Origin of the sequence: Amycolatopsis pittospori, from assembly GCF_013870525.1 — a bacterium.
Taxonomy (GTDB): Bacteria; Actinomycetota; Actinomycetes; order Mycobacteriales; family Pseudonocardiaceae; genus Amycolatopsis; species Amycolatopsis pittospori.
Genome location: NZ_JACBXD010000013.1, coordinates 57,672 through 113,832, shown reverse-complemented (window position 1 = coordinate 113,832; position 56,161 = coordinate 57,672). Strand labels below are relative to the sequence as shown.

Below are 56,161 nucleotides of genomic sequence, written 5' to 3'. Positions count from 1 at the left end.
CGAGCAGGTCCGCCGGCCGGAACACCGCGCTGCCGAGATGCCCCCGGATGGAGGCGTCGAGTTCGTCCGGGCCGAGGCCGCGGTTGTCCGCGAAGCCGGTCTTCATCTCCAGCTTGAGCGTGAGCGGTTTGCTGTCCGGATGCGCGCCCAGCCAGACGCGGATGTCGTCCAGGCAGTGTTCGAGGTTCTTGTTCCGCCCGCCCGTGTAGAGCTGCGACGGCGAACTCGCCGCGACACAGTTGTTGTTGTTCCCCAACGGATTCGAGTGACTGACCTTCCACTCGCGGGTGATGATGTTGGGCCACACGTCGAGTTCGATCAGGGAGGTCCCGGCGTCCAGCGACCGCGCGAGATAGTCGTAGGCACCGGTCTCGTAAGTGTTGTGGACGCCGATCGTGGTCACATGGGAGACCTTGGCGGCGTCGGCGTTCGCGACCGTTCCGGACAGCGAAGCCGCCAGGATCACACCGATGAGGGAAACCGCGGGGACGAGTTTCATTCGAGCCCTTTCACACGCGGGAGTGCACTGGCTCACACACTGTGCCACCGTGATGGACTGCGGCCGAACCTCTGTTGAACCAAAAGGACCAGTCGGGAAAATGAACCCATGAGCGAAAACCCGAGCCCGCCGTCCGCGCTGACCATCGCCGGCTCCGACTCCGGCGGCGCCGCCGGTCTGCAGGCCGATCTGCGCACGTTCCTCACCTGCGGCGTGCACGGACTGGTCGCGGTGACCGCCGTGACCGTCCAGAACACCCTCGGCGTGCACGACCGCACCGACATCCCGGCGCATATCGTCGCGGGGCAGATCGACGCCGTCGCGGCCGACATGGGCGTCAACGCGGCCAAGACCGGCATGCTCGCCTCGGCCGAGATCATCCACGCAGTCGCGGCCGCCTGCGACAAGGCCGAGATCGGCCGCGACGCGAAGGTGCCGTTCGTGGTCGACCCCGTCGCGGCGTCGATGCACGGGCATCCTCTGTTCGACGAGGCGGGACTGGTGGCTCTGCGCGACGAACTCCTGCCGCGCGCGACCGTCCTCACCCCCAACCTGGACGAGGTCCGCCTGCTGACCGGGATGACCGTGACCACCCGCGAGCAGATGCACCAGGCGGCCGTCGTCCTGCACCGGCTCGGGCCGAAGTACGTGCTGGTGAAGAGCGGTCACCTCGTTTCCGACCCGGAGTGCGTCGACGTGCTCTTCGACGGATCCACGTTCGTCGAGCTCCCCGGCGAGCGGTTCGCGACGCAGCACACGCACGGCGCCGGGGACACGATGGCGTCGGCGCTGACGGCCGGTCTCGCGAAGGGGATGTCCGTCGTGGAAGCCGCCCGCTACGGCAAGTGGTTCGTTTCACAGGCGGTCGAAAACGCCTACCCCATGGGCGCGAAGGTCGGTCCGGTTTCGGCGTTTTGGCGGCTTGCGCCGGAGCACTGAGAACACGTCCGGTTACGATCTGTGCCGTGACCGGACGCGAAACGGTGGCCAGGGTCGTCGAAGACCGCCGCTTCCAGAACTTCATCATCGCGGTGATCGTCTTCAACGCCGTCACCCTCGGCTTGGAGACCTCGACCAGGATGGTCGCGGAATACGGGTCGCTGCTGCACACGGTCGACTACGTCGCGCTCGGGATCTTCGTCCTCGAACTGGGCGCGAAGCTCTACGCGTATCGCGGGCGGTTCTTCAAGGACCCGTGGAACATCTTCGACCTGATCGTCGTCGGCATCGCGGTGATCCCCACGACCGGCCCGTTCGCGGTGCTGCGGGCGTTGCGGGTGCTGCGGGTGCTGCGGCTGATCTCGGTCGTGCCGTCGATGCGGAAGGTCGTCACCGGTCTGCTCGCGGCGATCCCCGGGATGGCGTCGATCGCCGCGCTCCTCGCGCTGATCATCTTCGTCGCGGGAGTGATGGCGACGAAGCTCTTCGGCGCGATCTCCCCGGAGAACTTCGGCGACCTCGGCACTTCGCTGTTCACGCTGTTCCAGGTGATGACGGGCGAAGCGTGGCCGGACATCGCCAAGGAGATCATGAAGGAAGCACCCATGGCCTGGGTGTTCTTCGTCGTCTACATCCTCGTGTCCAGCTTCGCGGTGCTGAACCTCTTCATCGCCGTCGTGGTCAGCGGGATGGAAGACGAGCTTCGCCAGGACATCCGCGAGGAGGAGGCGAAGCAGGCCGAGACCCAGGCCCTGGCGAACAAGGAGATCCTCGACGAGCTCCGCGCCCTTCGTGCCGAAGTCGCGGAGCTACGCCAGAACCCCTAGCGGTCGTCGTCCGCGATCAGCGCTTCGAGAGCGGGCAGTGCCGCCGCGAGCGCCGCCTGATGCTCCGGGGTCAGCCGTTCGAGGCGCATGCCCAGTTCATGCACCCGTGTCGACCGGACGCCGGAAACCAGCCTCTCGCCCTCTTCGGTGGCCTCCGCGAGCCAGGCCCGCCTGTCGACCGGGTCCGATTCACGACTGACGTAGCCGGCTTCGACGAGCGAAGCGACGATCCGCGACATGGTGGCCGCGGCGACGCCTTCCTTCGCGGCGAGATCACCCAGACGGAGCTGTCCGTAGTGCACGAGCGTGGCGAGCGCCGAGATCGCGCCGTGGCCGGGTCCGGGCACGCCCGCCTGGCGCAGTGACCGGGACAACCGGCCCACCGCCAGGAACAATCTGCCCGAAACGTCCTGGACCGCTGACGTGGTCACCGCTGGCTCCTCTGGGTACACGGTGGCGGATGCGCCCCCGGAAAGTGCCGTCAACCATACGGGCTCCCCGTGCGTACTCGCCGTTAAGGCCGTGAACCGTACAAAAGGGTTATCGGGGCGGGCTGGAGGCGTGCGCCCAGAACCGCTGGGGGATTCGCCCCGCGCCTGCGGCCAGCCGCCCGGCGGTGACCGCGGCGCGCATCGCCGACGCCATCCGTTCCGGGTCCGCGGCCCTGGTCACGGCGGTGGAGAGGAGGACGGCGTCGCAGCCGAGCTCCATCGCCAGCGTCGCGTCCGAGGCGGTGCCGATCCCCGCGTCGAGGATCACGGGGACACCTGCCCGCGACACGATCAGCTCGATGTTGTGCGGGTTCCGGATGCCGAGACCGGTGCCGATGGGAGCGCCGAGCGGCATCACGGCCGCGCAGCCCGCCTCCTCCAGCCGCAGCGCCAGCACCGGGTCGTCGTTCGTGTACGCGAGCACGGTGAAGCCGTCCGAGGTGAGCTGTTCGGCCGCTTCCAACGTCTCGAAGGGGTCCGGGAGCAGCGTGCGGTCGTCGGCGTGGACCTCGAGCTTGACGAGGTTCGTTTCGAGCGCCTCACGCGCCAGCTGGGCGGTGAGGACCGCTTCGGCCGCCGTACGACACCCGGCGGTGTTGGGCAGCAGACGGATGCCGAGCCGCCGAAGCAGTTCGAGGACACCGGAGCCACCTTCGGCGTCGGCTTTGCGCATCGCGACGGTGGTCAGCTCCGTGCCGGACGCCACGAGCGCGCGTTCCACCACGGCGAGGTTCGCCGCGCCACCGGTACCGATGATCAGGCGCGACGTGAGCTTGTGCTCTCCGATGACGAGGTGATCGCCGTCCACTTCAACCTCCTTGCACAGCGGTGAGGATGTCGAGGCTGGCACCCTTGCGCACCACGGCCTCCGGCCAGTCGCCACGCCGGACGACCACGCCGTCCACCGCGACCGCGACCCCCTTCGTCGCCGTACCCAGCGCTTCGAGCACGCCCTCGACCGTCGTCCCGTCGGGGAACTCTCGCCACTGGCCGTTGACCTGGATCTCCATCACACCCGCTCCTTGCTGCGCCGCGCCGGTGCGGCCGCGGCGATCTCGTCCGGCAACGGCTCGCCGTTCAGCCAGGCGACCGCGGCGTCCGCGGTCACCGGGGCCATCAGGAGGCCGTTGCGATGGTGGCCCGTAGCGGCGAAGACGCCTTCGCCCAGCTCACCGATGAAAGGCATCGTGTCGACACTCGCCGCGCGAAGCCCGGCGGCGGTCTCGACGAGTTCGTACTCGGCGATGCCCGGGAGGACGCGCTCCGCGCCTTCGAGCAGCTCACGGACCCCTCGCGCGGTGACGGTCTCGTCGAAACCGGCCTCGTACTGCGTCGCGCCGAGTACGACCTCGCCGTCTTCGCGCGGGACGAGGTAGATCGGGCGGCCCTCGACCATCGCGCGGACGGTCCGGCGCGGCGGCGGCAGGCAACCCCGGCGCGGCCGCAGGCGCAGGATCTCACCCTTCAGCGGGCGGACGGCGTCGGCGAGGGCGGGATGCAGACGTCCGGTCCAGGCGCCGGCGGCGAGAACGACGTCACCTTCGAGGCCTTCGAGGTCGGTGACCGTCTCGTGGCGGAAGTCGACCGCGTGCTCGCCGCAGGCGTGTCTGAGCGCGTGCAACAGTCTTCTGTTGTCCACGGCCAGGTCTCCGGGCACCAACAGTCCACTTCGGACAGAGCCGGAGACGCCGGCTTCGGTGCGGCGGACCTCGCGACCGGTCAGCCGCTCGACGTCGCGGCCGAGTTCCGCGAGGTACGCGGCGAGCATTTCGAGGTTGCCCGCGTCGGCGCTGTCGAGTGCCACGACCAGCGTCCCGTGCGGCGACAGGCCCGGGTCGACACCCTCTTCCGCCAGGTCACGGGCGAAATCGGGCCAGCGCCGCAGCGACGCCTCGCCCAGGGTGAGGACGTCCTCCTCGCCCGGCCAGGCCTCGGTGACCGGGGCCAGCATGCCGCCCGCGAGCCAGGAGGCGCCGCGGCCGGGTTCGGGGTCGTACACGGTGACGTGATGGCCGCGCACGGCGGCGCGCCAAGCCACGGAGAGGCCGATGACCCCACCGCCGACTACCGAAAGTTCTCTCATGAACGCACGCTCCCTGCGCCGGCATGACCCGGATCAGGTTCCACGGTCGGAGCGGTTTCGGCTCCCTCTCAGCCCGTCCTCGGGCTCCCGTGCGGACCACCCCACCGTAGCGCGCGGGTACCGTCGCCGCCATGCCCACCCTGTCTGACGCGCGGATCCGCGCGCGGCTCGCGAACGCCCGCCTGTACCTCTGCACCGACGCCCGGTCCGACCGCGGTGACCTCGCCGAATTCGCCGACGCGGCGCTGGCGGGCGGGGTCGACATCATCCAGTTACGGGACAAGACCGGCGGCTCGCCGCTGGAGGCCAAACACGAGATCGCGGCACTGGAAGTGCTGGCCGAGGCGTGCGAGAGGCACGGGAAGCTGCTGGCGGTGAACGACCGCGCGGACGTCGCGCTCGCCGTCGGCGCGCATGTGCTGCACCTGGGCCAGGACGACATCCCGGTGCCGCTGGCCCGCGAGATCGTCGGCGACGACGTGGTGATCGGCCGGTCCACCCATTCGGCCGAACAGGCCAAGGCCGCGGCCGAGGAACCCGGCGTCGATTACTTCTGCACCGGCCCGTGCTGGCCGACGCCGACCAAGCCGGGCCGCTCCGCACCGGGTCTCGACCTGGTGCGCGCGACGGCGGCTTTCGGGACACCGCGGCCGTGGTTCGCGATCGGCGGCATCGACGCCGAACGCCTGCCCGAGGTGCTGGACGCCGGTGCGTCGCGGATCGTCGTCGTCCGGGCGATCACCGACGCCGAAGACCCCGAAGCGGCCGCTCGCACCCTTCGCTCTTCCCTCGCCTGACCCCGCATTTCGTCCTCTGGATGCGATAGTTCGTACCCCCAACTACCGCATTCAGAGGACTAAATGCGGGAGGTCTGGCGCGAGGGTCAGGGGGCGGGGGTGCCGGAGGCGGGGGCGGGAGCGGACGGCGTGGTCGGGGGCGCCTGCGAGGTCGACGGCGGAGTCGTCGGGGACGGGGTCGACGGGGTGGTCTGCGGCGTCGAGGGCGTCGTCGGGGTGGACGGCGTGGTCGACGGCGTCGACTCGGGCTGGTTCTCGCGGGACTCCGAGGGCGACGTCGCCGGCGGCGAGTCGTCCTGTTTCCGCTGCTGTTCCTGGGCCTGCCCGCCGCCGATGATCTTCCCTATGGTCGTCCCCTCACCACCGCCGAAGGTCTTCCCGGTCGCGCCTTCGAAGCCGGTGATCGCGACGAGTGCCACCACGAACGCCACGACGCTGACGCCGGCGATCACCGCCCAGCGAGGTTTGAACTTCCGTTCGGCGGGCTCCTCGTCTTCGGCCGGTGTGAGCCGGACGGTCTCCTGGTCGGCCGGGTCGAGGACCCGGCGCCGCCCCGGCACGGTCAGCACCACGCGCGCCTTCAGCGCCGCGTCCTTCGTCCGCTGCAAGGAACGCAGGTACAACTCGCCACCGAGTGTCGTGATGACACTCGCCAGTCCGGCACCGGCGACGGTGCCCGCCACGCCGAGCGTGGAACCCAGTAACGCGGCGGTGATCGCGGCCATCGCGGCCGCCGTCACCTGGACGATCCGTCCCTGCTTTTCGGTCTTTTCGGTGTCCTTCTCGGAGGTCTCCTTGGTCATGATCCCGTTCTGCTGCTAGTCGGTCCTCACCCGGTCCTAACGGTTAAGGCGCGCGGGATGCTCCCTTCGTTGTCCACACGTGAGGAGCGCCACCCTGTCTGTCCTAAAAGGACTCTCGATTATTCACAATTCCTTGACATAATCCGGCATATGGAACTGGTTTCGATCGAGGAAATCCGCGACGCGGCGAGCCGGATCAAAGGCGCCGCGGTCCGCACGCCGCTGCTGCGGCAGACGTGGGCGCCGTTGTGGCTCAAACCCGAAAGCCTGCAGGAAATCGGCGCCTTCAAGGTGCGCGGCGCGTACAACGCGATCGCCGCTTTGGACGACGAACGGCGCACTCGCGGCGTCGTCGCGTTTTCCAGCGGCAACCACGCGCAAGCGGTCGCCTACTCGGCGAAACGGTTCGGGATCCCGGCGGTGATCATCGTTCCGGACGTCGCGCCGCGTTCCAAGGTCGAAGCCACCAAGGCGCTCGGCGCCGAGGTCGTCGAAGTCCCGATCGACCGGCAGCAGTCCACCGCGCTCGCCGTCGCCGAAGAGCGCGCGCTCACCTTCATCCCGCCGTACGACCACCGCGACGTCATCGCCGGGCAGGGCACCGTGGGCCTGGAGATCGCCGAGGACCTGCCGGACGCCGACGTCGTCCTCGTCCCGCTCAGCGGCGGCGGCCTGGCCTCAGGCGTCGGAACGGCGATCAAGGCCCTGCTCCCCGGCGCCAAGGTCATCGGTGTCGAGCCGGAACTCGCCGCCGACACCGCCGAGAGCCTGCGCGCGGGCGAGCGGATCGAATGGCCGAATCACCTGCGGGCGCGCACCATCGCCGACGGCCTGCGCGCCCAGCCCTCGGACCTGACCTTCGCGCACCTTCAGGAAGTGCTGGACGACGTCGTCACCGTCACCGACGACGAGATCCGCGCCGCCGTCCGGACACTCGCGCACCGCGCCCGCCTGATCGCCGAACCGAGCGGCGCCACCGCGACCGCCGCGTTCCTGTCCCACCGCGACGAACTGCCCGGGGGCAAGGTCGTTTCGGTCGTTTCGGGCGGCAATCTGGACCCGGCCACGCTGGCCGGGATCCTCAGCGACTAGCGGGGCGGACGTGCGTCGGCGGGGAGTCGACGCCGCAGTGGAGGCAGTCGCCGGGGTGGGGTGACTCGTCGGCGGTGGCGGACTCGTCCGAAGGCGTGTCGAGGACGCCGTTGTGGATGCCGAGCGCGATCAGCCCGCCACCGATGGCCAGCGCCGCGCACACCAGCAACGCCGTCCGCCAGCCGGACGTCAGTGCGACCGGATCGGTGTAGGCGGCGCCGGACAGCCCTGCGACGGCGGGCAGGACGGCGATCGCGAGCAGCCCGCCGGACCGCGCGATGGCGTTGTTGACGCCGGAGGCGACGCCGGCGTACCGGTCCGGCGCGGCGGCGAGCACGGTGGCGGTCACCGGCGCGACGACCGTCGCCAGCCCCGCCCCGAACACGACGACGGCGGGCAGCACCGAGCCGAGGTACGTCGACCCCGGTCCGACGCGCATCAGCAGGAGCATCCCGACGCCGACCAGGATCGGGCCGATGACCAGTTGCGCCCTCGGCCCGATCCGCTGGGCGAGCGCGCCGGACCGGCCCGAGAACAGCAGCATGATCACGGTGATCGGCAGTCCGGCGAGGCCGGCCGCGGTCGGCGAATAGCCCAGCGAGACCTGCAACTGCATGACCATCAACATCATCACGCCGCCCAGTGCCGCGTAGACGACGAACGTGAGCGCGTTGGCGAGGCTGAACGTCCGGTCGCGGAACAGTTTCGGCGGCACCAGCGGGTCGGCCGAGCGGTGCTGGATCACCAGGAACGCGCCCAGCCCCGCGACGCCGAGCACGATGGAGACCAGGACGACGACGTCGCCGATGCCGCGTCCGGGCGCTTCGACCAGCGCGCCGGTCAGCCCGGCGAGCCCGATCGCGCCGACGGCGGCCGCCACGAAGTCCGGATGCCCGGTGGCCTCCTCGTCCCGCGACTCGGGCACGTAGCGCTGGGCGAGCAGGACGCAGACGGCGGCCAGCGGCAGGTTGATCAGGAACGCCAGCCGCCACGACCACACCTGTACCAGGACGCCGCCGAGCAGCGGACCGATCGCCGCGGCGATCCCGCCGAGCCCGGACCACGCGCCGATCGCGCGGGCCCGGTCGTCGTGGGCGAAGGACGCCTGGAGGATCGCGAGCGAGCCGGGCGTGAGCAAAGCTCCCCCGATGCCCTGGAGGATCCGGGTCGCGACGAGCATCTCGGTCGACGTCGCGGCGGCGCACAGCCCGGACGCGATGCCGAACCAGACGACGCCGACGAGGAACATCCGGCGGCGGCCGTAGCGGTCGCCGAGCGAACCGGCGACGAGGATCAGCGCGGCGAGCGCGAGCAGGTAGCCGTCGAGGATCCATTGCAGGCCGGCGACGGACGCCTGGAGTTCCTCGCCGATCCGCGGCAGCGCGACGTTGATGATCGTGCCGTCGAGCATCGCCATGCCCGAGCCCACGATGGTCGTCGCGAGCACCCCGCGGGCCACCGGCGTCCCCCACCGGATTCCCGCCGCCGTGTCAGTCATGGGACGACTGAATCACGACGGGCGGTACCGGGCCACCGCGAAATCGGCACCTTTCCGGGGAAAGCGATCTTTTCGAATTTATCTGACTGGTCAGGGAAGCAACGTCGTGACGAACTTGTAACGATCGCCCCGATAGATCGCCCGCGCGAACTCGACCGGTTTTCCGTCGGTCGCGAAAGAATGCCTCGAAAGGAGCAACATCGGCATCCCGACATCGGCGCCGAGCATCTCCGCCTCATGCGGTCCGGCAAGCGCTGTCTCGATCGTTTCCTCGGCCCTTTCGAGCTCTACGCCGTAGTGCTCCCGCAGCACGGCGTACAGCGAACCACCTGCGGAAACATGTTTGCGCAAACCGCGGAACCGGCCCAGTGGGAGATGAGTGGTCTCCAACGCCATCGGCTGCGAATCGGCGAGCCGGAGCCGGCGAAGACGAAGGATCTTCGCACCGACGCGGATTCCGAGGAGTTTCGCGAGGTCGGCCTCGACCGGCAGTTCGTCGATCTCCAGCAGCTTCGACGACGGCTTGAGCCCCTGCTTGCGCATGTCCTCGGTGTAGGACGACAACTGCAGTCGCTGCGCGAGTTTCGGCTCGGCGGCGAAGGTGCCCTTGCCCTGCACGCGGTGGAGCCTGCCCTCGGCGGTCAGGTCGGCGAGCGCCTGCCGGACCGTGGTGCGCGAAACGGTGAATTCCCCCGCCAGAGCCCGTTCCGTCGGAATCGGCGAGCCCGGCGGCAACGCGTCGAGAAGATCGAGCAGATGCTGTTTCAGCGCCCAGTACTTGGGTTCGCGCTGTCCGCGCATCCCTGCCGTAGCGCCCGCCTCACCCGCGGTGGTTGTCTCCAACATGACCGACTCCCTAAGCCTTCCCACTCAAACGCGCACCTGCCCCGCTAGGAAACGTACCCTTCACCACAAACGTCCATTCGGGCTAGCATTGGTCTAGACCTACTCGGGGGACGAAGTACGTCCCGGTGGAAGGGAACGAGATGACCGAACAGCGCCCCGGCGAGCACATGGCCGCGGAGATCTCCCAGCAACCCGCCATTCTGGCAGGAATCGTGGAGCGACAGGCCGAAATCGCCGAGGTGGCCGAAGCCATCTCCAAGCGCCCGCCCAGGTTCGCACTGCTCGCCGCCCGCGGCTCCAGTGACCACGCCGCCCTGTATGCGAAGTACCTGATCGAAGTACTCCTCGGTCTCCCCTGCGGTCTCGTCTCGCCCTCCACCGCGACTTTGTACGGCGCCCGTCCCGATCTGCGGGACGTTCTCTTCATCACAGTAAGCCAAAGCGGCGGCTCCCCGGATCTCATCGAGGTCACCGAAACCGCGCGTCGCCAGGGCGCGCTGACCGTCTCGGTCACCAACACCCCGGAATCGCCGCTGCGCGCCGCCGCCGAACTCGGCGTCGACATCGGTGCCGGGCTGGAAAAGGCCGTCGCCGCCACGAAGACGTACTCGGCCACCTTGCTCTCCCTTTACCTGCTGATCGACGCGGTCCGCGGCGGCAAGGGCGAGGACGCGGAGAAACTGGGCGAACTCGCGCAGCAGACCCTCGACGGCGCCGAAGAAGGCGTGCAGCGCGCGGTGGACCGCTACCGCTTCGTCGACCGGGTACTCACCACCGGCCGCGGTTACTCCTACGCCTCGGCTCTGGAAGGTTCCCTGAAGCTGGCCGAAACCAGCTACCTCGCGGCTCGCGCGTACAGCGGCGCGGACCTGTTGCACGGTCCGGTCGCCGCGGTCGACGGCGAGACGGCGGTGCTCGCCGTGACGAGTCAGGGACACGGAGTGGGCGCGATGCAGGAGGTCCTCGAGGCCGTCGGCAAACGCGGCGCGGACGTGCTCGCGGTCGGTTCCGCTTCGGCCGACGTTCCCGCGGCGCTGCGGATCGGTGTCGCCCCTTCGGCCGAAGAGGTCGCCCCGATCCTGGAGATCCTGCCCATCCAGCGGATCGCGCTCGGCCTTTCGCTGGCGCGCGGCGGCGATCCGGACAGCCCGCGCGGGCTGCTCAAGGTGACCAAGACCCGGTGACGCACGTCATAGGTGTGGACGCCGGAGGCACGTCGACGCGAGCGATCGTCGTCGACGCCTCCGGCTCCGTCCTCGGCGCCGGGCGCGCGGGCGGGGCGAATCCCAATTCCCATCCGCCCGCCGACGCCGCCGCGCGGATCGCGAGCGCGATCACCGGCGCGCTGGGCGGACTGGATCCGGCCGCCACGGCGGCGTGCGTCGTCGGCATGGCGGGCGTCAGCAAATTGAGCGATCCGGCGATCGCGGAGATCTTCGAGACCACTTGGAAGAGCCTGGGAATCAGTCCAGTGCGGACGGTCCCCGATTCCGAGGTCGCCTACGCGTCGGCCACCTCCGCACCGGACGGTTCGGTACTGGTGGCCGGCACCGGATCGATCGCCGGCCGGGTCCGCGGCAGGCGGATGGTGTCCACGGCGGGCGGCTACGGTTGGTTGCTCGGTGACGAGGGTTCGGCGTACTGGCTCGGTCGCGAGGCCGTTCGCTCCACTTTGGATGTTCTCGGCCGCGGCGGCGAACCCGGTCCGCTCGCCACCGCCGTCCTCACCGAAGCACTGGGACAGTCCGCAGTGGACGCCGCCGGTGATCGGGATCCCGCGGCCAGGACGGCGGTGTGGCGCACGCTCATCACGAGCGCCAATTCCGAAGCGCCGATCCGGCTCGCGAGATTCGCGCCGTTCGTCAGCGAAGCCGACCGCGCGGGCGACCCCGCGGCGGACCGGATCACCACCGAAGCGGCCCGGCTTCTGGTGAGCAACGTCATGGCCGCGCGTGAGCCCGGCGAGACCACGCCGGTGGTCCTGGTGGGCAGCGTGCTCTCCCCGGAAGGCCCGGTCGGGGCGAAAGTCCGTGCCGAACTGGCCGGTCTCGAAGTCCTGACCAGCACCGACGGGGTCCTGGGAGCCGCGTGGCTCGCCGCCGTCGACGCGTTCGGAGAAGGGGCGCCGCGACCGGTCCCCGCATGAAAAACACCAAAAAACAGCCCTAAAAGACCAAACCATCGACTCCGGGCCCGAACTCCGGGTACCGTAGGACCCGGCCCCCGGACCCTCCCCCCTCGCCGGGGGCCGCCTTATGTCCTGGGTAGCCCATCGGGCTCGGAGTCGGAGGGGTTCTCGCCCGCCGAATCCGTTTCGTCAGGGGCTTCCACCACACGCAATCCGGGGTGTTCCGGCGGCAGTGTGCGATAAAGCACCCACCCGCTCACGGCGACGGTCACCGCGACCAGTGGCCAGGAGAGCACCGTCCGCGCGATACCGAGCGCGACGACCTGCCCGCTCCACCACAAGGACCCGTAAACGATTACCCGCAGGGTGTACTGCAGGAGAACCCATACCCAGCTCGCCCGCGAATAGGCGCGCAGCAGCGCGGGGTCGCGACGCCAGCGGGTCTTCTGCCCGATCACGAGTCCGACCACGACGCCGAGCAACGGCCACCGGATCACGATGCTGGCCGCCCAGAGCAGCGCGCTGGCCACATTGGACAGCAGCTGGATGAGGAAGAAGTCCTCGGCGCGTCCGGTGTGCAGGGCGATCAACGCGGCGGCGATCACCGCGGCGAGACTCACCACGACCGCGCGGGCCTTGTCGCCGCGGGTGATCCGGTAGCCACCGAGCAGCACCGCCACCCCGATGGCCACGCCCGCCCCCCAGGCGATCGACTGGTCCGCGATCAGCCACCCGACGACGAAGGCCGCCGGCGGGATGCTCGCGTCGATGGCGCCCCGCCGCCCGCCGAGGATCTGGGCGAGCGACTCGCGCTGGGGTTGATAGGTCACCCTTACAGCCTGCCGGATCGGAGAGCACCGACACCCGCCCGGGGAGACGTTCGCCACATCATGTGTCCGGTTTACGCCTACTTGAGGTGAAAAACCGCAGCGCAGGAGTGTACATCCCAGTAATGGAGATGCATGGACGTCCGACAAACTAAGACACTGTGTCGACGGGCTGAACCACGTGTTTCGCTCAGGTGGGATTGCAGGGGCGCTCTCAGCTGTTAGTTGTGGTGTACAAGTATCAACCGGGGGCACACGGACGGAAGGGGACCCAACGTGTACGGATTCGACAGCTACGTGGCGATCGGTGACAGCTTCACCGAAGGACTCAACGACGAGATGCCCGACGGCACCTTCCGGGGCTGGGCGGACAGGCTCGCGGAGATCCTGGCCGAAGGCAGGCCCGACTTCCAGTACGCGAACCTCGCCCTCCGCGGGAAAATGCTCGACGAGATCCTCGAAGAACAGTTGCCGATCGCACTCGCGGTGAAGCCCGACGTGGTCACCCTGTGCGCGGGCGGCAACGACATCATCGTGCCCGGCGCGGACGTGGACGCCGTCGCCGCGCGGCTGGAGGCGGGGGTCGCCAAGCTGCGCGAGGCCGGGATCCCGGTGGTCATCTTCAACGGGCCGGACACCAAGTACCTGTCGGTCATGCACGTGCTGCGCGGCAAGGTCGGCATCTACAACGCGCATCTGTGGGCGATCGCCGACCGTCACGGCGCGAAGATGGTCGACATGTGGGCGATGGGCCCGCTGCACGATCGCCGCGCCTGGAGCGACGACAGGCTGCACTTCACCCCCGAGGCCCACCGCCGCATCGCGCTGCGCGCGGCCGAGGTCCTCGGCGTCCCGGTCGGCGAGGACTGGCGCGAGCCGTGGCCCGCCTCCGAGGAGCCGAGCACCTGGATCACCTCGCGCCGCTCCGACCTGGAGTGGACGAAGGCGCACCTGCTGCCGTGGATCCGGCGTCAGCTCAAGGGCGAGTCCATGGGCGACGGTCTGTCCCCGAAGCGCCCCGAACTCGCGCCGCTGCTCCCGCTGGAGCAGATCGAGCCCGCCGCGGTGACCGCGATCCCGGCCGAACCGCTGCTGGACCCGGTGCCGGTGCGTTCGATCCACCACCACGCGAGCTGAAGACCGCTGTCGGTCGCTGGGGTCGTGAGTGGCGATCCGGGCCAGGACCAAAAGTGTTCCAGCTACCTACGGCTGCCCAAGGCGGGACCGTGGTCCGTGAAGGCCTCTTTGAGGGACCCAGAGTCCCTCAAAGAGGCCTTCACGGACTCGGAACATCCCCAGCAAATGCAGGCCCCCAGTGCTCCGTTCGGGCCGATCGGTGTCACTCAACAGGGTTACCTGCCGACCGGCCCGGTGATCCGCCGGCGGAGCCTGAGCCGACTCACCAAGCAGCCGCGCACGAAGTCGCACGCGGCCGCGTAACTCGCCCCTGACCTCCATCGACGTCGCAGGCCAGAGGCGTTCACCCGCCCGAACCGGATGGCACCCCGACGATCGACAACACACTGGAACCCGACCCGCGGACTGGCCCCATCGGCCGCCGGAAGTTAGGCCGGACGTCGGAGAAGCCGGCTCGCTAACCGGACGGACGCGGCCTACAGTCCCTGCATGCCCGGTACACGCTGGAGCCGCTTGCTGCCTACAGCGCTGCTGGTCACTGCCGCCTTGACGGCGGTTTCCGTCTGGTCGACCTCGGGCGACATCGAGGCCGACCTGATGGCGCGCGCGAAGAACGCACTCGCGGACGTCGGCGTCTCCGGCGGCCAGGTGAGTTTCTCCGGTCGCGACGCGAGCCTCAGTGGCTTCCCGCCGGACAAGGCCGCGCAGGCGATGGACGCCATCCAGCGGATCGACGGGGTCCGGACGGTCGAGATCTCCGGTGACACCGCCCCGCCCGCGGGGCCGGTGACCACCAGCGGCGAACCGTCCACCGAGCCGCCCGCGCCGCCGAGTCCGCCGCCCAGTCCGACGACGTCGGCCAAACCGACGGACAAGGCCGGGTTCCAGGCCGAGATCGCCCGCCTGCTGGAGGCCTCGCCGATCACGTTCGAACCGGACACCACCGAGCTGACCGAGGACGGCGAACGCGGCGCGCTCGAGATCGCGAAGCTGCTCACGGACGCGCCGCGCGAGCTGAAGTTCCGGATCACCGGCCAGGTGGCGTCGGGTTCGGACAAGAAACTTTCCCTGAACCGGGCGAAGACGGTGGAACGGCTGCTGGAGCGCAACGGGGTCAAGCGCGACCAGGTCTACTCCACCGAACGCAGGAACTCCGACGGTGCCGGCGGCGAGGGCCGCCGCGTCGACATCACGGTCGAACAGAGGTGAAGGCTGAATGCTCTGGCTCTTCGGGCAGATCTGGCTCTGGCTGCTCATCTCCTTCGCCCTCGGTTGCGGCGTCACCTGGCTGATGATGCGCGGCGAGCGGCGTGAGCAGCCCGCTCCCGAACCGGCTCCGCCCGGGGAGCCGGAACGCGCCGTCCCGGTCTACCCCGAGCCCGAACCGCTCTCGGCCGAGCAGACGCAGTTCATCCCGCCCGCGCGGATCCAGGACGACGACGAGCCGTACGACCAGGAGGCGGAGGGTCACCGCGAGGGCCAGCTGACCCCGGAACCGGTGCGACCGGCGCAGGTCTACCACCCCGGTGAAGCGGAACCGGCCGGGCGGAACGGCGACCACGGGCAGGAAGCGGAGCCGGTCTGGCCGAGCGACGAGGACTGGCCGCCCGCCGGACGCGCGTCCGACCACCGGCCGGGGCAGAGCGGCTGACACTCGCCTGGTAAATTCGGCTACTGACCGTGAGCGGGAGCCGGGTACGTTTCTTCGATCGGGAGCCCCGGCACACGAAGGAGGCTCCGATTGGCGCTCCCCTATTGGACGCCGCACAACCTGCTGCCCCCGGGCCGCCACCCCGCCGATCTCGCCGACGTCTATGAACGGCTTGTCTTCGACGCGCCGCATCAGAACGATCGCGAAATCCTGTTCAGCGCGCTGAACAGTTACCTGGGGGTGGCCCGGCGGATCATGCCGACCGGACGTGCGTGGATCGGTGGCGCGCTGACCGCCCGGACCCCGCACGCGCCGCGCGGACTCGACGTGGTGCTGATCCCGGACGAATGGGGCGCGCTCAAACGGCTCGACGACGAGGGCCGCTCGGCCCTGTACGGACTGCTGACACTGCGTGGGGTCATCGTCGGGCAGCCGGCCATGTACCTGGACCAGGTCCAGCCCGTCGGTGGAATGCTCGACGGTTTCCTCTGCCGCCCCGGCGACGAGGAGATCTGGGAAGAAGTGTGGTCCGCGGGTGGCAGGGGAATTCCGGAAGTGATCTGGTGAGGAACGAATTCCGGCGTATCGCCGACGAGATCCCCGGCGGCACCTGGCTCGACGACCTCGCCCGAGCGTCGGCGATGGCCGCGTACGCGAAATTCGAGCGGACGTCCCGTTCGCCGCTGCTCCGCGTTTCCGTGATCGGCGAGTCGCATCTGGACGCGTACACGTTTTCCGACATCAGCCGCGCGTTGCAGGACGCGACGGCGAAGATCGGGCACATCATCCGCAACCCGTCGGGCGAGGTGACCATCGTCCAGCCCGCGGACCGCGAGAAGGCGCCGCTGATCCAGCGCGGTCAGGCGGGGAACGCGATCTTCTTCGGCTTCCCCGAACCCGCGCTCGACGACGCCCTCATCCACGACGGGATCGAGTCGCTTTCGGAGCGCGCGGTCAAGGAACTGTGCGACTTCCTGCCCGCCAACGGCTCCGACGACGGCGCGCTGGACGCGGTGCTGTTGCAGCGCGACACCGTCCGCAACGCCGTCAGCGACATCGTCAACGCGGTCAGCAAGCATTCCGGGGTCGGCATGGCGCTGACGCCGACCTCGGGCGACGAGCTGACCCGCAGCATGACCACCGAGCAGGCCAGGATCCTGTCCGGGAGCCTGCGCGAGTCGCGGGAGGCCGTCGGCTACGAGACGGTCAGCGGCAGGCTCGACGGCGTCCGCACCCGGCGGCGGATCTTCTACCTCGAACGCGAAACGGGCGGCACGATCCAGGGCGCGGTCGCGCCGGATCTGCTCGACGAGATCAAGGAGAACCTGGACCGGCCGGTGACCGCGCGGCTGCGCGTGGTGCGCACGACGACCATCGACGGCCGTCGCGGCCGCCCGGTGCACGAACTCCTGGAGATCACCCCCGAGGTCAGTCTGTTCGATCAGTGATCGGGTATCCGACATTCGGCGGCAACACAATTCTCGTCAAAAAATATCGATGACCACATGATGATCGTTGAATAATGACTTTTTCCGGCAGGTAACAATTTCGGCCAATACCCCGAACGATGGGTTAACGTCTTCGGACGGAACCCTCCGAAAGGGCAGGTATGCCGACCGATCCACCACTCCCGCATCCCCCGGCCACCCGCTACGGACCCGGGTTCGCGACGCACGGGACCCGGCACCGCAAGCCCAAGAACGGCCTGGTCATCGCCGGTTTCCTGGTCGGCTTGGCGGCGCTCGGGGTCGCCTTCGTCCCGTTCGCCGGACTGGCCGCATGGCCGCTCGCCGTAATCGGAATGACTCTTTCCGTGATCGGTTTGACCAAAATCAAGAAGGGCGAGGCGGACAAGAAGGGAATGGGCGTCGCGGGTCTGGCGCTTTCCCTCGCCGGACTTCTGGCCGCGAGCGGGTTACTGGTCTACACCAACTTCTTTGCTACTGGCGAGTCGGGTTTGCACATCCCGGCGGTCGCCGGGGATAAGAACACCGTCGAGTTCGTCGTCAGTGCCTCCGGCGGCGCGACCGTCCGGTTCGGCGCGCTCAGCGACCAGCGCAGTGAGACCACCCCGGCCAGCACCGACGAATGGCGCGGCACGGCGTCCTTCAACTCGGGCGAGTATCTGCTCACCGTCACCGCGGACACCCGGAACTCGTCGGTCAGCAACCAGATCAGCTGCTCGATCCTGGTGAACGGCAGGAAGGTGGCGGAGAACAAGGGGCAGACCATCGCCCTATGCACCGCGGGCACCGGCTGACTCAGCGCGTTTCGTCCTCTGAATGCGGTACTTGCACGCGCAACTACCGCATTCAGAGGACGAAACGCGAAGGCGCCGCCTGGCGGCCGGCCGGTATCGCCCCCATCCTCCACCGGCCGGACCGCCACGAGCCGCTCCTGGCGGCTCTTCAGACGGACCACCACCGGGGTCCGCCCGAGCGCCGGTTCCTACCGCATGCCCCTCCCCTAGGGCTCGACCGACGCTGAAACGGACCCTACGCGCGCGAAGGGCAACGCCACTAAGAATCCGCTAAGGATCACTCACGGGCTCTCGCCGAGGTCCGTGATTTCCGCACGGACCAGGCCGGCGAGCTTGGGATTGGCGTCCTCCAGGATCTTCAGCGCCAGCGCGAACTGCTCGCGGGCACCGTCCACATCCGACCCGGTCCGCAGCACCCGGCCCAGCGTCAGCCGCAGCACGCCCTCCTGGTGCGTGAACCGCCTGCTGATGGTCAGATCGATGGCCTCCCAGATGTAGCGCTCGGCGGCGGCCAGCTCACCGATCTTCATGCTCAGTTCGGCCAGGTTGTTCAGCGAGACGACGACGTAGCTGTCGTCGCCGAGGGTCCGGTCGATCTCCAGCGACGTGACCTGATGCCCGACCGCCTCGATGAACCGTCCGGCGCGCTTCTCGGCCTCCGCGCAGTTGTTGAGCGCCTGCCCGCGCAGTTCCAGGTCGCCGGTCCGGTCGGTCTCGTCGATCGCCCGCCGCAGCGTTTCGATGGCCTCGTCGTAGCGCGCCAGGATGGTCAGGGCACTGCCGAGGTGGATGTTCGCCGAGACCATCAACCGGTCGTCGCCGATCGCGCTCGCCAGTTCCAGCGCGCGTTCGGCGTCGGCGAGGCAGCCCTGCGGGAGTTCGAAGGTCAGCGCGATGGCGCACCGAGAGATCAGCATCCAGCAGCGGCCGAGGACGTTCCCGGACCGCTCGGCGGCTTCGAGGCCGAGCTCGACCAGCCGCGTCCATTCGTCCAGGAGCGGGTACACCGCGCGATAGGTGTGCGCGACCCTGGCCAGCCGCCAGACGTCGTCGTCGCGGCCGGCCGCGCGGGCGGCTTCGAGGACCTCCACGAGGTTCTCCCATTCCGCGGCGAACCAGTCCTGCGCCTCGGAAAAGGAGTTGATCGACGGCGCCTGCGCGTCGGTGAGCAGGCCGGTGAAGTCGAGCGGATCGACGATCCGCAGCATCTTCCGCCGCGCCCGGTCGGCGACGGCCTGGTAGAAGCGCACCGATCGCGAAAGGACGTCCTCCCGGTCGGACTCGTCGAGTTCCTTCTCGGCCAGCTCACGCAGGAACAGCCGGACGAGGTCGTGCGGGACGAAGGCGTCGCGGCCGGTCTCGGCGAGCAGGTTGTGCGCGGCGAGCACCCGTAGATGCCGTCGCGCCTCGGCCACGGTGATCCCGCCGATCGCGGCCGTCAGATAGGAACCGGCCGAAACGCATTGGACGACGCCGAGCCGCAGGAAGGTGTTCGCGACGTCGGGCGGCAGCCCGCGGAACGAGACGTCGAAGGCCGCGCGCACGCCGTCGTCCGGCCCTTCGACGTCGAGCGCGGCGAGCCGGGTGCGTTCGTTGCCGAGTTCGTCGACCAGGTCCTGAGCGGACCACTGGGCGCTGGCGGCGAGCCGGGCGCCCGCGATCCGCAGCGCGAGCGGAAGGTAGCCGCAGAGCCGGGCGAGCGCGTGGTTGAGATCGAAACCGGCGGGCCCGGCCAGTTCCTCGATCAGCCGGACGGCGTCGCCGGGCGCGAGTGTGCCGAGCACACGCAGTTTCGCGGCGTTGGACACGGCGAGGCCGTCGAGCCGGGAGCGGCTGGTCACCAAGGTCATCGACCGCGAACCCGGCGGCAGCAGCGGCCGCACCTGCTCGGCCGAACGCGCGTTGTCGAGGATCACCAGCATCCGCCGCCCGGCGATCATCGAGCGGTAGAGCGCGATCCGTTCGTGGACCTGTTCGGGGATGCCGTCGGCGGGCACGCCGAGGCCGAGCAGGAACTGGGTGAGCAGTTCGGCGGGCTCCAGCGGCGGGTGCTGCGGGTCGAAACCGCGCAGCGAGGCGAAAAGGATGCCGTCGGGGAACCGGCGGCCCGCGCGATGCGCCCACCACACGACCAGGCTGCTCTTGCCGATCCCGGCGGTCCCGGTGACGACACCGACCGCGGTTTCGCCCGCTTCGGCGTGTGCGGAAAGGTCGTCGAGCCAGGCGAGATCGGCTTCGCGGCCGGCGAGATTCGGCACGGCGGGCGGCAACTGCTGCACCGGCGCCGCGGCCGGTTCGGCCCTCGGTTCGGTGACGATCTTGGCCGGCAGGTCGTCGTTGAGCACGCGTTCGTGCAGCCACCGCAGATCCGCGCCGGGTTCGACGCCGAGTGTGCGCAGGGTCGCCCGGGACACCGTGCGGTACAACTCCAGCGCGTCGCCGCGGCGCCCGGAGTGGTACAGCGCGCGCATCAGCTGACCGGCGGTGCGTTCGGAAAGCGGGTTCGCCCGGACCATCGGGCTGAGTTCGACGATCAGCTCCGCGTGCCTGCCGAGTTCGAGGTCCGCGTCGACCCGGGCGCCGTGGACGGCGAGCCGCAGATCCTCCAGTTCGGGCGCGCGGACCGAGCCCGGCACGCCGGCGAGCGCGGGACCCTGCCAAAGCGAGAGGGCGTCGGCGAGCAGCCCGGACGCTCTCCCCGGTTCCTCCGCGGAAGCCTGCTCCAGCAGGGACCGGGCGCGGTGGACGTCGATCCGGGCGGGGTCGACGGTGAGCTGGTAGCCGGGCGGCGCGGTGAGGATCTGGGCCCCGCGCGGGTCGTCACCTTGGATGTCGCGGAGCACGCGCCGCAGGTGGGAGACGTTGCCGTGGACGATCGTGCGGGCGGTGGCCGGCGGGTCGTGGCCCCACAGCGCGTCGATGATCTCGTCGAGCGCGACGACCTTGTTGACCTTCAGGGCGAGCAGCGCGAGAAGACCGCGGACACCGGGGCCGCCGACGGGAACGGGCCGATCGCCGTCGAGCAGCCGCACCGGGCCGAGGAGCTGGAAAAGAGCAGGGGAATCGCTTTCGGCCATGATCGCCCCCTCCCCCCGATCTCTCCCCTTACCGGAGTGGCCAACTTACCGCGCGAGGACGCCGCCAACCAGAAAACGGTCATTCGGGCAAATAAAAAGGCTCCGCGCCATCAGTCCCGATCTGATGGCACGGAGCCGGGGGATGTCCGATTTGGGCCGCCTGGGGGCGCGACCCACACCGGACATCGGCGTCCACGTCCGGGCGGGGGGCTCACCCCGAGCGAAGAACCCGTTCGGTCGTCGACAACACCTACGTAAGCGAGCCCACTGGCCCGTTCACGTGGCGACAACGTAACAGGGCGCACATTGTCGACTACAGGCGCCCCGTCACGCTCCTTCACTACCAGCGGATTCGCCTGCCGGTAGCGCGTCAGCGCGACGGGAGACTTCACCCGCCGCGCCGCTTTTCGGCCGAAGGCCCCGCGAACGCGCGGCAGGGCGCCTGGACGCGGAATGAACGTTTCCGCGGGACGTGGCGCCCTGCCGTCGCGTTCGCGTCAGCGCGACAGAGGACTCGGGTCCCGGCCGGCGATGAACGTCGGGCGGGGCTCGATCGCGGCGAAGGGCTTCTGCAACGCGTTCTCGACACTGTTGAACACGACGAAGATGTTCGACCGCGGGTACGGCGTGATGTTGTTCGACGAACCGTGCATCACATTCGAATCGAACCAGAGCGCGGAACCGGCCTGGCCGGTGAATTGGTCGATTCCGTATTCGGCCGCGAGTTTGGTGATGTCATCCTCACTCGGCACACCGACCCGCTGCTCTTTCAGCGAGCTCTTGTAGTTCGCTTCCGGGGTTTCCCCAGCGCATTGGACGAAGGTCCGCTGCGAGCCCGGCATCACCATCAGCCCGCCGTTGAACGGGTAGTTGTCGGTGAGCGCGATCGAGCAGCTGACCGCGCGAGGCGCCGGCATGCCGTCCTCGGCGTGCCAGGTCTCGAAGTCCGAGTGCCAGTAGAACCCGGTGCCCTTGAAGCCGGGCATGTAGTTCACCCGGCTCTGGTGGATGTAGACGTCGGAGCCGAGGATCTGCCGGGCGCGATCGAGCACGCGGGGGTCCCGGACGAGTTCCGCGATCAGCTCGCTGGTCTCGTGGACGTCGAAGATGGAACGGACCTCACCGGTCTTGGCCTCGGTGATGACCCGCTCGTCGTCGCGGTGGCCCCCCGACGACATGCGGACGAGTTCCTGCCAGTAGGTCTGAACCTCGCCGGGCGACAGCAACTGGTCGACGACGGTGTAACCACGGGCTTCGTGGTTGGCGAGGGTGGCCGCGTCGATGGGACCGTCGGCCTCCGTGCCCCAGACGGTGGGGTGCGTCCTGGGCAGGTGTTCGGGCTTACCCGTGATGCGGGTCGGGTAACTGTCGTCGACTCGGGTGTCGGTCAGCGTCAATGCAGTCGCCTCCTCGAGCGATTCTCAGGATTCGGTCACCAGCGGGTACACGCCGTTTTCGTCGTGGACCTCGCGTCCGGTGATGGGCGGGTTGAACACGCAGACGCACTTGATCTCGGTCTTGGGCCGGACCTGGTGCTTGTCGTGCTCGTTGAGCAGGTACAACGTTCCCGGCTTCAGCTGGAAGACCTCGCCGGTCGCGGTGTTCTCGAGCTCTCCTTCACCGGACGTGATGAAGACCGCCTCGATGTGGTTCGCGTACCAGAAGTCGTTGACAGTCCCGGCGTAGAGCGTGGTCTCGTGCACCGAGAAACCGACGCCCTCCTTGGCCAGCACGATGCGCTTGCTTCGCCAGTTCGGGGTCTTGATGTCGGCGTCGGTGTCGGTGACCTCGTCGAGTGTTCTGACAAGCAACGGAGAACTCCTTTTTCTCTTTCCGGTGTGGACGGTCAGTTCAGGACGGTGGCGATGGACTCGTCGATGATCGACAGGCCCTTCGTGAGTTCGTCGTCGGTCAGGGTCAGCGGCGGCAGCAGCTTCATGACTTCGCCGTCCGGTCCGGAGGTTTCCATCAGAAGGCCCCGTTCAAACGCGGCCGCGCAGACCTTGCCCGCGAGGTCGCCGTTCGCGAACTCGAGGCCGCGGGCCAGGCCCCGGCCCTTCGAGAACAGGTTGGCCTCCGGGTACGCCTCGACGATGCCCTTGAACGCGGCTTCGATGCGCTCGCCCTTGGCCTTGGTCGACTTCTCGAGTTCGTCGTCGCTCCAGTAGACGCGCAGCGCCTCGGTCGCGGTGACGAACGCCGGGCTGATGCCGCGGAAGGTGCCGTTGTGCTCACCCGGCTCCCAGACGTCGAGGTCCGGGCGGATCAGTGTGAGCGCCATCGGGATGCCGTAGCCGCCGATGGACTTCGACAGGCAGACGATGTCGGGCTTGATGCCCGCGTCCTCGAAGCTGAAGAACGGGCCGGTACGGCCGCAGCCCATCTGGACGTCGTCGAGGATCAGCAGGATGCCGTGCTTCTTGCACAGTTCGTCGAGCGCCTTGAGCCAGCCGATACGCGCGGCGTTGATACCGCCCTCGCCCTGCACGCCCTCGACGATCACGGCAGCGGGTTCGTTGAGGCCACTGCCGGAGTCTTCGAGCAGCTTCTCGAAGTAGAGGAAGTCGGGGATGGAGCCGTCGAAGTAGTTGTCGTACGGCATCGGGGTGGCGTGCACCAGCGGGACACCCGCGCCGCCGCGCTTCATCGAGTTACCGGTCACCGAGAGGGCTCCCAGGGTCATCCCGTGGAAGGCGTTGGTGAAGTTGATGACCGACTCCTTGCCGGTCACCTTGCGCGCGAGCTTCAGCGCGGCCTCGACCGCGTTCGCACCACCGGGGCCGGGGAAGACGACCTTGTAGTCGAGATCGCGCGGCGCGAGGATCTTCTCCTTGAAGGTCTCCAGGAAGTCCCGCTTCGCCACGGTGAACATGTCGAGCGCGTGCGTGACGCCGTCACGGGCGATGTAGTCGATCAGGGCCCGCTTCAACGCCGGGTTGTTGTGCCCGTAGTTGAGGGCGCCCGCCCCAGCGAAGAAGTCCAGATAAGCCTTGCCGTCTTCGTCGTACAGGTAGCTTCCCTGGGCCCGGTCGAACACCACGGGCCAGCCGCGACTGTAACTGCGTACTTCGGATTCGAGTTCCTCGAAAATGTTCATGATGTTTTCTTTCTCCCTGAGATCCCCGGCTTTACGTTCTACTGACTGCTGAGCGGACCGATTCGATACAGGTCCTCTTGCTCATGCGTTCCGTCCTCGGCCGGAAAATCCGTCGCGGAGAACAGATCCAGGCGTTCCAAGTCGGCGTTCCAGCGCTTGGCGAACGAGGCGAACAACCGGATCGAAGCCTCGTTGTCCGGCGTGATCGTGGTTTCGAGGTACCGCACACCCTGGGCGGTCAGACGGCTGAACAGCTCGTCGAGCAGTGCCCCGGCCAGCCCTTTTCCTCGCTGGGACGCGTCGACCGCGACCTGCCAGACGAAGCCGGTGTCCTGCTTCCGATACCCGATCACGAAACCGACCGGGGTGCCATCGACTTTGGCGACAACGGAGGTGTCCGCGAAATCGCGGCACCACAGCATATAGGCGTAGGCCGAGTTGAGATCAAGCTTCTTCGAATCGCGGGCGATTCGCCAGAGCTCGGCACCGTCTGCCTTGGTCGGGTATTCGATCAAGTGCTTTCCGGACATGTTCAAGAAACGTACCGGAGGATTCGGGCGCGGTCAGATCAGCGCGGCGGCGGCAACGCGGCTACCTGCAACAACCCTGAAACACACGTGACAAAGGTAACGGTAACGTTTGAAGCGCAGCACTTGTGGGTAAGGCCGCTTCGTCGCGGTCTCACTGCATGTGACGATACCAACCGTCACCACTCGGTCGCAGGGTCAGGCCACAATTCGGCGGTTCAGCGGCGGCGGCGCCGCCGGAATACGGAACCGAGCGGGGTCCAGACGGCGGGCAGCAGGAGCAGCAAGCAGACGACGAGCCACCATACCGGCGCCTCGCCGCGCCGCCAGCCCGCGACGACGCCACCGAGCCAGCCGAAGAGCGGGTCCCGCACCGGTGGCAGGAACGCGGCGAACAGCAATCCGGCCCCCAGCAGCACGCCGAGCACCGTGAGCACCATCCGCCACGTCTTGCGCAACGTCATCAGGCTGACCACCAGGAACACGATGGCACCGGCGGCGACCGGGACGCCGACCCACTGCAGCACCGGGCCGCCCTGTCCACCGAGGACGAAGCCGGCCAGCACGGTGATCAGCGCGGCAAGCACGTTCCACGGGGACGGCAGGGTGGCCGCGCCGCGGGTGATCCACCAGGCGCTGCGCCCGGCGGCCTGCGCGAAGGTCGCGGCGGGCTGGACCGATTTCGGCACCCGCGTCGCGCCCACGGCCGCGTTGATCCCGGCGGCGCCCGCCTTGACGAGCGTCTTCGTCAGCAGCATCGAGCCGCGTTCGTGTTCGAACCGCTCGCCGGAGATCTGACAAGCCTGGAACGCGCGCTGTGTCTGGTCGTCGTCCTCGGGCTCCTTCGCGATCATTTCCCGGAACCGTTCCGACGGTTTTCCGTTGCCCTTGGCCGTTTTCGCGTCGTGCCCGGCGTGCGTCCCGACGCAGGGCAGTTCCTCCCGCGCGATTTCCGACTGCCGCACCCTGGCGAGCACCATCGCGGTCACCGGCATGCTGATCGGGAGCGTGGGTTCGGAGTCCACATCGGCCAGTTCTCCGTCGAGGCCGAGGAAGGCCAGCTCCCCGGTCAGTTGTTCGCGCAGGGCGTCCGCTTCCTGCTGCGACAGCCCGTCTTCGGTGCCTGGCTGCCGCCATCCGATCTTCTTGAACGTGTCCCGCACCTGCGTGCGGAAGGCCTCCCGGCCGACGACGTCGCGCAGCAGCCGCAGGCGTTTCGGGTCGAGCAGACACTGGACCAGCCAGCCCGCGCCGTCGATCCGGCCCCACATCCAGTCGTTCGCGCGCCACGACGCCTTGTAGAACGCGCCGAAGTAGTCGGCCTGCATCCCGGTGAGCTTGTCCCACGACCGGCGCCGTTTCATGTCCAGCAGCGTTCGCGAATCCGCGCTCACCTGGACGAGGTCGACCCGCTGATCGACCGACGGCGGCTGCGCGAGCAGGCCGCGGGTCGCGATGTGCAACCGGACCAGCCGCGAAGTGACGATCGGATCCCCGGCGCTCTTCTCGTCGGAGGTGAGGCCGGTCCACGCGAGCAGCGTGCTGACCGTGTCCCCGGCTTCGGTGTCGGGTTTCGCCTGCGCCAGCGGCAAGAGGATCGGCGTCGCCTGCCGGAGCGCGGCGACCACGAGCGGCCACGCCTCCTTCAACGTGTCCGAACGGCCGATCTTCGCCCATTCCTTGGCGAGTCCTTCGATCCAGCTTGCCAGTGTGACGTCGCCGGGCGGCGGATCCTGTTCGGTGACCCAGTTCGGGAGCCGTACGCCGCGCGCCGCCTTGTGCCGCGCCTCGTGCAGCAGGACACGGCAGCGATTGAGCTGCACCGCCTGCTCCGGCGTGGGATCGAGGCGGAAACCGGCGTTGACCAACTGCAGACCGGTGGCCACCGAATCGTCCAAAGCGGTGGTACGGAAGGCGATCAGGTCTTCGAGCCGGCACGAATCCTTCGGCGGTGCGCCGGGCAGGCCGTCACGCAGCCCCTGCGCCGCGGCCGCGCGTAACTGTGCCGCCGTACCGGACGCCCACTGCCTGCCCGGATCCTCCACATCGGACAGTGAGAGCCTGCGGGTCGCCTCGCGGACCAGCGCGGTGGCGTCCTCCTGTACCCGGCGATCGCGGTAGTCGTTCATCAGCCGCTGGTCGACCAGCGCGTCCGGACCGCCGCGAACACCCATCGCCGCAAGGGAAACACGGGTCCCCCTGGTGCGGACGACGGCGTCGTTGTGCCGGGTCAGGTCCTCCAGTTCGGCGCTGATGGTCTGGCTCAGCACGGTGCCGACGACCTTGCTCATCGCGGTGCCCAGCAGCGGCGGCCGGTCCGCGTCGACCTCGATCGGCTCGGCCTCACGTTCCGCCGTCGGCACCACGTACAGCAGCAGCCGCCGGACGTCCGAATGCGACGGCCGCTCGAAGATCTCCCGCAGCGCCGGGCGCAACGGCTTGTTCAGGAGCACGCCACCGTCGGTCAGCCAATGCGATCGGGTGACGTCGGTGTAGGGCGTCATATCCGGATGCAGCTCGTCGGTCTTGCCGCCGATCTGCATCCGGGACAGCTCGAACGCACCGGGGAACGACGCGGTGGAACGCGCCGCCAGCGCGAGCGGCCCCACCACATCGTTAGTCCACAAAGGACCATCGAACCGGAACAGCAGGCGATGTTCGGTGTCCCGCACGAGGTTTCCCAGCGCGTCGTCGAACCGCGTCGTCTCGCCGTCGATCATCGTGCCGGTGAGCAGCACGGTGATGTCGGGACAGTCGGGTTCACCGTGGCCTTGTCGGTGATCCGGTGCAGCGCGTCCTTGAGATCCCCCAGCAGTACCTTGTCGCCGTTCAACAGCGATCTCGGCCCCTTCTCCCCGGGGTCGCGGATGAGATTGTCGAGCGATCCCGTGCTGATCCACGTGTCGCGCAGCACCTGCGGACTCGACCGGAACGCCTCGGCCAGGCCGAGACACGCCGCGTTGATGCCGCCCGCGCTCGTGCCGGTGAGCACGTCGAGCGAAACCGTGACGTTGAGCAGATCGAGCAAAGCCCGGTACGGCCCCTCGGCATCCGGTGTTCTCGAAGCCTGAAGCAGATGCGACGTCTCGGTGGCGACCCCGCCCATCCAGACCGCGAGACTCGCCCCGCCCACCATGGTCATCGCCAGCCGGATCTCCTGCGGCCACGGACTCCCCGCGTCGGCCATGTGCGCCCTCCCCAAGGCTTGTGCACGATCGAGCACGTGCACTTTAGACCGGACGGCTCAGTGGTTGTACCGCCGTTGGTGCGTCCTCTCGGGATGACCGCACGGATTCAGCGCCACCTGAAAGGGCTGGACGGCCGAGCACACCGAACTGAAGATCTGCTCATGACGAAATTCCGACGGCTTTCCGCAGTGGCGGCCGCAGGCGCGGTCGCGGTCATCACCCTGTTCACTCCGGCCGCGTCGGCGAGCCCCGAAGCCGGATGCAACCCGGAGGACGGCTTGGTCTGTCTTTGGGACATCAACGGCAAGCTCTGGTTGAGGACGCCTGTCTCGTCCGGGAGCTGTCAGAACACGATCTTCTACTACGAGATCCAGAACTGGTCGATGTACTACCAGCGGGCCTGGGAAGGTCCGGACTGCACCGGGCCCAACCACCTCGTCGGGCTCAACGAGGGCCGGTACTTCGTACCGCGGGGTGCTCTCAGCCTCGGCGGCTTCTGACGTCCTCCGGTCGATTCCAAGGAGCCTCAGGCGGCGAAGTGTTCCAGCAGGAGTACTTGGGCCTCACCGACGGCGAAGCCGAGGACGGCGCCGGTCGCGATCAGGATCCATTCGTCCTGCTGGAACGCCGGCCGCAGCAGACCTTCGAACTCACGCGGCGATAGTTCCTTCATCTTGCTCACGAGCACGTTCCGGATGTCCATCGCGTCGTTCGCGTAGTCCTCGATGTACCGCATGGTCTCCGGCAGCTTGTCCATGATCTTCTCGGCGATGTTCAGCTTCATGTCCTGGTATCGCCTGCTGCCGACGGCGAACACGACCAGCGGTTTCCCCGCCCCGATGCGCCGTCCGAGTTGTTCGTCGAGCTGACGTTGGATCAGGCCGAGGACCCGATCGGACAGCGGCCCGTGCAGCACCGCCTCGATCACGTTGTGCGGGGTGATGATCTCCTTCGCGATCAGCGCGCCGTACGCCTCCGCGACCTCGCCGCGCCGCTTCAGGAACAGACCCTGCCAGCGCACACCGAAGTACCGGCGTTCTTCGATCGGGTAGAAGATCATCCGCAGCGCCAGCCAGTCGGTGAACCAGCCGGTGAAGAGCCCGAACAGCGGCATGATCAGCGGGAACTTGAACAGGATCCACGCGATCATCTGGATGACGCCGATGATCCCGCCGAAGAAGATGCCGGAGCGGGCGATGAACTTGAACTCCTTGTCGCCCGCTTCCTGGAAGATCCGGTTCAGCAGCCGTTTGTCCTTGACCAGGGCGGTGACCACCATGCCCTTGAGGTCGAACACACTGTCCACATCGGACTTGATCAGTTCGAGGACGGCCGCGACCATCTTCGGTGTCTCGGCCTGGACGCGCTGGATCACCAGCCGCTGCATCCCCACCGGCAGCGATTCCCACAGCCCCGGCTGGTAGTGCGCGGCGACGTCGCGAACGATCTCCTCGACGGCGGCCTGGAGCGGCTTTTCGATCTCCCGCGCGATTCTCTGCGGATCGAGCCGGGCGACGACCTCCGCCGGTTTGATCAGCTGCTCGGTCATCGTGTCGCAGGCGATGCTCGCCATCCGCGCGGCGCGTTTGGGCACGATGCCCTGCCAGCCGAGGAACGGTTTGATGCCGATGAACTCGACCGGCTGGAACATCATCCGGATCGCGACGAGTTTGGTGGTGTACCCGATCAGCGCGGCGACGACCGGGATGGAGACGTAGATCGGCCAATGGCGGGCGAAATCCGCGAGGATCCCGTCGAGGAACGCGCCCATGGCGGGTTCAGCCGATGCTCGGGTCGCAGGCCTGCCAGAACTGGGCGCCGAGCCGGGAGATATGGACCGTGCGCTTGACGAATTTCGCCCGCTTGACCGACTTCTCCGCCTCACGGACGGTCTCGTCGGTCAGCAGGATCTCGTACTGGGTCTCCAGCGACGGCACCTCTTCGTCCAGCTCGACCAGGCCGAGCCCGATCAGCCGGGTGAGGTAGCCGGGCACCTGGTCCGGCAGCGACACCCCGGCCGCCTTGCCGACGGTGGAGGCGTTGCGCAGCACGAACCGTCCGGCGCCGCCGAGGTTGGTCCGCTCCGCGACGTCGACGGCGGGGAACGGCGAGCCGTCCGAAAGCGCGGAAAGGATGCGGGCCTCGTCCGGCGTCAGCTGCCGCAGGATGATCGCGTAGAGGTACTCGCGGGCCCGCTCGCGGCCGAAGCCGATGGAGTGGTTCAGCAGCTCCGCCATCGCGGCGCGAAGCGGTTCGAGATGGGCGCGCGTGTGCACGAGGGTGATCGTCGCCTCGATCGGGCGCGAGCCGTTGGAGTCGGGCCGGTTCATCGCGGACGCGGCCGTCAGCGCGGCGTGGTACGGGTCGTCGACCTCGTCGAGACGTCGGCGCAGCTCGGTCAGCAACTGTCGCTCACCCTGCTTGATCACCTGCTCGGCGATGTCGACGCCGGGGAGTTTGCGGGTGAATTCGAAGCCCGTACGGGCGGCCCAGCCCGCCAGCTGCCCCGCGCGTTTGGCGAAAGCGGCCAGGTCGTCACCGGCGGGTCGATCGTTGCTCACGGGCACTCCCCTCACGTTCGCGCTGATGCTACCTGCGAGTAGGCCGAATGGCCGAAATTGTGATCGACGAGGGTGTTTGGATGGTCGGTATGAGCTTCACGCGCTGGGGTCCGCCGATCGACGTCCTCCCGCTGTTCGCGCGCGAGGAGCAGGCCCTGCTGGACGTCCTGACCGGGCTCGACGCGGAGCAGTGGGCCGCGCCGACGGTCTGCGCGGGCTGGACGGTGCACGATCTCGCCGCCCACATCCTGGGAGACAAACTCGGCAGGCTGTCCCGGGACCGTGACGACTATCGGATGACGGCGCCGCGCGAGGGCGAACGGTTCGCGAAGTTCATCGACCGGATCAACGACGAATGGGTGGTCGCGTGCCGGCGGCTGTCCCCCGAGGTGCTGTTCGCGATGCTGGTGGACAGCACCGCGCAGATCGCCGAGATGTGGGGCCGCGCCGACCTCGACGCCCTCGGTGAACCGGTGAGCTGGGCCGGGGACGAGCCGGCGCCCGTCTGGCTCGACGTCGCCCGCGAGTACACCGAGTTCTGGGTGCACCAGCAGCAGATCCGCGAGGCCGTCGGCGCGAAGCCGCTCGACGGGCCGGAGTTCCGCGGGCCGGTGGTCGACACCTTCATGCGGGCGCTGCCGCACACCCTTCGCGACGTCGAAGCGCGCGTCGGGAGGCAGGTCGTCTACACCGTGACCGGCCGGGGCGGCGGGAAATGGACCGCTCAGCGCGCCGCCGACGGCTGGGAGATCGACGGCGTCGCACCGACGTCGCGCTCGCCGCTGGCTTCGGTGACGACGGACGCGGACACCTTCTGGCGGCTGTGCACCCGGAACCCCGCGGACAAGGAAAGGGTGACCGCGAAAGGGGACGAAAACGTTTGCGCCACCCTTCTCGGGATGACGTCGATCATCACATCAGGTAGCGGCTGACACGCTCGTTGCGCGCGTATCGCCGCTCAGCGCTGCAGGTGGCGCGACTTCTTGGCCTGTTTGCGCAACTGCAGGATCCGGGCGCCGCCGACGAGCGCGACCAGCGCGCCGCCGGCGATCACGGAGAACAGCATCGCGACGGCCAGCGGCATGCTGCCGGACATCCCCAGGAAGTGCACCGTGGCGGTGTCCTGGTTCTGCAGGATGAACACGAGCAGGAACACCAGCACGACCAGCGCCACGATGACGGCGATCCAGGTCCCGCTCACGCGGGTGCGTTTGAGCTTCGGGACGGCGTCGAACTTGCCGCTGTGGCGCGCGCCGCCAGCGGCTTCGGGCGGCTTGACGGGCTCGACCGGAACCTCGGCGGCACCCTCCTGCGGCTGCGTCATGCAGGACAGTGTCCGCCGAAGTGGGGTTGATCGCGCTCTCAAGCGTCCGAACGGGTGACCTCGTCCGCCGCGCGAAGCACGCGCAAGGTGTTCTTCCCGGCGAGCTTCGCGCAATCCTCTTCGCTCCAGCCGCGTTCCAGGAGCGCGGCGAAGAGGACCGGGTACTTCGAAACGTCCTCGAGGCCTTCGGGCAGCGTCGCGACACCGTCGTAGTCTCCGCCGAGTCCGATGTGGTCGACACCGGCCACGTCACGCGCGTGCTCGATATGCGCGACGACGTCGTCGATGGTCGCCTTCGGCTTCTCCGGGCCGCCCCGCTCCGCGGTGAACTTCGTGCGCAGATCGAGGTTGCGGTAGTCCTGGCCGGCGGCGTCCATGTCCTGGCGCAGCCGGTCGTCCCACTCCGCGACCTTCGGCGAGATGAAGCCCGGCACGAACGTCACCATCGCGACGCCGTCCTTGGCGGCCAGGGTTTCCAGGACGTCGTCGGGGATGTTGCGGGGGTGGTCGTTGACCGCGACGCACGACGAGTGACTGAAGATCACCGGCGCGGAACTGACCTCCAGCGCGGCGCGCATCGTGCTCGGCGCGACATGCGACAGGTCGACCAGCATGCCGATCTTGTTCATCTCGCGGACGACGTCGCGGCCGAAATCGGAGAGCCCGCCGTGTGCCGGTTCGTCGGTGCCGGAGTCGGCCCAGGTGGTGTTGTAGTTATGCGTCAGCGTCATGTAGCGGACGCCGAGGCGGCGCAGGATCCTGAGCACCCCAAGGGATTCGGCGATGCTGTGGCCGCCTTCGGCACCCAGCAGGGAAGCGATCTTGCCGTCGCGGAACGCGGCTTCCGCCTCGTCGGCGGTGTCCACCAGGGTCAGCCTGTCGGGGTACCGCTCGACCATCTGGTGCACGATCTCGATCTGTTCGAGGACCGCCGTGACCGCACTGTGCCCCTCGAACTGGCAAGGCACGTAGACGGACCAGAACTGCATCCCGAGCCTGCCCGCGGCGAGCTTCGGGAAATCGGTGTGCAGATGTGGCTGATCGACGGTGAGATCCGTGCCCGCCACGGCCTCGACCGGATCGGGTCCGGTCGTGACGCGCAACTCCCAGGGCAGGTCGTTGTGGCCGTCCGCGAGGAGCACGGATTCGAGCAGCGCCTGGGCGCGGACTAGTTCCCCGTTGGTCATCCGACGATCGTACGTTCGTCTACTTTGCTCTCCCCAGCCAGTCGGCGGCCGCGACCAAACCGTTGCCTGTCACGGTATGTCCGCCCGGATGGCGGTGTGCGACGACCTCGGCGGAGCGTTCGCGCAGGGCCCGGACCAAGGCTTCGGCCGACGCGAGCGGAGCCATCGGATCGTGCTCCCCGTTGGACAGGAACACTCGCGTACCGGACAAATCGTGTTGCGGTGGCGAAGGAACGGGCGACATCGCCGCGAACAGCGCGACCTCGCGGACGGCGTCCGGACGGAGCAGCGTCACCGCGGCGGCGATGTTGGCGCCGTTGGAGAACCCGATCGCGACGAGCCGCCTGTCTTCGATTCCGTAGTCTTTTCGTGCTGCCACTACGAAATCGGCAAGCTGGTTCGCACGGAAGACGACGTCCTCGTGGTCGAAGACACCTTCGGCCAGCCGCCGGAACCACCGCGCCGCACCGTGTTCGGACACCGGACCGGCGGGCGCGAGCAACGCCGAGGACGGGCTCAGTTCCCGTGCGAGCGGGACGAGATCGTCCGGCCCACCGCCGGTTCCGTGCAGGAGCAGCAGCACCGGCGCGTCCGGTGATCCCTCCACGTACTTGTGATCCAGCGAGTTCATCGCGATTCCGGATTGTTCTCGCTCGGGAGGTCCAGCTTCGGCAGCATCGCCTCGATGTCCTCACGCTTCGGCTCCAGCCACGGCGGCAGTTTCAGCGCGCGGCCGAGTTCCAGCAGCGGCTCGTCGATCGCGAACCCGGGTTCGTCGGTCGCGACTTCGAGCAGCGTGCCACCCGGCTCGCGGAAGTAGATCGAGCGGAAGTACTGACGGTCCAAAATGGACGTCACGTTCACACCGTCGTCGATGAGTTCGTCACGCCAGGCGGCCTGCGTCTCCTCGTCGGGCGCGCGCCAGGCGACGTGGTGCACGGTGCCCGCCGCCACGAGGCCGCGCGGCGCGTCCGGTGTCACCAGGACGTCGACCAGGGCACCGGGGCCGCCTTCACCGGCGGAGAACCGCAGGCGGTTGCCGTCCTGATGCTCGAAGGTCAGGCCGAGCCCGTCGGTCAGCATCCCGGCGGTCGCGTCCTCTTTGGACACCGAAAGCGTGACGGAGTGCAGTCCGCGGATGGCGTTCTCGGCGGGGACGAGTTTCGTGTCCCACGGGTCGCGCGGGTCGCCCTGTGGATGCGCGACGAGCGCGAGCTTCAGGCCGTCCGGGTCGGCGAAGGTGAGCGTCTCCTCGCCGTCGGAGTTGCGGATCTGACCGGTCTCGACACCGCTGTCAGCGAGATGCCGCTTCCACCAACCGAGGGAGGTCTCAGGCACGGAGAACGACGTGGTCGTCGCCTGACCGGTGCCGTGGCGCCCCTTGGGCGCGTCCTTCCACGGGAAGAACGTCATCAGGGAGCCGGGCTTGCCGGACTGGTCGCCGTAGTAGAGGTGGTACGTGCCGGGGTCGTCGAAGTTCACGGTGGTCTTCACCAGCCGGAGGCCGAGGGCCCGGGTGTAGAAGTCCGCGTTGCGCTGGGGATCGCCACCGATGGCGGTGACGTGGTGCAGGCCCGAAGTCTTGATCGACATGGTGCCCCTCCTCTGGGAGCCGGTGAAAGCAAGCTAACCCGACAACCTCTCGCGCGCAAGATATATTCCAGAAAGAGTTTGGGGTGTACCCTCGCCCGCGTGACAGCGGAACCGAACGACGATGAAGTGGTCACCTGGTGGGGCCTGGTGATCGAGGGCTACCTGGCGACGCAGAACAAGCTGATGGGCGAGATCGCCGACCGGTTCGGCCTGGCGCCGGCGTCGTTCGACATCCTTCTGCGGCTCGTGCGCTCGCCGGAGCACCGGATGCCGATGACGCGACTGGCCGTCGAGGCGGCGTTGTCCAGCGGCGGTTTCACCAAGGTCGCGGACAGACTGGTCGCCGCCGACCTGATCTGCCGCGTGCCCAGCCCGGACGATCGGCGCGTCACCTTCGCCGCCCTCACCGAGCACGGCCTCGACGTCGCGAACCAGGCGCGGGAGGCCTGCGCGGAGATCCTGCGGAGGATCGTTTTGGCTCCGCTCGGTGACGACGCGCACGCGCTCGCGGAGGCCATGCGGACCCTGCGCACGGTCAACGAGGGTTGAAAAACCGGCTCTGGCCTGTGCTTATCCGAAAGCGCAAGCTTTGACGATGCTCACCGAATCGACGATCACGACGATGCTCCCGGTGACCGACGCCGAACGCGCCGGCCGCTTCTACGCGGACTCCCTGGGCCTGCGCCGGACCTCCACCGGCGAAGACGGGACCGTCTACTTCGAGGCGGGCGCGGGCGCCATCGGCCTGCGCCCGATGCCCTCCGGATCGCAAAGCGAGAGCACCGCGCTGAGTTTCGAGGTCGACGACCTGCCCGCGGAGGTCCAGGCCCTGGAGGGCCGCGGCGTGCGCTTCCAGGACTTCGAGGCCGACGGCATCAAGACCGTCGGGCATATCGCCGACCTCGGGAAGGAACGCGCGGCCTGGTTCAGCGACAGCGAGGGGAACGTCCTCTGCCTGCACGAGGTCCTCGCCTGACCCCACCCCCGCAATTAGTCCTCTGCATGCGGTCGTTGCGCGTGCATCTACCGCGTTCAGAGGACTAATTGCGGGTGGGAGCAGGCGTGGGATCCGGCCGGTACTCCCGGACCTGGTACATGTCCTGCACCAGTTCCCGGATGACGTTTCGCCGGATCTTCCCGGTCGCCGTCTTCGGGAGTTCGCCCAGCTCGACGATGCCGCGCGGGCGTTTGAACGACGCCAGCCCGGCCCGGCAGAACTCGATCAGCTCGTCCGCGTCCAGCCGGTGGCCGGGCACCCCGACCACGCAGGCGACCGGTTTCTCGATACCGTCGGCGTCGAAGGTGGCCACGACGGCGACCTCGGCGACGGCCGGATGCCGCAGCAGCCGCTCCTCGACCTCGGCCGGGGACACCCAGATCCCGCCGGGTTTCAGCATGTCGTTGAACCGCCCGAGGCAGGTATAGGTCCCGTCGGCGTTGCGCACGAAGCTGTCGCCCGTCCGCAGCCATTCGCCCTGGAAGACCTGCTTCGTCGTCTCGTACCGCGCCCAGTAGCCGGTCGCGATCGACGGCCCGGACACGTAGAGCTCGCCGGGTTGCCCGTCCGGTACCGGCGCGCCGTGCTCGTCACGCAGGGCGACCTCGTATCCGGGCACCGGCACCCCGGTGCTGCCCGGGTGGACCTGACGCGGCCGGTTGGACAGGAAGATGTGCAGTGCCTCCGTCGAACCGATGCCGTCGAGGATCTCGACGCCGAACCGCTCGCGGAACCGGTCGTACAGCACGGCGGGCAGCGGTTCCCCGGCCGAAACCGCTTGGCGTACCGAGGAGAACGTGTCGTCCGGGATGTCCGCGGCGAGCAACGCCGCGTAGAACGTCGGGACGGCGAAGAAGAGCGTGGGCCGTTCGGCCTTGACCCGGGCGGCGATCAGCCCCGGGGTAGGACGTGCCGGTTCGAGCAGGGCCGTCCCGCCGGCCGCGAGCGGGAAGAACGCCGAATTCCCCAAGCCGTAAGCGAAGAACAGCTTCGGGACGGAGAGGAACCGGTCGTTCGGACCGGTGTCCAGCACGTCTCGCGCGTAGGTCTCGCAGACCGCCCGAATGCCCGCGTGCCGGTGCATCGCGCCCTTCGGCTTCCCCGTCGTCCCCGAGGTGTAGAGCCAGAGCGCGGGCGAATCCTCCCACGTCGGCGCCGCTTCGAAGCCATGAACATCCACTGTGGACAGATCGGTCCAGTCGTGCGCGCGGACCCCGGCTGGCAGTTCGGCCGCCTTCGCCCGGTCGAGCACGACATCGGTGACCTCGGGTGCCAGCCCCAGCGCGATCGTCGCCTGCGCGGCGAACTCGCCGGAAACGCACAGCACCCTGGCCCGCGAATCGGCCAGCACCTTGCCGAGGTCCATCCCGGTGACCATCGTGGACACCGGCACCGCGACCGCTCCGGCCAGCATCGCGCCGAGGATCCCGGTGAGCAGTTCGACGTCGTCGACCATGCAGAACAGGACCCGCTCCTCCGGGCGGACACCGATCGCCCGCAGCCCGGCCGCGACCCGGCGGGTCTCGGCCGCCAGCTCGGCGTAGGTGAGGCTCCGCCTCGGGGAAACGACCGCTTCCTTCGCTCCGCGCCCTTCCGCCAGATGCCGGTCGAGCAGGTAGCTCGCCGCGTTGAACCCGGTAGCTCCAGCGGTCACGGGCGCACCTTCTATCGGATCAGCTCAGGTAAACGTATTCGTAGTCGAACGGCTTTCCATTGATGCCCTGGCGAGGCGGCGCCACCCAGCTCGCGATCTTTCCTCGCTCGTACACCGGGTGCATCAGCGATCGGACGAAGGTCAGGTCTTCGGGAGTGGGCAGCCACTTGCGTTTGCCGGCCAGCCAGGTCCGCTCGTCGACAACCGTGCCGTCGGGCGTCACATGGTGGCCGGAGTTTATGCCGACTTCGCGATTGAATCCAGGGTGCGGGAGCACGAATCGGAAATCGATACCGGCCTCGTCCAGGATCTTGTTCCAGCGGTTGACCCCGGTCTGGCAGTCGGCCCGGTACTCCTCCCGCAGATCGAGGTTCAACAGCAGGATGGCCTGCAGTTCCTCGGTCTCCCAAGTGCCGTCGGCCCGCGGCCGGGACAGCGACCGGGCGGCGTCGGTGAGCTTGTGGTCGTCCTTGCGGCGGCCCTCCTGCCAGCGGCCTTTCAGTCCCGCGGTGTAGTAGTTCGCGGCGTTGGTGGAGGTCTCACTGCCGAAGAGGTCGAGCGAGACGGTGTAGTGGAAGTTGAGGTAGCGCTGGATGATCTCCAGCGGGATCCCGCCGTGCCCGGCGATGTCGAAGCTGTCGTGCTCGCGGATCAGTTCGGCACTGCGGGTGACCACCCGGTCCACGCCCGTGGTCCCGACGAACATGTGGTGCGCTTCTTCCTTGAGCATGAATTCACAAGTGCGGGAAAGCGGGTCGAAGCCGCTTTCCTTGAGCGTGCCGAGCTGATACTTGCCATCGCGATCGGTGAAATAGGTGAACATGTAGAAGGCGAGCCAATCCGCCGTCTCCTCGTTGAACGCGCCGAGGATCCGCGGGGCGTCCGGACTTCCGGAATTCCGGAGCAGTAATCCTTCCGCTTCTTCGCGGCCTTCCCGGCCGAAGTAGGCGTGCAGCAGATACACCATCGCCCACAGATGACGGCCCTCTTCGACGTTGACCTGGAAGAGGTTCCGCAGGTCGTAGAGGCTCGGCGCGGTCAGCCCCAGCAGTTTCTGCTGCTCGACCGACGCGGGTTCGGTGTCGCCCTGGATGACGATGAGCCGCTGCAGGTCGGCGCGGTATTCACCGGGAACCTGCTGCCAAGCCGGCTCGCCCTTGTGCTCGCCGAAGGAGATCACGCGATCGGGATCGGGCTCCGCGAGGAAGATCCCCCAGCGGTACTCGGGGACGTCGACGTGGTCGAAATGCGCCCAGCCGTCCCGGCCGACGCTGATCGCGGTGCGCAGGTAGACACCGTTGGTCTGCAGCGTGGGGCCCATTTCGCCCCACCAGTTCAGGAATTTCGGCTGCCAGCCCTCCAGCGCCCGCTGGAGCCGCCGGTCGCCGGAGAGGTCGACGTTGTTGGGGATCTTGGCGTCGTAATCGATCTTGGTGGGCATGGGGTTTCAGACCCGCTTCCTGTCGAAGACGGCCTTCTGACCAGTACCGTATCGACGCAGCGCGCCTTCGGGACCGGATGCGTTCGGACGGGTGAAGATCCAGTTCTGCCAGGCGGCCAAGCGGCCGAAGATCTTGCTTTCCAGTGTTTCGGGGCCGACGAACCGGTGGTTCGCCTCCATTCCGGTCAAGGCGTCCGGGCTCAGCGAAGCCCGTCCTTCCAGGGCGATCCGGATCTCGTCCTCCCAGTCGAGGTCGTCCGGGGCGTCGGTGACCAGGCCGAGTTCGTTCGCCTCTTCCGGGCTCAGCCGTTTTTCGCGTTCCTCCGCGAGCCTGGTGACATGCCCCGGGTCGCCGAAGAACCGGGACTCCAGGCGGGTAAGGCCGTTACCCATCGGAAGTCGGCCGAAGTTGGCTTCGGTCAACGTGATCGACGCTCGTTCTTCACTGTCTTCGTCGTCGATCGGCGGACCGTCCAAGATGTACTGCCTGTCCGCGGCGAGGGCGAGTTCCAGGAGAATCCCGGCGAAGCAGCTACCAGGCTCGATGAGCGCGATCAGGCTGCGGCTGGTGACGTCGAGCCGTTTCAGCGTCCTCTTGAAGTAGTGGACGATTTCGTTGCTCAGACAGTCTTTCGCGTCGAACACGGCCCGTTCTTGTTCGAGAACCTTCGCAGGATCGCCTTCGGTGCGGAGCACCCAGGTGCCGAGTTCGGGTTCGTTGGTGCGCAAGCGAAGGATCGCGTCATCCAGTTCGCGGGTGACGTCCAGCAGCCAGCCGTCGTCGTCTTCGGGCCCCTTGACGGTGATGGTCACTTCGGTGGCGCCGCACTCGATGTCGACATAGCGGTGCGTCAGCGGTGCCAGCTCGACGCCCTCGCCGTCGAGCCGCTCGCTCGTCCGCGCGAGCTCCTTCGCCCTGGCCAAGACGGCTTCGCGGAATCCCTGCCGGGGCACGAGTTCGTCGACGAGACGCCAGTCGACGGCCGTCCGCCCCTTGACGCCGTCGGGCCGCGTGGCGAAGACGTCGGCGAGATCCCTGCGCACACCGCGTTTGTCGACCACGCGGGTGAGCCCGCCGGTGCCGGGGAGGACGCCGAGAAGCGGGACCTCGGGCAGCGCGACGGTAGAGGAGTTGTCATCGACCAGCAGGATCTTTTCGCAGGCGAGCGCGATCTCGTAGCCGCCGCCGGCGCAGGTGCCGTTGACCGCGGCGACGTAGAGCTGCCCGGAATGCGCGGCCGCGTCCTCCATCGCGTTGCGGGTCTCGTTGGTGAATTTGCAGAAGTTCACCTTCCATTCGTGCGACGACGAGGCCAGCATCCGGATGTTCGCGCCCGCGCAGAAGACGTTGTCCTTCGCGCTGGTCACGATGACCACGCGGACCTCGGGATGCTCGAACCGCAGCCGTTGCGTCGCGTCGTACAACTCGATGTCGACGCCGAGGTCGTACGAGTTGAGTTTGAGCTCGTAACCCGGTACGAGACCCCCGTCGGCGTCGACATCGAGTTCGAGCCACGCGACGTCGCCGTCGGTGGACAGTTTCCAGTGCCGGTAGCCGCTGGGATGACGTTCGAACGTCACCGATGTGGTCCGCGTCACCCCCCGATTGTCTACATCTCGATGACTATCGTCAATGTTGTGTAGAAAGTTGGTCAGCCGCGGTCACCCGATTGAGCTTCGTCGCCGCCCAGGTCACGAAGCCCCACAACAGCAGCGCGGCGGCCGTATCGGTGTAGATCGTGGCGAACCAGAACGCCGGGATCCGCGGCACGTCGATCAGGAAATGCCCGAGACTGGCCAGCCCGGACAGCGAGAAGACCATCAGGAACGCGAGCGCCCGCCAGTAACGTCCGCGCACGTAGTCGCGGTAGCCGAGCACGCCGAACGTGGTGAAGAGGACGTAGGCGACGACGACCAGAACGGCGGCGACCCCGACCGGGACCCCCTCGACCTGCGGATAGTCGGCCGCCCTGAGCACGTTGTGCGCGTAGTGCAGCGTGGTGGACAACAGCGTGAAGGCCACGATCAGCCGCAGCGCGGTGAGGCCCCGGTTTCGAAGAGCTTCCATATTCGCCCCCTTGCGATTAGATAGATCGCTCTAGCGAGAGAGTAGCTCATGGTCGATGGGAGCTGAAGAGGACTTTCGTCCTGCCCGCCTTCCTGGCGGGAGTACGTCATTGCGCCAGGCGACGGTCGCGGGGGCGTGAGTGACAGGGCCGCCCACGCCCCCGAGAACGGCCCTGCGCGTGCAATGAACGGCCCGTTACTTGCAAATTTTGCAAGTAACGGGCCGTTCATTGCACGCACGACGTTCCCGAGTGCGGAGCCGTGGCCGGTCGAGAAGGTCGTGAGTGGCGATGCGGGGGCTCTTGAGGAACGGGGGCGGCGGAAGTGCCCCCGGCGGTGTTGCGAAAGCCACTTTCGCAACGTTGAAGGTTGCGAAAGTGGCTTTCGCAACCTCAAGGGTGGCCATCCGAGGGGGTCGCCTGCACGAGAAGGCCCCTTCACGAGCAGCAAGGCGTGAAGGTCGAGTTTCTCCGGCTGCAGCCGAGTGTTCCGAGTCCGTGAAGGCCTCCTTGAGGGACTCTGGGTCCCTCAAGGAGGCCTTCACGGACCACCGACCACCGACCACGGACCACGGACCACCGCCCACGGGAAGCGGTCGGAAATGTCGGTGGGTACGCGTAAAGAAGGAGGAATGCCCGAACCTCCCGTACCCCTGATCGGGGTCGAGAACCTGAAGATGCCCGAGTGGGCCGTGGTCGACGAGTCCGTGGCCGACGCCGGGATGGTCAAGGCCATCCGCGCGCTGCCGTCCGCCGTGGCGATCGTGCTGCGGCTGGCCTGGCGGACGTCGGCGCGGCTGACCCTGCTGGCCGGCGTCGTCCATGTGGTCTCCGGTTGTGTCACGGCCTTCGGGCTGCTCGCGACGGCGAACGTGTTCACCGCGTTGCTGGAGAGCGGGCCGACGCCGGACAGGGTGCTGGAATCGCTGCCCGCCCTGGCGGTCGTCACCGGCACCTACGCTTTGCGCGCGCTGCTCGACACGGCGGTCGCCGCGGTCGAGGGCGCGCTGCGGCCGCGGATCGTCACTTCGGCGGGCGACGACGTCACCGCGGCGATGGTCCGGGTGCGGTTGCTGGCCTTCGAGGACGCCGATTTCCGCGAACTGGCCAGGCAGGGCGCGCGGTACGGCGTCCGCGCCATCGAGATGAGCCTGCGCTGGATCGCGGATCTGACGTCGGCGCTGATCTCGCTGATCGCCGCGCTCGTGGCGGCGGGGCTGCTCAACCCGTGGCTCGCGCCGGTTCTCCTGCTCGCCGCGGCGGCCGACGGCTGGGCGGCGGCGAAGGTCGCCCGGCTGAACTACCGGCATTATCTCGACACGGTCGGCCGGAACATCCGGAAGTCGATCGTCGAGGAGGTGTCGACGTGGCGGTCGTTCGCGCTCGAACGGCACGCGCTCACCTTGCAGGAGCCGCTGCTGAGCGAGTACCGGCGGATCACCGAAAGCCTGATGCACGAAGAGGTCCGGCTCGCCCATCGCAGCAATCTGGTGCGGCTGACCGGCCGCGCCGCCGCCGGGGTGGGCACCGCGATCGCGTATTTCGTGCTCGGTTTCCTGCTCTACAGCGGGCAGATGGAGCTCGCGCTGGCCGGGACGGCCGTACTCGCCATGCGGACCGCGTCGAACTCGCTGTCCACCACGATGCACGCGATCAACTCGCTGTACGAGGACTCGTTCTACGTCGCGTTCTTCCACCGGCTGCTCGTGGAGTCCGAGGCCCGCAGCCCGGCGAAGGGCGGGCTGACGGCGCCGCCGGATCCGGAGGAGATCCGGCTGGAGAACGTCTCCTTCACCTACCCGGGCCAGGAAACCCCGGCGCTACGGGACATTTCGCTGACCATCCGGCGCGGCGAGGTCATCGCGCTCGTCGGCGAGAACGGGTCGGGCAAGACCACGCTCGGCAAACTGCTCACCGGGCTGTATCCGCCGTCCGAGGGAAAGGTGTCCTGGGACGACGTCGATCTCGCGGACGCCGATCACGAGTCGGTGCAGACGAACATCGCCGTGATCGCACAGGATCCCGCCGAATGGCCGATGACCGCGGCGCACAACGTGACCGTCGGACGGCTGGGCCGGGAAGACCCGGACCGCGCGGCGTGGCACGACGCGATCCTCTCCTCGGGCGCCGACGAGGTGATCGATTCCCTGCCCGCCAAGGAGAAAACAGTGCTGTCCAAGAAGTTCAACGACGGACAGGATCTCTCGGGCGGGCAATGGCAGCGGATGGGGATCGCCCGCGGCATCTACCGTGACGCCGCAGTCCTGGTCGCCGACGAACCGACGGCCGCGCTGGACGCCAAGGCCGAGGCACGCGTTTTCGCCGGCCTCCGGCACGCGAGTACGTCCGGCGCGGGCAGGCGGACCACGGTCCTGGTGACCCACCGGCTGGCCAACATCCGTTCCGCGGACCGGATCCTGGTGCTGGACAAGGGGCGGCTGATCGAACAGGGCACGCACGCCGAACTCATCGACGAAGGAGGGCTCTACCACGAGCTTTACGAAATCCAGGCTCGCGCATATCGCGGCGAGTAGTCACACTGTCCTGATGCCGGAGACAATCGCCGCCGTGAACGGCATCGAGCTGTGCCACGAGACGTTCGGCTCGCCGGATGGCAGGCCGTTGCTGATGATCATGGGCCTGGCCTCGCAGATGATCTGGTGGGACGACGAACTCTGCGAGACCCTGGCCGCCGAAGGCTTCCACGTCATCCGCTACGACAACCGCGACGCCGGGAAGTCCAGCCGGCTGTCCGGCCGGGTGAACCTTCCGCTGGCGTACACCCTGCGTGTGGCGCCGTACTCGCTGAAGGACATGGCGGACGACGCGGCCGCGCTGCTGGACGAACTCGGCATCGAGAGCGCGCACGTCGTGGGCGCGTCGATGGGCGGGATGGTCGCGCAGACCCTCGCCATCGAACACCCGGCGCGGGTGCGCTCGCTGACGTCGATCATGTCGACCACCGGCAACCGGTTCGTCGGGCGGCCGAGCGCCCGCGCGATCGCGATGCTGCTTTCGGCCCCGCCCAGGAATCGCGAGCAGTACGTGGACTACCTGTTGCGCACGTTCCGCGTCATCGGCTCGCCCGGTTACCCCTTCGACGAGGACCGGATGCGGGAGCGAGCCGAACGTTCCTTCGATCGCGGTGTCAATCCCGGCGGTACCGCACGACAGCTCGCGGCGATCATGTCCAGCCGCGATCGCTTCCGCGCGCTGCGGAAAGTGCGGGTTCCCGCCCTCGTCGTGCACGGTTCGAAGGATCCGCTCGTGCATGTTTCCGGCGGCCGGGCGACCGCCCGCGCACTGCGCGAGTCCGAATTGGACGTCGTCGCCGGGATGGGGCACGACATCCCGCGCCCGATCTGGCCGCGACTGGTGCGCGGTCTGGTCCGGACGGCCGACCGCGCGGAGGTCAAGACCCGGCGAGCGTGATCGAGCCCAGATGCGAGAAATGCGCCGCGACCCGTGAACCCGGGCGGAGGTCCACGGCGTCGGTCATCCCGCCGGTGAGCACGATCCAGCCCGGCTCCAGCGCGAGCCCGCGGGCTCCCAAGGCGTTGGCCGCCAAGGCCAGGGCTTCCGCCGGATGTCCCTGCACCGCGGCACCGGTGGCGGTGTCGACGATGGCGCCGTCGACCTCCAGCAGCGCCGCTTCCAGCGAAAGATCCAAGGAGGACGGCTCGGCGCCGATCGGTCCCAGCGTGAAATACGCCGAGGAACCGTTGTCCGCCACGGCGTCCGGCAGCTCGAACCGGTAGTCGCGATACCGGCTGTCGATGACCTCGACGCCGCCGTACACGCGGTCCACCGCCGCCAGCGCGGTCGCCGCCGTCACGCCGGGACCGGAAAGTCGTCGTCCCATCACGAAGACCAGTTCGGGCTCCGCGCGCGGATGGATCAGCTCGGGCACCGGGACGCCGGCGGGCAGGACCATCGCGTCGGTCAGCCACGCGAGCAACGGCGAGTCGATACCCATCCGCCGCTGTTTCGCGCGCGACGTCAGTCCCAGCTTCACGCCGATCACGGTCTCGCCGCGTTCCTGCCGAAGCCGCAGCGCCTCGTCCTGGATCGCGTACGCGGTGTGGACGTCCAAAGCGGGCCACGCGTCGGTCAGCGGCTCGCGTTCTTCCCCGGACAGCAGCGCTTCCGCCGCCTCCCGCACACCAAGACTCACGCCCGATCCTCCCCGGAGAACTTCGCGGTGACACTGCCCAGCCCCGCCATCGTCGCGACGACGGTGTCGCCGGGGCTCACCGGGATCGCGCGCGTCATCGAACCCGGCAGCACGACGTGCCCGGGTTCGAGCGAGACACCGAGCGGCCCGACCGTGTTCGCGAGCCAGACCAGCGCGTTCACCGGCGAGCCGAGCACCGCGCCGCCGGCTCCGGTGGCCGCGATCTCGCCGTTCTGGTGCAGGACGCAGCCCACCAGCCGGAGGTCGAGGTCGCCGATCGCGGTCGGCCTGCTGCCGAGCACCACACCGCCCGAAGACGCGTTGTCCGCGATGGTGTCGACGATGCTGATCTTCCAGTCCTGGATGCGGGAATCGACGATCTCCAGCGCCGGCACGACGAAGTCCACCGCCCGCAGCGCGTCCGCCACCGTGACGCCGGGGCCGCGCAGCCGCGAGCCGAGCACGAAGCCGATCTCCGGTTCGATCTTCGGCTGCAGGAACCCGCCGATCGGGATCGGCTGGTGTTCGAGGTGGAACATCGAGCCGGTCAAATGCCCGTAGTCGGGCTGGTCGACACCCATCTGGCGCTGCATGGCCGCCGACGCGAGCCCGACCTTGTGCCCGCGTACGCCGTCGCCGCGTTCGGCCCACTGGCGGACGAGCCGCTGCTGGATGCGGTACGCGTCTTCCAGGGTCGCGTCGGGGTACGTCTCGATCAGGGGCGCGATCGGCTTACCGGTCTCGTACGCGCTGAGCAGCGCGGCCGCGGCCTCCTGCAGCGTGCTGGCGTCCATGGGCTCCTTCCGACAGTCGGACTCTGCCCCCGTCACCCCCGGCCGCACAAGACGTCCGTTCCACTGGCCGGTACGCGCAGATTAGGCCGAAAGTGGCTTGTGCGGCCGCGATCATCACCTAGCCTGCACCCATGTCCGACTGGTCCCTCTCACGGGCGAAGACGAGGATCGACCGGCGTGAGGAGCTCGACGAGCTCACCGCGCGCATCCGTTACGAGGTGCGCGTGCACCTCAACGAGCCCACGGCGCACAACGCGTACGACGAGCTGACCGACATCTTCGCCATCGGGCACGCGGAATGTTCGGCGCTGCTGAAGCACCGCCGTGTCCTGCCGCTGTGGGAGCGGCTGCTGCTCAAGCGCTACACGCGCCGCCTCTACGGCAAGGCGATCTCGTCGACCGTCGGGGACCTCCCGGCCGACGCGGGACCGGCGCCCGCGGCCGCGTTCGGGCCGGAGATCGCCTCCCTGACCCCGGATTCCGGTGACACCGGCGCGAAGTACGACATGCAGGGCCGGGGGCTGGTCAACGTCTTCCGCATCGCCGCCGGCAGGCACGGCGAGAGCTGGACGGACCGCCACGACGTCGCGACGACGTCCGCGCGCAACGTCCTGACCTGCTCCGCGGTCTTCCTACGGCGCCGCGTCTGGCACGTCGTCTGGCCGGTGTACCGGGTACGCGGCCTGCGGCTCTGGAAACTCTAGGAATTCCCGGGCGGCCGCCGTCGTTGGAACCGGCATGACCGCCTCCGCCACCGAGATCCTCGCCGGATCGAAGACGATCGCCGTCGTGGGGCTGAGCCGCGATCCGGCCAAGGCATCCCACGGCGTCGCCGCCGTGCTGCAGGCACACGGCTTCCGGATCATCCCGGTCCATCCGTCCGCCGACGAACTTCTGGGCGAGAAGGTCTACCGCTCGCTCACCGACATCCCCGAGCCGGTCGATCTCGTCGATGTCTTCCGCCCCTCCGCGGATACCCCGCCGATCGCCGAGCAGGCCGTCGCGATCGGGGCGAAGGCGCTCTGGCTGCAGCAGGGGATCACTTCCGCCGAGTCGCGCCGGATCGCCGAAGAAGGCGGCCTCGAGTACGTCGAAGATCGCTGCACCGCGGTCGTCCGAGCGGTCGCGAACCTGTCTGTTCGTTAAAACCGAACTCCGCCCCGAACCCCTGACGCGATTTTCGCGACGGGGGTTCTTTCATATCCGTGAATAGAGATGAGAACCCTGAAGTCATATATCGAATCCGATAGGTGCGACCACTGGGCCAAACCGGTGATCTTCGACAGACCCGCCCGGAGCTGCGAAAACCTGCCTTGGTCGGTACTTCGTTAAGAAACCTTCCCAACATGGGCCGGAGCTGTTAACGTCCGAATCCGCTTAGCGGAAACAGGTACCGGTCATCGGTACCCCGGTCCAACGGAGGGCGAAGTGGGTACACCACGCGGCCTGGATTCCAGTGGCACACTCGAGCGCGGACTCGCGGTCCTCGAGCATGTGGGCCAGAACCAGGAGATTTCCACCAACGCGATCGCCAGGCAACTGGGTCTCTCCCGGAGCGCCGCCTACCGTATCGTCGGCACCCTCAAAAACCTCGAATACCTCGAAGCCGATCGCGCCACCGGCCGCGTCCGGCTCGGCACCCGGCTGGTCGAACTCGGCGCCCGCGCGATGGCGGCGACCGACCTCCACCGCTGCGCGCCGCGGTATCTCGCGTCGCTCGCGGAGCGGAGCGGGGAGACGACCTATCTCGCCGTCCCGGACAACGACACGATGGTCTACGTCGCCACCGAACGCAGCGCCAACGCCGTCACCCTCGCCTGCCGGCTCGGCACCCGCCGTCCGCAACACGCGACGTCGCTGGGCAAGGCGTGGCTGGCCGCACTGCCCGAACAGGACCGGCTCGAACGCATCCGCCGGATGAAGCTCGACAGCCTCACGCTCAAGACGATCATCGACCCCGCCAGGCTGCTCGACGACCTCGCCAGGACCAGCCGTCGCGGCTGGGCCGTCGACGAGGTCGAGAACGAACCCGACGTCGGCTGCGTGGCCGCCGCCGTGCGCGACCACACCGGACGGCCGATCGCGGCGATCAGCATCGCGGGCCCCGCCGGCCGGGTGCTCCGCAGGACCGACGAACTGGGCGCGACCGTCGCCGGGACGGCCGCCGCGCTGTCGCTCCGGCTGGGTTACGTGCGGGCGCAAAGGGGCTGACGCGGTGGGCTGGATCCAGGACTACCAGCCGGCGGGCGGGCTCTGGCTTTCGGCGGTGCTCGCCGCGCTGCCGATCATCGTGCTGCTGGTGGCACTGGGCGTCCTGCGCCGGTCGGCTCATCTTTCGGCCGCGCTGGCGCTGGTCACCGCGTTGCTGGTGGCACTGCTGCTGTACCGGATGCCCGCCGGGCTGGCCTTCGATTCCGCGGCCATGGGCCTCGTGTTCGGGGTGTGGTCGGTGGCCTGGATCGCGTTCCACGCCGTGTACTTCCACAACGTGACCGTCGCGACCGGACGGTTCGACGACATCAAGGCGGTCCTCGCCGGGTTCAGCGAGGACCGCCGCCTGCAGGCGCTGCTGATCGCGTTCGGTTTCGGCGCGCTCTTGGAGGGGATCGCGGGCGGCGGGTCGCCGATCGCGATCACCGCGGCGATGATGGCCGCGCTCGGGTTCCCGCCGGTGAAGGCGGTCGTGCTCGCGTTGCTGGCGAACACCGCGCCGGTCGCGTTCGGCGGCCTCGGCAACCCGCTGATCGTGCTGGGCAGGCTGACCGCGCCGATCCTCGGCATGAAACAGGAACAGGCGACGGATCTGTTCTCGTCGATGGTCGGCCGTCAGCTTCCCCTGCTGGCCTTGATCGTCCCGGGATTCCTGATCGTGGTCCTCGCGGGCTGGAAACGGATGGTCGAGGTCTGGCCCGCGGTGCTGGCGGCGGGCCTGTCGTTCGCGGTCATGCAGTTCGTCACCTCGAACTTCATCAGCCCGAGCCTCGTCGACGTCGTCGCCGCGCTCGCCGCGATGGCTTCGCTGTGGATCCTGACCCGGTTCTGGCAGCCGTCGACGGTTTGGCGTTTCGAAGGCGAAGAACCGGTGAAGACCGGCGCGAGCCTCGGTGCCGCGAAGGCCGAACGCGGCGCGCTGTACGCGTGGGCGCCGTACATCGTCCTGATCGTCGCGATCTTCCTTTCCCGGATCGGCACGATCTTCAAGGATCTGCCCCCGTGGCTGGACCTGACCGCGTTGCTACACAAGGCCGACTGGGTGTTCGCCTGGCCGGGGCTGCACAAGGAGGTCGTCCAGCACGCGCCGATCACGCCGAAGGACACCCCGTACGCGGCGACGTTGACCGTCGATTTCCTTTACTCACCGGGAACCGTCGCACTCGTCGCGGCGATCGTGGCGGGTTTCGCGATGGGCGCGAAACCGGGACTGCTGCTCGCGACCTACCGGCGGACACTGCACCAGATGCGGTGGGCCCTGGCGACGATCTTCATGATCCTCGCGATCGCGTTCGTGATGAACTACTCGGGTGCGACGCAGACACTCGGCCTCGCACTGGCGACGACCGGCGTGCTGTTCCCGTTGTTCTCCGCCTACATCGGCTGGCTCGGCGTCTTCCTCACCGGCTCCGACGCGTCGACGAACAGTCTCTTCGGGCCGATGCAGGTGATTTCGGCACAGCAACTGGGTGTCGACCCGATCCTCGCCGGCGCGACGAACACCTCCGGTGGCGTGATGGGCAAGATGATCTCGCCGCAGAACCTGTCCATCGGCGCCACCGCGATCGGACAGTCCGGAAAGGAAGGCGCGCTGCTGCGCCAGACGTTCCTGTGGTCGGTGCTGCTGACCGCCGTGGTCGGGGTGATCTCGCTGCTTCAGGCCACGATCTTCACGTTCATGATCCCTTCGTGAGTGGCAAGTGTCGTTCTAACGCGGCCTAACCCTCACGGCCCCCTTGCCCGCCCCTGCTCTGGTGTTGCGAAAGCCACTTTCGCAACCTTCAACGTTGCGAAAGTGGCTTTCGCAACACCCGCCACGCGGCCGGACGCAACGATCGGCACGGCCATGCCACAGGCCTTACCCCTCGTCAGAACACGAATCGCCACTCACGACCAGCTGTACCGACCACTCACGAAATGTGTCCACAATGGTCACGCGATCTTTACCGGCCATTGCTCTGGATGGATGAACACATGTCCCATTCACCGGATTGAGAACTACCGTTGTCCTCATGCCCATGACGCTGATCAAAGGTACGTTCCAGCTTGTCGGAGCCTCACCGGACGGCGATTCGGTGCGGTTCTATCCCGACGACCCCGAGGCGACGAAGAAGGCCGGGCTGAAGGTCCGGCTCAATTCCCGGGGTGGGATGCAGTTGCGGCTCGACGCGATCGACGCACTCGAAACCCATTACCAGGCCAGGGGAACCGGCGGGATGTGGCATCAACCCGCGGAATTCGCGGACGCCGCCGCAGCGGGCCTGCTGAAGGGCCTCGGCTTCAAAACCGTGGAACGCGACGAACGGGGAAGGGTCACTTCCGCGACCCCGATCAAGGTAGCGGGTCACATACTGACGCGATTCGCGGACAAATACGGACGGGCGGTGGCGTTCGCCTTTCCCGGACAACGACCGGGAAGGTCGGCGGACCTTTCCCAGGTCCATCTCGACGTCAAAACGCTGAAGAACTCGGCCAACTACCGGCAGGTCGCGGACGGGCTCGCCTACCCGACGTTCTATTCACTGCTTTTCCCCGATCTCCGTGACGCCTTGGCCGAGGCAGCGGGCAAGGCGCGCAAGGACGGGCGCGGGCTGTGGCCCCGGGACGTCACGAACTCCGGGTTCAAGCTCTCCTCACGGCGGCAACTCGCCGACGAACTGGTGATCCTGCCGAAACTGTTCCGAAGGCTCGTCGACTATCTCGCGCTCGACGAGAGCGGCGGAGTCTCGCTGACCGGGTTCTCCGCCTTCCTCGACTCCCGCAACGACCGGCTGTTCACCGTCCCGGACGGGCACGCGACGGAGTTCGAGACGCTGGTGAGCGTGAAGCGGCAGACCGTGAACCTGACGATCGAACCCGAACGGATCGTCTTCATCGAGGCATGACGCCATCGATGTAGGGAAAAAGACCGTACCTCCTCCCCCCTCCGACGTGCTCATCTGAAAGGTGGGAGAGGGAGCCGATGCAAGCAGACAGTTCGCACCGGTCGGAGGAGGCCGACGGCCGGATGGAGCCAGCCGCGAAACTCATCGACGCCGTTCGAGTCCTGGTCGTGCGCTACTGCCGGGCACGGATCGGACGGCGCTCGGGTACCTACGACGCCGCCGACGCGGTCGCGCGGGACAGTTGTCTCGCGATCCTCGCCGGCGCCGCCGAGGCGCCCGCCCTTCTCGCGCTCGCGTACGAGGTCACGCGGGGCCGGGTCGACTTCTTCCACCTGACCGCCGCCGAAGTCCCGAACCCGCTTTCGGGACTGCCGAGCACGCAGCGCGAGATCATGGTGCTGCGGTCACTCGTCGGGCTTTCCGCCGACGACACCGCGCTGGCGCTCGGCTGCACGGTGCACGCCGTCCGGCTGGGCCAGCACCGGGCGCTCACCACCCTGCGCCCCACCCCCGCTTGATGCATTTAGTCCTCTGAATGCGGTAGTACGCACCACGAACCACCGCATCCAGAGGACTAAACGCAGTCCGCCACTCCGCCCGCCCCTCGTCCCATGACGGCCACATGCCATGCGCCGGCCGGTCACCCGCGTTTAGTCCTCTGAATGCGGTAGTTGCGCGTGCATCTACCGCATCCAGAGGACTAAACGCGGTCGGTGGCGCATTCGGCGGCGCGGTTCAGGAGCAGGGTGCGTTCCCGGTCGTTCCCGGTCATCTCCGCCGCGCGCTCGAACTCCACGCGCGCCTCGTCGAGACGGCCGAGCTTCGCCAGGAAGTCGCCGCGCACGCTCGGCAGCAGGTGGTACGACTTCAGCGCGGGCTCCGACGTCAGCTTGTCGACGACCTCGAGCCCCGCCTCCGGCCCGAAGGCCATCGAAAGGGCGACGGCCCGGTTCAGCTCGATCACCGGCGACGGGTTCAGCTTCCCGAGCCCTTCGTACAGGACGGCGATGCGTTCCCAGTCGGTCTCTTCGCCGGTCCGCGCCCGCGCGTGGCAGGCGGCGATGGCGGCCTGCGCCGCGTAGACGCCGAAAGCGCCGTCGGCCAGCGACTCGGCGAGTTCCAGCGCGGCGAGCCCCCGGCCGATCAGGATCCGGTTCCACTTCGCCCGGTCCTGGTCCATCAGCAGCACGGGTTCGCCGTTCGGGCCGACGCGGGCGGCGGACCGCGAAGCCTGGATCTCCATCAGCGAAACGAGCCCGTGCACCTCGGGTTCCTTCGGCATGAGCCCGGCGAGGATCCGGCCGAGCCGCAGCGCCTCCTCGCACAGTCCCGGCCGCATCCAGTCCTCGCCCGCGGTCGCGGAATACCCCTCGTTGAAGATCAGGTAGATCACTTCGAGCACTGAGGACAGCCGGGCGATCCTGTCGTCGCCCTCGGGCACCTCGAACGGCACCTTGGCGTCGCCGAGCGTCTTCTTGGCCCGGACGATCCGCTGTGCGATGGCGGTTTCCTTGGCCAGGAACGCCCGCGCGATCTCATGCGTCTGGAGCCCGCCGATCATCTTCAGCGTGAGCGCCACCCTCGCCTCGGTCGAGAGCACCGGGTGGCAGGCGGTGAACACCAGCCGCAGCAGATCGTCCTCGATGTGGTCGTCGAGCCCCGCGGTGAAGTCGGGTTCCTCCTCGAACTCCTGCTCGCGGCCGATCTCGCCGAGTTTCCGCTCGTATCGCTCGTTGCGCCGGAAGGTGTCGACGGCGCGGCGTTTGGCGGTGGTCATGAGCCAGGCGCCCGGATTCCTCGGGACACCCGACTCAGGCCACTGTTCGAGCGCGGCGACCAGCGCGTCCTGCGCCAGTTCCTCGGCGAGGCCGACGTCGCGTGTCATCCGCGCCAGACCGGCGATGAGGCGGGGCGACTCGATCCGCCACACCGCGTCGATCGCCGATCGGGGGTCTGCTGTTGCCGTCACGCCGACCAATCAACAGCGTCGGCGCGACGACCGCAACCACTAGTTCGCTTCGGCCTGCTTCCGCAGGTTCTGCTCGAACTCCACGATCTCGGGGGTCGCGTTGTCGAAGTCCTCCAGCTCGGCGATCTGGCGGATTTCGATCTCGCCCTCGCGGAACGGCGCGCGCTTCATCCATTCGACGACCTCGGCCCGGTCCTTGACCTGCAGGATCCAGAAACCCGCGATCAGTTCCTTGCTCTCGGCGAAGGGCCCGTCGACGACCCTGGCCTCGGTGGTGCCGGAGTACTGGATACGGAAACCCGAGGCGCTGGGGAGCAGTCCTTCACCCGCGAGCATGACGCCGGCCTTCACCAGCTCTTCGTTGAACTTGCCCATCTCCTGCAGGTCCTCGGCACTCGGCTGCGCACCGGCCGCGTCGGTCTGCTCGTCGCTCTTGACAATCACCATGAACCGCATCTCGCGTCTCCGTTCCCGGCGGGGCTCGTCCCTGCCACATCAACGCGTCGATCGGGCATCCCCGGATTCGACACGCTCCCCAAAAGTTTTTCCGCGAGTATTCGAGCAGCCGCGAAACCGCAGGTCAACCACCCATGGTGCACTCTGCCGCCGCATCCCCACCACCCACCCTCAGGGGACGCGCTCCGCGCGACTGGAACAATCCGGAGGTGTCCGCTCTCCCCGAAACCCTCCGCTCCGCCCTAGACGCAGAGCTGGGCCGATACCCCCAGCACCGGCTGACGCAGTCCGTCGAGCGGCTCAGCTCGCGCTACCGCGAGAACAACCCGGCGACGGCTCCGATCCTGTCGTCCGAGGCCGACATCGCCGCGTACGCGGGCTACCGGATGCCGGCCACCTACGCGGCCGTACACGCTGTCCTCGCCGAAGCCGCCCTTCGCGCCCCCGGGTTCGCTCCGCGTACGCAGATCGACATCGGCGGCGGCACCGGCGCGGCGATCTGGGCGGCGGCCGACGTCTGGCCTTCGCTGGAGGAGAGCACCGTCGTCGAGCAGGTCCCCGGTGCGATCGCGCTCGGACGGCGGCTCGCGGGGAACGCCGGGGAGAAGGCCGTCCGCGGCTCGACCTGGCAACGCGGCCTGATCGACCCGGCCGCCCCCGCGCCGGACGCCGACCTGGTGACCCTCTCCTACGTCCTCGGTGAACTGTCCCAGGACCGCCGGGCCGACGTCGTCCGCTGGCTGTCGGCGAAGGCCGGGATGCTGGTGCTGATCGAGCCTGGCACCCCGGCGGGTTACGAACGGATCGTCGAAGCACGGGATCAACTCGTCGGACTCGGCCTCTCCCTGGTCGCGCCCTGCCCGCACGAGGGCGACTGCCCGATCCCGCGTGGCAAGGACTGGTGCCATTTCTCCGCCCGGCTCCCGCGCACCGGTCTGCACCGCCAGCTCAAATCCGGGACGCTCGGCTTCGAGGACGAGAAGTTCTCCTACGTCGTCGCTTCCCGCGCGACGCCGGAGCGCGCCGAGGGCCGGATCCTGCGGCATCCGGCCAAACGCAAGGGCATGGTCAGCCTGTCGCTCTGCGCCGAGGCGGGTCTCACCGAAACGATCGTCACCAAACGGCACGGCCAGGCCTATCGCGCGGCCCGCGACGCCGAATGGGGCGACGCCTGGCCGAGTTAGTCCACAGTGGACTGACGAGTGCGCCGGACGAGGTTGCCGACGACGGTGAGCAGCGCACCGAGCGCCGGGTTGTCGTTGCCGCGCCGCCACATGAGTTCGAGTTCCACCGGATGGCCCTCGATGCCGTCCACCGGACGGAGCACGACGCCCTCGAGCCGCAGCGCGGCGGCCGCGGCCGGCACCAGCGCGACACCGAAATTCGCCTTCACCAACGCCAGTACGGTGTGCACCTGACCGAGGTATTGCGTGTACGCCGGAAGCACCCGCGCGGTGCGGAACACCGCCACGACCACGTCGTGGAAGTACCGGCCCTCCGACGGCGAATACATGATGAACGGTTCGCGGTCGAAATCGCGGACGTCGGGATTCTTCTTGCGCCGCGCCAAAGGATGCGCCGACGGCAGGGCCGCGAGCAACGGTTCGCGCCACAGCGGCAGGGTCACGATGTCGCCCCCGGTCACCGGCGGCCGGATCATCCCGACGTCGATCCCACCCGCCAGCACCTCTTCCACTTGCGCCGAAGTCGCCATTTCCCGTAGCACCAGATCGACGCCCGGCAATTCCGCGTTCTTCGCCGCCAGCACCCGATCCAGGTACGAAAACGCCGCCGTGGCGGTGAACCCGAGCGTGACGACCCCGACCTCCCCCTGTTTCGCCCGGCGGACGTACAGCGTCGCCTCTTGCGACGAACGCAGTATTTTCCTTGCCTCGGCGAGAAAAACCCGTCCGGCGGGTGTCAGGCGGACCGTGCGGTGCGTACGGTCGAAAAGTTCGACCCCCAGTTCCCGCTCCAGCAACTGGATCCGCCTGCTCAACGGCGGCTGGGTCATCGAAAGCCGCTCCGCCGCCCGGCCGTAGTGCAGTTCCTCGGCCACCGCGACGAAACTCACCAGCTGCTCCAGGGAAAACACTTATCCAGTCTAGGTATCAATCCACGCCGAACAAGCGCCTTCTCGGTATCATTCAGGCCCCTACCCCGGTCAGCGAACACCCATCCGCGCGGCCAGGTGGGCACCAATCGTCCGTTCAGCCGGTTTCGACATGCCGGTCTGCGCATAGGGTGGGGCCACGCCCGCAGTCCTGGTCCTCGACGACGGCGTCCGTCGGCGACCTCTGGAGGACCTATGTGCGTGCGCATTCTCGAAATCCGGACCAAGCGGGAGAACCCGGTTCTCCGGCTGCTGGTCCGCATTCAGCTCAAGGCCTCCTGGCGCTGAGCGCAGGCGCGCAGCCTGCTGATCGCCCGATGCTTCGTCACCCGCACCCGCACCGACGTCGTGCCCAGTGCCTTCGCGGTCTCGTTCGACGTCAGCTGCCCGACCACCCGCAGCCCCACGACGTCCCGATGGGAGACCGGCAGCATCCGCATCAACCTGCCGAGCCGGATCCCGAGTTCGTCGCGCAGGGCGCGCTGCTCCGGTTCGTCCGCGGCGCCCGCCGCGCGCTCCGGGAGCTCGCCGGTCAGGATCTGCCTGCTCCGCGCCGCCTTCCGATAGACGTCGGCGACCTTGTTCGCCGCGATGGCGCGGATGAGGAACAGGAAGGAACCGCCGCGCCTGCCGTAGGCCGGGATCGCGATGAAGACCGCGAGACAGATCTCTTGCGCGACGTCCGCGGGTTCGAGGTAGGTCAGGGCGCCGCCGCCCAGCCGCGTGTCGGCGTACCGCTTCGCCCAGGGCACGAGGGCCGCCATGAGGTCGTCCATGCCGCGCGGTTCACCGACCGCCGCCGCCTTCGCGAGTTCGTCCCATCCGGTGGGCGAAACCCACGGCTCGCCGGTTCTTCGCGGCGGAAAATCATCGTCACCCATCGTCCCGCTCCCCGAGGCTGAGAAACCCGGCCGCCAGGGTCTGGGACGGATGCGCACCGGCCGGGTGTCCTCGTCCGGCGCGGTGGAC

The 56,161-nt window shown here is 68.3% G+C and carries 55 protein-coding genes, 1 pseudogene and 1 riboswitch (1 of these 57 running past the window's edge); of the genes and pseudogenes, 25 read left to right on the top strand and 31 right to left on the bottom strand.

All coding sequences use genetic code 11. The annotated features are described in order from the left end of the window. Positions 1-499 carry the 5' end (the start) of a phosphatidylinositol-specific phospholipase C domain-containing protein gene (locus H5J31_RS10250; protein ID WP_181772255.1) on the bottom strand. Its footprint begins 521 nt before the window's first position, so the window shows 499 of its 1,020 coding nt (coding positions 1-499); the start codon lies at positions 497-499; its stop codon lies off the left edge, out of view. A gap of 108 nt (positions 500-607) precedes the next feature. On the opposite strand from H5J31_RS10250, the gene thiD reads away from it, so the two are divergent. Together thiD and H5J31_RS10240 are read left to right on the top strand one after the other, a co-directional pair. Further along, complete coding sequence (gene thiD / locus H5J31_RS10245; RefSeq protein WP_181772254.1) at positions 608-1,438, top strand: bifunctional hydroxymethylpyrimidine kinase/phosphomethylpyrimidine kinase; 831 nt, start codon at positions 608-610, stop codon at positions 1,436-1,438. A 26-nt stretch (positions 1,439-1,464) separates the two neighbouring features. After that, positions 1,465-2,265 (top strand): ion transporter, encoded by an 801-nt coding sequence (locus tag H5J31_RS10240; RefSeq protein WP_181772253.1) that lies wholly within the window; start codon positions 1,465-1,467, stop codon positions 2,263-2,265. Here the strand turns inward: H5J31_RS10240 and H5J31_RS10235 are convergent. The 4 genes from H5J31_RS10235 to thiO form a co-directional block, all read right to left on the bottom strand. After that, a complete protein-coding gene (locus tag H5J31_RS10235) occupies positions 2,262-2,696 on the bottom strand; it encodes a MarR family winged helix-turn-helix transcriptional regulator (protein WP_181772252.1) in 435 nt (144 codons plus the stop codon). The two genes, H5J31_RS10240 and H5J31_RS10235, sit on opposite strands and share 4 nt — an antisense overlap. Before the next feature lie 109 nt (positions 2,697-2,805). Next, positions 2,806-3,564, bottom strand: coding sequence for a thiazole synthase (gene thiG, locus H5J31_RS10230; RefSeq protein WP_181772251.1), 759 nt, complete (start codon positions 3,562-3,564; stop codon positions 2,806-2,808). 1 nt (position 3,565) lies between these two features. Then, positions 3,566-3,766, bottom strand: a complete 201-nt coding sequence (gene thiS, locus H5J31_RS10225) for a sulfur carrier protein ThiS (protein ID WP_181772250.1) — start codon at positions 3,764-3,766, stop codon at positions 3,566-3,568. Continuing rightward, a complete protein-coding gene (thiO, locus tag H5J31_RS10220; RefSeq protein WP_181772249.1) occupies positions 3,766-4,839 on the bottom strand; it encodes a glycine oxidase ThiO in 1,074 nt (357 codons plus the stop codon). The genes thiS and thiO overlap by 1 nt, the downstream gene beginning before the upstream one ends. After that, positions 4,833-4,940: riboswitch (TPP riboswitch) on the bottom strand. (Overlaps the previous gene by 7 nt.) Positions 4,941-4,970: 30 nt before the next feature. Here thiO and thiE point away from each other — a divergent pair. Further along, on the top strand, positions 4,971-5,636 hold the full coding sequence (gene thiE, locus H5J31_RS10215) for a thiamine phosphate synthase (RefSeq protein ID WP_181772248.1): 666 nt from the start codon (positions 4,971-4,973) through the stop codon (positions 5,634-5,636). An 86-nt stretch (positions 5,637-5,722) separates the two neighbouring features. Here thiE and H5J31_RS10210 read toward each other — a convergent pair whose 3' ends face one another. After that, entirely contained in the window at positions 5,723-6,439 is a 717-nt protein-coding gene (locus H5J31_RS10210; RefSeq protein WP_181772247.1) for a hypothetical protein, read from the bottom strand. A 150-nt stretch (positions 6,440-6,589) separates the two neighbouring features. Between H5J31_RS10210 and H5J31_RS10205 the strand changes: the two genes are divergently transcribed. Then, positions 6,590-7,531 (top strand): threonine ammonia-lyase, encoded by a 942-nt coding sequence (locus H5J31_RS10205; protein ID WP_181772246.1) that lies wholly within the window; start codon positions 6,590-6,592, stop codon positions 7,529-7,531. Here H5J31_RS10205 and H5J31_RS10200 read toward each other — a convergent pair. Both H5J31_RS10200 and H5J31_RS10195 read right to left on the bottom strand, forming a co-directional pair. Further along, entirely contained in the window at positions 7,521-9,029 is a 1,509-nt protein-coding gene (locus H5J31_RS10200; RefSeq protein ID WP_181772245.1) for an MFS transporter, read from the bottom strand. The two genes, H5J31_RS10205 and H5J31_RS10200, sit on opposite strands and share 11 nt — an antisense overlap. A 90-nt stretch (positions 9,030-9,119) precedes the next feature. Then, on the bottom strand, positions 9,120-9,875 hold the full coding sequence (locus H5J31_RS10195) for a GntR family transcriptional regulator (protein ID WP_181772244.1): 756 nt from the start codon (positions 9,873-9,875) through the stop codon (positions 9,120-9,122). 140 nt (positions 9,876-10,015) lie between these two features. On the opposite strand from H5J31_RS10195, the gene H5J31_RS10190 reads away from it, so the two are divergent. Together H5J31_RS10190 and H5J31_RS10185 are read left to right on the top strand one after the other, a co-directional pair. Then, positions 10,016-11,059, top strand: a complete 1,044-nt coding sequence (locus tag H5J31_RS10190; RefSeq protein WP_181772243.1) for an SIS domain-containing protein — start codon at positions 10,016-10,018, stop codon at positions 11,057-11,059. Further along, complete coding sequence (locus H5J31_RS10185) at positions 11,056-12,021, top strand: N-acetylglucosamine kinase (protein ID WP_181772242.1); 966 nt, start codon at positions 11,056-11,058, stop codon at positions 12,019-12,021. Before H5J31_RS10190 ends, H5J31_RS10185 begins: the two co-directional genes overlap by 4 nt. 107 nt (positions 12,022-12,128) lie before the next feature. Here H5J31_RS10185 and H5J31_RS10180 read toward each other — a convergent pair whose 3' ends face one another. Next, complete coding sequence (locus H5J31_RS10180) at positions 12,129-12,833, bottom strand: DUF3159 domain-containing protein (protein ID WP_181772241.1); 705 nt, start codon at positions 12,831-12,833, stop codon at positions 12,129-12,131. Positions 12,834-13,106: 273 nt separating this feature from the next. On the opposite strand from H5J31_RS10180, the gene H5J31_RS10175 reads away from it, so the two are divergent. From H5J31_RS10175 to H5J31_RS10150, 6 genes are all read left to right on the top strand, one after another. Continuing rightward, positions 13,107-13,967, top strand: coding sequence for an SGNH/GDSL hydrolase family protein (locus tag H5J31_RS10175; RefSeq protein WP_181772240.1), 861 nt, complete (start codon positions 13,107-13,109; stop codon positions 13,965-13,967). Positions 13,968-14,456: 489 nt separating this feature from the next. Then, on the top strand, positions 14,457-15,176 hold the full coding sequence (locus tag H5J31_RS10170; RefSeq protein WP_236004908.1) for an OmpA family protein: 720 nt from the start codon (positions 14,457-14,459) through the stop codon (positions 15,174-15,176). Positions 15,177-15,183: 7 nt separating this feature from the next. Then, on the top strand, positions 15,184-15,618 hold the full coding sequence (locus tag H5J31_RS10165; protein ID WP_181772239.1) for a hypothetical protein: 435 nt from the start codon (positions 15,184-15,186) through the stop codon (positions 15,616-15,618). Between the two features lie 90 nt (positions 15,619-15,708). Next, entirely contained in the window at positions 15,709-16,185 is a 477-nt protein-coding gene (locus H5J31_RS10160; protein ID WP_181772238.1) for a DUF6932 family protein, read from the top strand. After that, the gene (locus H5J31_RS10155; protein ID WP_181772237.1) at positions 16,182-17,066 is read left to right on the top strand and encodes a hypothetical protein; all 885 of its coding nucleotides are present in this window, start codon (positions 16,182-16,184) and stop codon (positions 17,064-17,066) included. Before H5J31_RS10160 ends, H5J31_RS10155 begins: the two co-directional genes overlap by 4 nt. Before the next feature lie 161 nt (positions 17,067-17,227). Continuing rightward, positions 17,228-17,878: a DUF4190 domain-containing protein gene (locus H5J31_RS10150; protein ID WP_181772236.1), complete on the top strand. Its 651-nt coding sequence runs from the start codon at positions 17,228-17,230 to the stop codon at positions 17,876-17,878. Between the two features lie 281 nt (positions 17,879-18,159). Here the strand turns inward: H5J31_RS10150 and H5J31_RS10145 are convergent, their stop codons facing one another. From H5J31_RS10145 to H5J31_RS10120, 6 genes and pseudogenes are all read right to left on the bottom strand, one after another. Further along, positions 18,160-20,955, bottom strand: a complete 2,796-nt coding sequence (locus H5J31_RS10145) for an AfsR/SARP family transcriptional regulator (protein ID WP_181772235.1) — start codon at positions 20,953-20,955, stop codon at positions 18,160-18,162. Positions 20,956-21,452: 497 nt separating this feature from the next. Beyond that, complete coding sequence (gene thpD, locus H5J31_RS10140; protein WP_181772234.1) at positions 21,453-22,352, bottom strand: ectoine hydroxylase; 900 nt, start codon at positions 22,350-22,352, stop codon at positions 21,453-21,455. Positions 22,353-22,376: 24 nt separating this feature from the next. Next, positions 22,377-22,766, bottom strand: coding sequence for an ectoine synthase (locus H5J31_RS10135; RefSeq protein ID WP_181772233.1), 390 nt, complete (start codon positions 22,764-22,766; stop codon positions 22,377-22,379). 35 nt (positions 22,767-22,801) lie between these two features. Beyond that, on the bottom strand, positions 22,802-24,052 hold the full coding sequence (gene ectB / locus H5J31_RS10130) for a diaminobutyrate--2-oxoglutarate transaminase (RefSeq protein ID WP_181772232.1): 1,251 nt from the start codon (positions 24,050-24,052) through the stop codon (positions 22,802-22,804). 38 nt (positions 24,053-24,090) lie between these two features. Next, a complete protein-coding gene (ectA, locus tag H5J31_RS10125; protein ID WP_181772231.1) occupies positions 24,091-24,582 on the bottom strand; it encodes a diaminobutyrate acetyltransferase in 492 nt (163 codons plus the stop codon). A gap of 215 nt (positions 24,583-24,797) precedes the next feature. Further along, positions 24,798-27,766, bottom strand: a pseudogene (locus H5J31_RS10120) (patatin-like protein). A gap of 162 nt (positions 27,767-27,928) precedes the next feature. Here H5J31_RS10120 and H5J31_RS10115 point away from each other — a divergent pair. Further along, complete coding sequence (locus H5J31_RS10115; protein ID WP_181772230.1) at positions 27,929-28,267, top strand: hypothetical protein; 339 nt, start codon at positions 27,929-27,931, stop codon at positions 28,265-28,267. Positions 28,268-28,293: 26 nt separating this feature from the next. Here the strand turns inward: H5J31_RS10115 and H5J31_RS10110 are convergent, their stop codons facing one another. Both H5J31_RS10110 and H5J31_RS10105 read right to left on the bottom strand, forming a co-directional pair. Next, on the bottom strand, positions 28,294-29,538 hold the full coding sequence (locus tag H5J31_RS10110; RefSeq protein ID WP_181772229.1) for a DUF445 domain-containing protein: 1,245 nt from the start codon (positions 29,536-29,538) through the stop codon (positions 28,294-28,296). Positions 29,539-29,545: 7 nt separating this feature from the next. Next, a complete protein-coding gene (locus H5J31_RS10105) occupies positions 29,546-30,328 on the bottom strand; it encodes an Abi-alpha family protein (protein ID WP_181772228.1) in 783 nt (260 codons plus the stop codon). Between the two features lie 80 nt (positions 30,329-30,408). Here H5J31_RS10105 and H5J31_RS10100 point away from each other — a divergent pair, with 80 nt between their 5' ends. Next, the gene (locus H5J31_RS10100; protein WP_181772275.1) at positions 30,409-31,260 is read left to right on the top strand and encodes a maleylpyruvate isomerase family mycothiol-dependent enzyme; all 852 of its coding nucleotides are present in this window, start codon (positions 30,409-30,411) and stop codon (positions 31,258-31,260) included. A gap of 26 nt (positions 31,261-31,286) precedes the next feature. Here the strand turns inward: H5J31_RS10100 and H5J31_RS10095 are convergent, their stop codons facing one another. The 4 genes from H5J31_RS10095 to H5J31_RS10080 are packed head-to-tail and all read right to left on the bottom strand — an operon-like array spanning position 31,287 to position 34,432. After that, the gene (locus tag H5J31_RS10095) at positions 31,287-31,652 is read right to left on the bottom strand and encodes a LapA family protein (protein WP_181772227.1); all 366 of its coding nucleotides are present in this window, start codon (positions 31,650-31,652) and stop codon (positions 31,287-31,289) included. 38 nt (positions 31,653-31,690) lie between these two features. Beyond that, positions 31,691-32,839, bottom strand: coding sequence for a dipeptidase (locus H5J31_RS10090; protein ID WP_181772226.1), 1,149 nt, complete (start codon positions 32,837-32,839; stop codon positions 31,691-31,693). 19 nt (positions 32,840-32,858) lie between these two features. Next, positions 32,859-33,470, bottom strand: a complete 612-nt coding sequence (locus H5J31_RS10085; RefSeq protein ID WP_181772225.1) for an alpha/beta hydrolase — start codon at positions 33,468-33,470, stop codon at positions 32,859-32,861. Beyond that, complete coding sequence (locus H5J31_RS10080) at positions 33,467-34,432, bottom strand: ring-cleaving dioxygenase (protein ID WP_181772224.1); 966 nt, start codon at positions 34,430-34,432, stop codon at positions 33,467-33,469. The genes H5J31_RS10085 and H5J31_RS10080 overlap by 4 nt, the downstream gene beginning before the upstream one ends. 99 nt (positions 34,433-34,531) lie before the next feature. Here H5J31_RS10080 and H5J31_RS10075 point away from each other — a divergent pair, with 99 nt between their 5' ends. Next, positions 34,532-34,981, top strand: a complete 450-nt coding sequence (locus H5J31_RS10075) for a MarR family winged helix-turn-helix transcriptional regulator (RefSeq protein WP_181772223.1) — start codon at positions 34,532-34,534, stop codon at positions 34,979-34,981. A gap of 46 nt (positions 34,982-35,027) precedes the next feature. Next, positions 35,028-35,408, top strand: a complete 381-nt coding sequence (locus tag H5J31_RS10070; RefSeq protein WP_181772222.1) for a VOC family protein — start codon at positions 35,028-35,030, stop codon at positions 35,406-35,408. Positions 35,409-35,472: 64 nt separating this feature from the next. Here the strand turns inward: H5J31_RS10070 and H5J31_RS10065 are convergent, their stop codons facing one another. From H5J31_RS10065 to H5J31_RS10050, 4 genes are read right to left on the bottom strand one after another with little or no spacing between them, the layout of a single operon-like run. Beyond that, positions 35,473-37,083, bottom strand: coding sequence for a benzoate-CoA ligase family protein (locus tag H5J31_RS10065; RefSeq protein WP_181772221.1), 1,611 nt, complete (start codon positions 37,081-37,083; stop codon positions 35,473-35,475). Positions 37,084-37,102: 19 nt separating this feature from the next. Next, positions 37,103-38,524 (bottom strand): benzoyl-CoA 2,3-epoxidase subunit BoxB, encoded by a 1,422-nt coding sequence (boxB, locus tag H5J31_RS10060; RefSeq protein WP_181772220.1) that lies wholly within the window; start codon positions 38,522-38,524, stop codon positions 37,103-37,105. A 6-nt stretch (positions 38,525-38,530) separates the two neighbouring features. After that, positions 38,531-40,123, bottom strand: a complete 1,593-nt coding sequence (boxC, locus tag H5J31_RS10055) for a 2,3-epoxybenzoyl-CoA dihydrolase (protein WP_181772219.1) — start codon at positions 40,121-40,123, stop codon at positions 38,531-38,533. Positions 40,124-40,154: 31 nt separating this feature from the next. Continuing rightward, entirely contained in the window at positions 40,155-40,592 is a 438-nt protein-coding gene (locus H5J31_RS10050; protein WP_181772218.1) for a hypothetical protein, read from the bottom strand. A gap of 630 nt (positions 40,593-41,222) precedes the next feature. Here H5J31_RS10050 and H5J31_RS10045 point away from each other — a divergent pair. Both H5J31_RS10045 and H5J31_RS10040 read left to right on the top strand, forming a co-directional pair. Continuing rightward, a complete protein-coding gene (locus H5J31_RS10045) occupies positions 41,223-43,124 on the top strand; it encodes an ABC transporter ATP-binding protein (protein WP_181772217.1) in 1,902 nt (633 codons plus the stop codon). A 13-nt stretch (positions 43,125-43,137) separates the two neighbouring features. Continuing rightward, on the top strand, positions 43,138-44,022 hold the full coding sequence (locus H5J31_RS10040; protein WP_181772216.1) for an alpha/beta fold hydrolase: 885 nt from the start codon (positions 43,138-43,140) through the stop codon (positions 44,020-44,022). On the opposite strand, the gene H5J31_RS10035 is transcribed toward H5J31_RS10040, so the two are convergent. Together H5J31_RS10035 and H5J31_RS10030 are read right to left on the bottom strand one after the other, a co-directional pair. Further along, the gene (locus H5J31_RS10035) at positions 44,003-44,764 is read right to left on the bottom strand and encodes a 2-keto-4-pentenoate hydratase (protein WP_181772215.1); all 762 of its coding nucleotides are present in this window, start codon (positions 44,762-44,764) and stop codon (positions 44,003-44,005) included. The two genes, H5J31_RS10040 and H5J31_RS10035, sit on opposite strands and share 20 nt — an antisense overlap. Then, positions 44,761-45,558 (bottom strand): 2-keto-4-pentenoate hydratase, encoded by a 798-nt coding sequence (locus H5J31_RS10030; protein ID WP_181772214.1) that lies wholly within the window; start codon positions 45,556-45,558, stop codon positions 44,761-44,763. Before H5J31_RS10030 ends, H5J31_RS10035 begins: the two co-directional genes overlap by 4 nt. A 131-nt stretch (positions 45,559-45,689) precedes the next feature. Between H5J31_RS10030 and H5J31_RS10025 the strand changes: the two genes are divergently transcribed. The 6 genes from H5J31_RS10025 (at position 45,690) to H5J31_RS10000 (ending at position 51,172) form a co-directional block, all read left to right on the top strand. Beyond that, positions 45,690-46,262, top strand: a complete 573-nt coding sequence (locus H5J31_RS10025) for a hypothetical protein (RefSeq protein ID WP_181772213.1) — start codon at positions 45,690-45,692, stop codon at positions 46,260-46,262. A gap of 34 nt (positions 46,263-46,296) precedes the next feature. Continuing rightward, the gene (locus H5J31_RS10020) at positions 46,297-46,704 is read left to right on the top strand and encodes a CoA-binding protein (protein WP_181772212.1); all 408 of its coding nucleotides are present in this window, start codon (positions 46,297-46,299) and stop codon (positions 46,702-46,704) included. Positions 46,705-46,986: 282 nt separating this feature from the next. Then, positions 46,987-47,769: an IclR family transcriptional regulator gene (locus tag H5J31_RS10015; RefSeq protein ID WP_044853795.1), complete on the top strand. Its 783-nt coding sequence runs from the start codon at positions 46,987-46,989 to the stop codon at positions 47,767-47,769. A 4-nt stretch (positions 47,770-47,773) separates the two neighbouring features. Continuing rightward, positions 47,774-49,462, top strand: coding sequence for an L-lactate permease (locus tag H5J31_RS10010; protein ID WP_181772211.1), 1,689 nt, complete (start codon positions 47,774-47,776; stop codon positions 49,460-49,462). 319 nt (positions 49,463-49,781) lie between these two features. Beyond that, positions 49,782-50,654: a nuclease gene (locus tag H5J31_RS10005; protein ID WP_181772210.1), complete on the top strand. Its 873-nt coding sequence runs from the start codon at positions 49,782-49,784 to the stop codon at positions 50,652-50,654. A gap of 77 nt (positions 50,655-50,731) precedes the next feature. After that, entirely contained in the window at positions 50,732-51,172 is a 441-nt protein-coding gene (locus H5J31_RS10000) for a sigma factor-like helix-turn-helix DNA-binding protein (RefSeq protein ID WP_236004904.1), read from the top strand. 182 nt (positions 51,173-51,354) lie between these two features. Here H5J31_RS10000 and H5J31_RS09995 read toward each other — a convergent pair whose 3' ends face one another. Together H5J31_RS09995 and H5J31_RS09990 are read right to left on the bottom strand one after the other, a co-directional pair. Continuing rightward, positions 51,355-52,632: an RNA polymerase sigma factor gene (locus tag H5J31_RS09995; protein ID WP_181772209.1), complete on the bottom strand. Its 1,278-nt coding sequence runs from the start codon at positions 52,630-52,632 to the stop codon at positions 51,355-51,357. A gap of 30 nt (positions 52,633-52,662) precedes the next feature. Next, complete coding sequence (locus H5J31_RS09990; protein ID WP_181772208.1) at positions 52,663-53,079, bottom strand: YciI family protein; 417 nt, start codon at positions 53,077-53,079, stop codon at positions 52,663-52,665. Positions 53,080-53,288: 209 nt separating this feature from the next. Between H5J31_RS09990 and H5J31_RS09985 the strand changes: the two genes are divergently transcribed. Further along, positions 53,289-54,263, top strand: coding sequence for a small ribosomal subunit Rsm22 family protein (locus H5J31_RS09985; protein ID WP_181772207.1), 975 nt, complete (start codon positions 53,289-53,291; stop codon positions 54,261-54,263). Here H5J31_RS09985 and H5J31_RS09980 read toward each other — a convergent pair. Both H5J31_RS09980 and H5J31_RS09975 read right to left on the bottom strand, forming a co-directional pair. After that, positions 54,260-55,174 (bottom strand): LysR family transcriptional regulator, encoded by a 915-nt coding sequence (locus H5J31_RS09980; RefSeq protein ID WP_181772206.1) that lies wholly within the window; start codon positions 55,172-55,174, stop codon positions 54,260-54,262. The two genes, H5J31_RS09985 and H5J31_RS09980, sit on opposite strands and share 4 nt — an antisense overlap. Positions 55,175-55,455: 281 nt before the next feature. Continuing rightward, positions 55,456-56,073, bottom strand: a complete 618-nt coding sequence (locus tag H5J31_RS09975; protein WP_181772205.1) for a sigma-70 family RNA polymerase sigma factor — start codon at positions 56,071-56,073, stop codon at positions 55,456-55,458. Positions 56,074-56,161: the final 88 nt, after the last annotated feature.

What these genes read in the sequence shown, in the direction of transcription:
- thiD (WP_181772254.1), top strand. Translation starts at nt 608, where the DNA reads ATGAGCGAAAACCCGAGCCCGCCGTCCGCGCTGACCATCGCCGGCTCC.
- thiS (WP_181772250.1), bottom strand. Translation starts at nt 3,766, where the DNA reads ATGGAGATCCAGGTCAACGGCCAGTGGCGAGAGTTCCCCGACGGGACG.
- thiO (WP_181772249.1), bottom strand. Translation starts at nt 4,839, where the DNA reads ATGAGAGAACTTTCGGTAGTCGGCGGTGGGGTCATCGGCCTCTCCGTG.
- thiE (WP_181772248.1), top strand. Translation starts at nt 4,971, where the DNA reads ATGCCCACCCTGTCTGACGCGCGGATCCGCGCGCGGCTCGCGAACGCC.
- H5J31_RS10210 (WP_181772247.1), bottom strand. Translation starts at nt 6,439, where the DNA reads ATGACCAAGGAGACCTCCGAGAAGGACACCGAAAAGACCGAAAAGCAG.
- H5J31_RS10205 (WP_181772246.1), top strand. Translation starts at nt 6,590, where the DNA reads ATGGAACTGGTTTCGATCGAGGAAATCCGCGACGCGGCGAGCCGGATC.
- H5J31_RS10200 (WP_181772245.1), bottom strand. Translation starts at nt 9,029, where the DNA reads ATGACTGACACGGCGGCGGGAATCCGGTGGGGGACGCCGGTGGCCCGC.
- H5J31_RS10195 (WP_181772244.1), bottom strand. Translation starts at nt 9,875, where the DNA reads ATGTTGGAGACAACCACCGCGGGTGAGGCGGGCGCTACGGCAGGGATG.
- H5J31_RS10190 (WP_181772243.1), top strand. Translation starts at nt 10,016, where the DNA reads ATGACCGAACAGCGCCCCGGCGAGCACATGGCCGCGGAGATCTCCCAG.
- H5J31_RS10170 (WP_236004908.1), top strand. Translation starts at nt 14,457, where the DNA reads ATGCCCGGTACACGCTGGAGCCGCTTGCTGCCTACAGCGCTGCTGGTC.
- H5J31_RS10165 (WP_181772239.1), top strand. Translation starts at nt 15,184, where the DNA reads ATGCTCTGGCTCTTCGGGCAGATCTGGCTCTGGCTGCTCATCTCCTTC.
- H5J31_RS10150 (WP_181772236.1), top strand. Translation starts at nt 17,228, where the DNA reads ATGCCGACCGATCCACCACTCCCGCATCCCCCGGCCACCCGCTACGGA.
- H5J31_RS10145 (WP_181772235.1), bottom strand. Translation starts at nt 20,955, where the DNA reads ATGGCCGAAAGCGATTCCCCTGCTCTTTTCCAGCTCCTCGGCCCGGTG.
- ectB (WP_181772232.1), bottom strand. Translation starts at nt 24,052, where the DNA reads ATGAACATTTTCGAGGAACTCGAATCCGAAGTACGCAGTTACAGTCGC.
- ectA (WP_181772231.1), bottom strand. Translation starts at nt 24,582, where the DNA reads ATGTCCGGAAAGCACTTGATCGAATACCCGACCAAGGCAGACGGTGCC.
- H5J31_RS10115 (WP_181772230.1), top strand. Translation starts at nt 27,929, where the DNA reads ATGACGAAATTCCGACGGCTTTCCGCAGTGGCGGCCGCAGGCGCGGTC.
- H5J31_RS10110 (WP_181772229.1), bottom strand. Translation starts at nt 29,538, where the DNA reads ATGGGCGCGTTCCTCGACGGGATCCTCGCGGATTTCGCCCGCCATTGG.
- H5J31_RS10100 (WP_181772275.1), top strand. Translation starts at nt 30,409, where the DNA reads ATGGTCGGTATGAGCTTCACGCGCTGGGGTCCGCCGATCGACGTCCTC.
- H5J31_RS10095 (WP_181772227.1), bottom strand. Translation starts at nt 31,652, where the DNA reads ATGACGCAGCCGCAGGAGGGTGCCGCCGAGGTTCCGGTCGAGCCCGTC.
- H5J31_RS10090 (WP_181772226.1), bottom strand. Translation starts at nt 32,839, where the DNA reads ATGACCAACGGGGAACTAGTCCGCGCCCAGGCGCTGCTCGAATCCGTG.
- H5J31_RS10085 (WP_181772225.1), bottom strand. Translation starts at nt 33,470, where the DNA reads ATGAACTCGCTGGATCACAAGTACGTGGAGGGATCACCGGACGCGCCG.
- H5J31_RS10080 (WP_181772224.1), bottom strand. Translation starts at nt 34,432, where the DNA reads ATGTCGATCAAGACTTCGGGCCTGCACCACGTCACCGCCATCGGTGGC.
- H5J31_RS10070 (WP_181772222.1), top strand. Translation starts at nt 35,028, where the DNA reads ATGCTCACCGAATCGACGATCACGACGATGCTCCCGGTGACCGACGCC.
- boxB (WP_181772220.1), bottom strand. Translation starts at nt 38,524, where the DNA reads ATGCCCACCAAGATCGATTACGACGCCAAGATCCCCAACAACGTCGAC.
- H5J31_RS10050 (WP_181772218.1), bottom strand. Translation starts at nt 40,592, where the DNA reads ATGGAAGCTCTTCGAAACCGGGGCCTCACCGCGCTGCGGCTGATCGTG.
- H5J31_RS10045 (WP_181772217.1), top strand. Translation starts at nt 41,223, where the DNA reads ATGCCCGAACCTCCCGTACCCCTGATCGGGGTCGAGAACCTGAAGATG.
- H5J31_RS10040 (WP_181772216.1), top strand. Translation starts at nt 43,138, where the DNA reads ATGCCGGAGACAATCGCCGCCGTGAACGGCATCGAGCTGTGCCACGAG.
- H5J31_RS10030 (WP_181772214.1), bottom strand. Translation starts at nt 45,558, where the DNA reads ATGGACGCCAGCACGCTGCAGGAGGCCGCGGCCGCGCTGCTCAGCGCG.
- H5J31_RS10025 (WP_181772213.1), top strand. Translation starts at nt 45,690, where the DNA reads ATGTCCGACTGGTCCCTCTCACGGGCGAAGACGAGGATCGACCGGCGT.
- H5J31_RS10020 (WP_181772212.1), top strand. Translation starts at nt 46,297, where the DNA reads ATGACCGCCTCCGCCACCGAGATCCTCGCCGGATCGAAGACGATCGCC.
- H5J31_RS10005 (WP_181772210.1), top strand. Translation starts at nt 49,782, where the DNA reads ATGCCCATGACGCTGATCAAAGGTACGTTCCAGCTTGTCGGAGCCTCA.
- H5J31_RS10000 (WP_236004904.1), top strand. Translation starts at nt 50,732, where the DNA reads ATGCAAGCAGACAGTTCGCACCGGTCGGAGGAGGCCGACGGCCGGATG.
- H5J31_RS09990 (WP_181772208.1), bottom strand. Translation starts at nt 53,079, where the DNA reads ATGCGGTTCATGGTGATTGTCAAGAGCGACGAGCAGACCGACGCGGCC.
- H5J31_RS09975 (WP_181772205.1), bottom strand. Translation starts at nt 56,073, where the DNA reads ATGGGTGACGATGATTTTCCGCCGCGAAGAACCGGCGAGCCGTGGGTT.